Genomic DNA, 57671 nt, shown 5'->3' on the forward strand with positions numbered 1-57671 from the left:
GTGCCCTAGTAGCGTTGACTCAAGTGAAAAAAGAAATGGATGAAATGAAAGGATGGTTTGATAAAAATGGATGCGAAGACATTAAAGAAGCTGGGATTGATACTCGACATTTCATTGTTGTTGATGAAGCAGCGCAAATCAGCCCAAATATCATCACGGGGAAAGAAGAAAAAGAAAAAGCCCGTAAGTGCGAAGAAGCGCTCTCGGAAATAGCGCGAATTGGAGCTGGATTAGGGTATAGATTAATTTATTGCAGCCAATACCCTACGGCTGATGTGATGAACAAGCAAATAAAGCAAAATTGCGATACTGTTATTACTTATAAATTACGTGATGCCATAGCGTCCCGGGTCGTTTTGGACGAATCTGGGGCAGAATCATTACCTGTTCCGGGGCGCGCTATTTACAAAACACCAGATGGCGTGCAAATTGTCCAGACTCCGTTTATCGATAATGAGACGATTGAAAAGATTATTAAGCCTAACATAATAATAAAGGCAAATAAGGAGGAAACATCCTTTGAGAAGCGAGAAGGAGAAAAGGGAGGAAGCCATTCTTTTAAGCTTGAGGAAATGTGATTATCTTTCTAGGGAGCAACTTCAAAAAATTCATAACTTAGGTCAAACAAGAAACGCTCAACGGATTCTCAGTAATATGAATCAATATTTATCTTTCTTAATAGAAGCAAAGAAAAAGGTTTATTACCTAAATTCGGCCGGCCGGGAACTAATCCAGGCAAAAAAGGTTCGTAAAAAAACAGCAATGATAAATCACTATCTAATGCGAAACGATCTTTTCATATTACTAGGCCGTCCATCTACTTGGAAAAATGAAGTGAAAATAACTATACCTCAATCTAACGTAAATATTATTTCTGACGCAGCCTTTATCTCCAATAAAATCCACCACTTTATTGAAATTGATCATAAACAATCTATGGTCAAAAATGTCGCAAAAATTAAAAGGTATTTGCAGTTATCCACATATAATCCACATTTTACATTAGTGTGGGTTACTACCACCCCATATAGAAAAAAGAGAATTGAATCGATGTGTCATGGCTTAAGGGTAAAGGTTTATTTGTGGGATGAAATCCAATAGGAGGGAATAGCATGAACCTCGATAAATTTAAAATTGATAAGTGTGTAGAACTAATCAACTTCAACAGTGCTGACAATATCCTTGTATCCATTGGAAAGGTTATTCCGCATGGTCTGGACCATATGAGTAGACTATTTGGCTTTACTTCTTGCAATCACACGTCAGATATTTTTCACCATATTGTTAAACACCTTGAACCAATGGTTTATTTTATCATCTCATTATTTTAAGGAGTGGGGAAAATGGCAAAAACAAAAGTAATCAACTTCCATGAATTTATATCTGGTGAATTTAAGGTGAAGGAAAAAGAAAGGCGTAAAAAAAGAACTAAAAAAGCAACCCAATTAGTAGCAGCTGCCATTCTTCCTATCGCTACCTGCGGCGCTGTTGGTACATTAGGATTCACGATGAAGGCATTTGCGGCCACTAATGCGGTTCCAGTGATGGCGCCTGTTGTGGTGGAAGCTGGAGCAAAAGCTTGGATGGGAGAGCAAACACTTTCTACCTTGGCACATGTGCTTGATCCAGTCGTTGATATTCTTGTTACTTTAAGTTTCCCTATTGCAAGTGTGGTGGTTGTTGGGGCTTGCTTCTTGTTTATGTTCGGTAATGCAGAGCGTGCGTGGACGATGATCCAAAACGCCGGATTGGGATATATTCTTATTCAAGTTTCACCATTAATTATGGACGTATTAAAACAGGTTGGAAGTGCTGTTTAAGGAGAGTTTTTTTGATAGGCAAAAATCACAAAAAATCACACAAAAATCACGAAAGTTCCGAAAAGGTCCGAAAGCAAACGGGATTTACATTAAAATACGAATCACAAATGGTTAATAAATTCACGTTTTGAATCAGTGCGAAAAATGGCGAAATTACCTCAAAAGATGGGCGGCATGATGTAATCATCCCCCGAACCCCTTGATATATAAGGGTTTTATGTAAGAGGGGAGCGGAATGGTAACATCTTGCTAACATTTCGCTCCTAAAATTAGAGGTTTCTCATGAGTTGTGCAAACTTGTGGGAAGCCTCTTTTTTCATTTCTTTTGTTACGTGCAGATAGACGTTTTTTGTTGTCTAGTCATCACAGTGGCCTAAGCGGTCCATAATCTCTTCCAATCCCACCTTTGCTTCTGCTAACAACGATGTATGTGTGTGGCGCAAAGAGTGAGGCGTTAGCTCTGCACTTAAGCCGGCCAGCTTCAGCAGCCGCGCCATTCTGTTTTCCACAGTCTTGATGAAAATAGGGTAGCCAGATTAATCCTGATTTTGCGGAAGATCGTGATGCATATACCGCAGAAGGAGTTTTTTGGGTACCTGAAACTGCTTGTTGGGGATATATTGCTGAAAGAGCAAAGCAACCTGAAATTGGTCAAATTGTTGATAGTGCATTAGATGCTAGTTTCAATTGGTTACGCCAATGGTGCTTGTCATGATATATGCGGGCGAAACTGCATATGCTTTAATAGGCAAATGACAAGATGGAGAAATTCAGGTATATCAAAAGTATTCCCTGAATGTTGTTCGACGAACTTTAAGGATTGGACAAACATCCCGCCGCTTCCACAGCAAGGATTGTATACATAACCTTTATATGGCTGAATCATTTCAGCCGTGAGAGTTACGACGCTTTTTGGTGTATAAAAATCACCGCCACCTTTTCCTTCGTTTTCCGCAAACTTCCCAAGAAAGTATTCATATACTCGTCCTAATATATCTTTTTCTTTAGCTATACTGCCACCAACATCGATATTTGAAAAAATGTCGATAATCTCTCCTAAAATACGCTTGTCATGTATGATTCTCTTTTTCGTCCACCGAACCGTTACTTTATCATCCGTTTAAGGGTTTAATGACAACGCCAAAAGATAAGCTTTAGTCTTTCAACGATGGGCTCATTATCATTTATGGGTTCCCTGGCTCGGATGAAAATATAAAAAACCTGTATTTAATAAAATTCTATACAGGTTGTTCAAATTTCCTATTTGATTGTCAATAGCCCCAAAGAATTCCACACAGGCTGTTTGTTAACAGCCCCTATATAACTCCCCGTTTATAATGAGCCTCGATTTTGATGGTATCAACTAAGTTTCTCAATCGATAATGATGCTGCATTAACTGGAATAGTTACCCCTGCATCTATTACAAACGGTAATAGGATATCAGTAGTTTGCCCTATATTTTTAAGATGTATCTTGGTGTTACGGTGAATATGGATTATAGCCTGTCCAGTAAGCATAAGAATAGCATTATCCACTTGCCTTGTGATGCCATAGTCAGTGAGACTAACAGGAGAATGATTCAAGAATATACCATATACCGATGTTGACTTAGGGCCGCCAATGAGCAAAATATATTCTATCTTATAGTCCCCTGATTCTAAAACAGTTAATGTACCGCTGGATTGGGAGAACTTTATATTTTCCAAAGCCCCATGTTGATTAAATCTTACATTTTCCATTGGATTGACCGGAATAGTCCCTGAATCTGAACCTGTGAGTGTCACATAGCCATAGGCTGGTGAGGATTTCTTCCTATTTTTATCTGACATAATTATCACCACCTTTTAGACTTTTCATATATCATATTAGGAAAAGAATGAAATGCTTGTACAACAAGCATCCTAATGGCCTCTTTTATTCAAAATGTGTGGTGTAAAACCTTATTGTATCAATGTTTATAAGCCTTTACACCTTAAATAGTGCCTGATAAAGTGACTAATATTAATTAATATGATTTTTTGAGAGGTCTTCACTAAGTTGCCGAACTTATTAGAGGCCTCTTTCTTTATATTTTTTGTCATGTCACCTGAACCGATAAGAGACCAATTAACCTCTGAGTACGGTGAAAAATTTACAAAAGAAGAAGCCGATTACGCTATTGCGCATTTAGATAAATAAAAACGCAAAACACGCCCTCACCTTTTCTTTGGTTGAGGGCTTTAAAATTAGTATTTATGCCATGATCAATAGTTTTTGATAAATGGAGAGATTTAGACATAGAACATCAAGTACCAACAAATGAATATTAATGGGAAACTGATGAAAGAGATAAATCATTAGAAATGTATATTTCCATTTATTTGCCAAATTCATTGTTTATTAAAGCAGGCGCTGCAGTTTGTGCGTACCGTGAAGTCGTAAGCCATGCCCTGTGTTTCTCAATTTACATTTTCCACCATGATGAGACAGGAACAGATAGCTCTCCAGTTAATCGAACAGTTTCACCAATTTTGGGGGCAATAAGATTCAGCTCTGCTTTTTTTGCCTCTACTAATGCGCGTTCTATAGGTTCTGTCCAACCGTGATAAGCAAGCGTAAAAGCACCCCAATGAATTAACATCATATTCTTCCCATTTACATCTAAATCAGCCTGTACAGCTTGTTCGGGTGTCATATGAACCCAAGACCACCGTCGGTCGTATTGACCGCCTTCAATTAAAGAGATATCAAAAGGTCCGTATTTTTTCCCGATTTCCTTGAAATGTGTATCATAACCACCATCCCCACTGGTATAGAAACGGGTGCCTCTACCAAGAATGACCCAACCACCCCATAATGTCGTATCTCGATTAAAGAGTCCTCTTCCAGAGAAGTGTTTGGAAGGAGTGAATGCAACCGTTAAACCTTGGAACTCCGTTTCATCCCACCAATTAAATTCTGTTATCTTTTCTTTTGCAACTCCCCATCGGATCAAGTGAGCACTTACACCGTAAGGAACGAAGAAATGACTGACCTTATCCTTCAGCTTTCGAATGGATGGATAATCTAGGTGATCGTAATGATCATGGGTAATAAAGACGGCATCAATAGGCGGCATTCTATCAATAATATGCAGCATATCTTCACTGTAGCGTTTGCTTCCAGCAAAAGAAACGGGTGATGCTACTGGACCTAACATGGGGTCTACAAGTAGCTTTTTGTTATCGATACTGAGTAAAAAAGCTGAATGCCCAAACCAAGTTAAATTATCTTCTTCACTTTTAATTTTGTTCCAATCAATCTCTGAAACAGAAACTTGTCCGGCAGGATTGCGATCTTTACTACCTGAAATAGACTCCTTCATCAGAGAGAAGTAATCCGATAAACTCATATTCAATTTTGTTGGAACCTGATTGACAAATTTGCCTTTGACATAATTATCAAGCTTCTTATACACTTCATTTTGTGATTTACTAGGGTTCCCGCCGAATGCTGGATATAAGTTAATAAACAATGAAATGAGAACACATAATATAACGAAAAAGATGAATACATAAATCATTATTTTTTCAAAATTCCTTTCCTAACGGATATATAAATTTGCTGTTCTTAGAAAAAAATACATTGGTGCAATATGACACATATGTGTATAAATTAAAATAAAAACAGGATATTTTCAATAATCAAAAGTCTAAGATTTGTGCCTTAATGCACAAATTGATTAAACTTGTGCAATTATTTTTCTTGCAGCAACTATTTATGTTAGAACATCATTCTCTCCAATAGTCGGCATTGGATGTCTGCTAGTTTTTAGTGGCGACTTTCCACGATTTTCCGTAATTATCGTTTTCCTAAGGTTTCCCCCTCATTCTCATTCCTCTTATCATTTATTAGTTCTTCAATATTGTTAATCAGTATTTTTAGATTCATAAGCTTGCTTGATGGATCAAGATAATATAAATTCATTGTTGCTTCCTTACGTACATAAACTATCTCTGCATCTTTTAATATTTTCAAATGAAGCTATTTGTAAGAATATCGTCGTTTAAAGATTCCTGTCCAACAAAATCCCTACTTGTTCCGCTATCACTTGGGGTGGTTCTGGTATTTCATTCGTGAAATACGTTTCCATCATTCCAACAATAGCTGTTCCAAAAAATTTAAGAATCACATCTTTACTTAATCCTTTATTTTTTCCTTGAGTTATATCAACCTCTTCCTTTAACCCTTCGATAACAAACTCAAGGAAGCGACTGTGAAAAGAAGGCGCACCACTGCTTGCTAACATAGTAGAAAAGAATGAATAATTACTTTGCAGGTATTCGAATACAGTGAGATTCGCATCTTTAAAAGTCAAATTAGATGCAGATTCGCAGAGTCTTTTCAGTTCGTTGATATGTTCTTCGGTGATTTTATCCAGAAGATCATATTTATCCATGTAGTGGTCATAGAAAGTCCTTCGTCCAACATTTGCCTTATCGGAAATTTCCTGTATCGTAATTTTATCAAAATTTTTTTTTGACATTAGTTCAATAAATGCGTTTTTTATTGCTTCTTGAGATTTAAGTATTCTTCTATCCACCGTTGACTTTATGGTAATCACCATACTTTCTTAAAAAATTTTGTCCAATTTTAATCCGCTTGTACGATAAGGTACAAATCGTATTCATTTGATTATTGAAGAGATCCTGTTTTCATTTCACATTATACACAACCGTGCGATATCGCATCAATGTAAGTATATGAAGATGTTGCTCTTAAATAAAATTGAAGAATGAATCTAGGAGGAAATAAATATGACTGACATTAAGAAAGTTTAGTTTATACAGGCGCGGGACGTGGAATGGGTTTGGAGTTCGCAAAAACTGCCCTTGCCGAATGTAACCAAGTTGTCGCCATTGGTCGTAATACCGATAAGGTAGCCGAGGCTCTCGGTGATACTGATAATCTACTAGTAAACAGGTAGCTGTCAAGTGCAATGAAATAGTAGGAATAGATGGAATAGAAAAACAAACGGTTAAAGATTTAGGAGAGCCAGATTGGAGTAAGTTCACAGGAAAGCCAACTAACAATAACAGTGGTGGTATGATTCCAGAAGATAAATGGAAGCCAGGAAGTTAGTCTGGGATTGATGATAACTTCTTAAATATTCCAGGAGTAGAATACGCTACGAGTGAGTTCAAGTTTCCTGTAGGTTGTGACTATTTTAGAATTAAAGGAATTACTATTGGGAAAGATACTATTACGGTTAGTAGTTATACTAAAAATAAAGTATATCCAGCATTTAAATTGGTAGACGGAGATGGAACAGTTAGAATAAGACCTGCTGAAGGTAGACCTAGTCAAAATGATAACTCGTACACATATAAAATCACAAGACACGTGGAGTGTGTGTCGAGACTGGTAAAGAAAAAGTGAAACGGCAAGAATCAGGACTGTCATCTTCCGGGTATTGTGCAGCAATTCACAAGAAACATGTAGTCAAAATGAAGAAAGCCTGCTATAATTGCAACCTAACCACTCGAGGGGTTACTAACTCAAGTTTCGCAGCAGAAATCAGGCATTAAAGCCTTGATATAAATAGGCTGCAAGCTAAACGAAAACATCACTTGCTTAAAAACGGTTTAAACCGGATTTTTCAGTGCATACTTGAGTTATAAATATTAAAAAATTCATCTAAGGGGAATACTATCATGAGCGGCTATAACGCAGTATCAGCAAAAAATACGGAAAATGCTCCAAACGGTAACGGTTTATATTCACAAACTGTAGCTTTCTCTCATTACAATAATCTTTCAGCTCAATTACCTATCGAACCCAAAACTGGTAAATTGGTAGCTGGTGGTATAAAAGAGCAGGCAGAACAGTGCTTTAAAAATATCAAGGCAATTGTAGAAAGCATCGATCATGTTATGAGCGATGTCGTTAGAATTACTGTATTCGTTAAGGATATCAAAGATGTTGACGCTGTAGACGAAGTTTATAAAACATTCTTCCCAACCTATGTTCCTGCACGTACAACAGTTGCAGTTGCAGCTTTACCTATGGATGCTATGGTACAAATTGAAGCACTTCTTTCACACGGTGAAGGTACAATTCCAAACGCACCACAAGCAGGCGACCTTGTAAAGCTTACAAATAACACGGCGAATGCACCTACATGTACTCTATCTACACAAACTGTAGCTTTCTCTCATTACAATTATCTTTCAGCTCAATTGCCGATCGATCCAAAAACTGGCAGATTTGTAGCAGGCGGTGTAAAAGAGCAGGCTGGACAGTGCTTAAAAAATATCAAGGCAATTTTAGAAAGTATCGACGTTCCATTTGACGATATTGTTAAAATGACGATCTTCCTTAAAGACCTTTCGGATGTTGAAGCGGTAAACGAAGTGTATTCAACATTTTTCCCAGACTCCGCTATCGCTAGGGCCGTAGCATTTGTCCCTGCACGGACAGTAGTTGCAGCTTCAGCTTTACCTATGGATGCTTTGGTACAAATGGAAGCAGTTGTGTCTCACGGAGACGGTACGCCTCCACAAGCTGTTGAAGACAGACATGGAATCGTTATTTGGGCAAACAACACTGATAACGCACCAAAGAGTTCTCTATCTACACAAACTGTAGCGTTCTCTCATTACAATCACCTTTCAGCTCAATTACCTTTGGATGCAAAAACTGGTGAATTGGTAGCTGGTGGTGTAAAAGAGCAAGCTGAACAGTGCTTGAAAAATGTTAAGTCAATTGTAGAAAGCATCGACCACGTTATGGACGATGTCGTTAAAGTAAATATCTTCCTTACAAATATCGCGGATATGGATGCAGTAGACGAAGTTTACAAAACATTCTTCCCAGGCGGCGTTCCTGCCCGAAGAACAGTTGGCGTATCAGCATTACCTGAAGGTGCTTCAATTCAAATCGATGTAGTTGTATCAAATGCTGAAGGAACACCTCCAAAAGCATAACAAGCATTAGTTTGTAAATACAGGAACGATCAAAGTTACTTGTTAATGCCGATAGTGAATGCCAAATCGCATATCCTCGTCATTAAAAGAGGCTGTCTCAAATGAAAATTGAGGCAGCTTCCTTCTTTTAACAGCATAGATGAAACAGCATCGAGATTTTAGCCTAATATGGCAGAAATCTTGATGCTTTAGATTTTTATCAAGAGAGAAACAAAGTGTGAAGGTTGAGTTTATGCCTTCTTTGTTTTGGCTATAAACTGAACAAACTTAACAAAAGTATCAAGGCATGTAGAGAATGTGACCAACGGTGACACACTAAATGTTGCAAATGCTAACATTTCTCTCCCGAATTAGAGGCTTCTCATTAATTGTGCAAATTTATGGGAAGCCTCTTTTTTCATTTCTTTCGTTACGTGAAGATAGACATTCTTAGTTGTGTCATCGTGGCAGTACCAAGCCGTTCCATAATCTCCTCTAAGCCAGAATAGTTCAGCATAAAATCCAGAGATGCACAAGAAATATTCTTAATTCGAGATATTTTTATTGCATTTTCTTCACTTGAGGTGTAAAGTGATAGTTACGAAAGGAAGTGAGTCATATTGAAAAAAAATACACTTGGTTCACTAATCTGGTTGCGTATTGCTCGTTTTACACATCAAAGTAATTTATTATCGAATGAATTCTTAAAACAGTATGGTATCACAGCTGCACAGTTTGATGTATTAAATCAAATTTCTACTTACCAGCCTATCATGCAAAGTCAACTTGCTATTAAAGTAACTGTGTCGGAGGGCGGAATTTCACGTATGCTCACTCGACTTGAGCAAGACGGATATATACAGCGTAAGCAGGACTGGAAAACTAAATGGATTGCCCTTACTTCAAAAGGGGAAGATAAAATGCATGAGGTTTTTGAACACCAACTTACCTTCCAAACCTCCGTTCTTAATGACTGCTTAACAGAGGATGAGCAAAAAACACTATACAAGCTGATGACTAAGCTACAAAAAAATACTGAAAATAAATTAGAGAATTAAGACCCCATTTACTTGTGGTAAATACTAGGATGTTAATTTTTTATTTTTCACTTGACTAGTTAATTGATAATGGAGGAATGATCTATGTATAAAATTCCAGGACATCATCACATTTCAATGATTACAAAAAACGCAAGTCAAAATAATCATTTTTACCGACATGTGCTTGGTTTACGTCGTGTGAAAGTAACGGTGAACCAAGATGATCCATCGATGTATCACATATTTTACGGAGATAAAACAGGCAGCCCAGGTACTGAACTATCATTTTTTGAAATTCCACTAGTAGGAAAAACTTATCGCGGTACAAATGCCATCACAAAAATTGGCTTACTCGTACCATCAGAAGCAAGTTTATTCTATTGGAAAGCACGTTTTGAGGAATACGGTGTAACCAAAAGTGACATTACCACTTATGCCAATTATCCAGCTTTTCACTTTGAAGATCCTGAAGGTTTACGTATGGTACTTCTTGTCTCAAACGGTGCGAAAGTAGGGCACTGGCAAACTTGGGAAAAATCAGAGGTCCCTGCCGAGCATCAAATTCAAGGGATGGGTTCTGTAGAAATAACAGTACGAAGACTTGATAAACTAGCAAGCACACTTACAGACATGTTTGGCTATACAGAGATAAGCCGTACAGATGACGAAGCGATTTTTCAATCAATCAAAGGAGAGGTTTTTGGAGAAATCGTCGTGAAATATTTAGACGGTCCATCTGAAAAACCAGGCCGTGGAAGTATTCATCATTTGGCAATTCGTGTAAAAAACGAAGAAGAGCTTATCTTTTGGGAAGAGCAGGTACGAGCACGTGGCTTCCATTCATCTGGCATAGTGGATCGCTTCTACTTTAAGAGCCTATATTTCCGTGAATCAAACGGGATTCTATTTGAAATCGCAACTGATGGACCAGGTTTCACTGTCGATGGAGATGATATCGAAACACTGGGTGAAAAATTAGTTTTACCTCCATTTTTAGAAGACCGTAGAGTTGAAATTGAAAAAAATCTAAAACCCATTGAAGATTATTAATCACTCCAATCAAAATAAGCTAATAAAATTCGAATTTCCAAGGAGGAAAATAAAATGAACCAACTAAAAGGAATGCACCATGTAACAGCTATTACAAGTAGTGCAGAAAAGAACTATGAATTTTTCACATATGTATTAGGTATGCGTTTAGTTAAAAAAACGGTCAATCAAGATGATATTCAAACCTATCATTTATTCTTTGCTGATGATAAAGGGAGTGCAGGCACAGACATGACGTTCTTTGACTTCCCAGGCATTCCGAAAGGTGTACATGGTACAAACGAGATTTCAAAGACCTCTTTCCGTGTACCAAGTGATGCAGCATTAGTGTATTGGGTAAACCATTTTGATCGTTTAGAAGTCAAGCATACTGGAATTAAAGAGCAATTTGGCAAGAAAACTCTCTCTTTCGTTGATTTTGATGATCAACAATATCAATTAATTTCAGATGAATTCAATAAAGGCGTGGAATCTGGTACACCTTGGCAAAAGGGTCCTATACCACTGGAATATGCAATTACTGGTTTAGGTCCTGTTTTTGTTCGAATTGCGAACTTTGATTACTTTAAAGAAATGATGGAAAAAGTCCTATTATTTAAAGAGACAGATAAAGAAGGGTCATTCCATTTATTTGAAGTGGGTGAAGGCGGCAATGGTGCTTCAGTCATTGTCGAATATAATGCGATTCTTCCTGAAGCAAGGCAAGGCTTTGGTACGGTACACCATGCGGCATTCCGAGTAGAGGATCGCTCAGTATTAGATGAATGGACCCGCCGAATGAGTAGCTTTGGATTCCAAACATCCGGTTATGTAAATCGTCACTTTTTTGAGTCTTTATACGCAAGAGTAGCACCACAAATTTTATTTGAGTTTGCTACGGATGGTCCTGGCTTTATGGGGGATGAACCTTACGAAACCCTTGGGGAAAAATTATCTTTACCTCCATTCTTAGAGCCTAAACGCGCACAAATAGAAAAATTAGTTCGCCCTATTGATACAGTGAGAAGCACTAAGGAATTCATCAAAGAATAATAGGTTACTTCAGATTTAAAGATTAAAATAAATCCACAACAGCGTGGTTTTTAAAGGAGAGAAATAGAAGTGAATAGCAAAATCATGAAAATACAAAAATTAGGATTTCCATGGGAGACAGAAGATCCGTTTCTTATGACAGTACATCATAAAGATGCGTATCCTTCAGGAAATGACAAGCAGGGTCCTAACGTTTCATTGGCAGGCAGAAATCTTGGCGAGGATTTTACGTTGCGTGATGGATTTAGAATGTATCATGGCAAAACGGTTCCGGGATTTCCTGTACATCCCCACAGAGGTTTTGAAACGGTAACTGTTGTTCTTGAAGGTCTTATTGATCATTTTGATTCATATGGGTCCAGAGGACGATTTGGGAATGGGGATGTTCAATGGATGACAGCAGGAAAGGGATGCCAGCATACTGAAATGTTTCCTCTCGTCCATCAGGACAAAGGCAATCCACTTGAATTCTTTCAGATATGGCTGAATCTACCTGCCAAAGATAAATTCGCTGAACCTGAATATAAAATGTTATGGGCTGAGGATATACCGGAAGTAGAATCTGCTGCTTCTAATGGAAAGAAGACGACCGTAAGACTGGTTGCCGGAAATGTGATGGGCCAGTCTAGTTTAGAACCAAACTCTGCTTCTTGGGCAAATGATAAAAATCATCATGTGGGGATCTACGTTATTCATATGGACCCGGAAGCAGTCTTCACCCTGCCGTCAGTTTCAGCAACAATGACGAGAAATCTATACTATTATCAGGGAGATAAACTAAAGATAGATGAAACAGCGATTGAAACGTATCACCGTGTTAAGTTTGCTGGTGATCAAGAAATCACGATTACAAATGGATCATCTGAGAGTTATATGCTGCTCCTAGAGGGTGAGCCGATACAAGAACCGGTTGTATCCTATGGACCGTTTGTAATGAATACGGAGCAGGAAATTCACGATGCATTCAGGGATTATCAAAATACCCAATTTGGAGGCTGGCCGTGGGACCGTCCAGATCCTGTAAATAAGCGTGAGTCGGGAAGATTCGCACGCCATGCGGATGGAAGAGTTGAAAAAAGGTAACCATTATTCATTAAATGTAAGGTTAGTATTAGGATCTTACACAATTGGTGCTTTAATGGAGCAATAAAAAAGCCTAACTTCACCATTAAGGAACGAAGTTAGGCTTTTGGCTATACTCTTTCTGTTTTTTAAGTCTGTTTTTTTCGTGGTTTCGGCTTTATGTACAATCCAAATTCTTTAAATGAAGCTGTTACATAGGCCCCTTCAATAAAGAAGCATCATAGATTTTTACGTCTTTATCTGTGTACTCCATTGCCATTTCTAAATTCATATTGGCAATACCTAAATCATAAAATGCAAGTATTGTTTCTTCTTCAAATTTACTATTAGTATTTACTTAAATCATTACGGATCTAGAGGCGGATTTGTCAACATTATGGAATTGATAAGGTATACTTGAATTGTAAGGTAATTCTTAGACGTATCTATAAAAATGAAAGTCTAAGATTCAAATAAAAAGAAAGGTGGAAGTAAAATGAATACGTTAGTAGCTCAAGAAAGAAAAGACCTTAAAAAAGGTTCTTTGAGGAAATTGAAAAATAATGGAGAGATTCCTGCGGTTGTTTATGGTAGGGAGATTAATACAAAATCTATTTCTATTAAAAACGCAGATTTGCTAAAAGTGATAAAAGCTGTTGGTAGAAATGGCATAATAACTCTGAATCTTGATGGAAAATCAGAAAATGTTATTTTAAGAGATTACCAAAATATAGCTTTAACAAAAGAAGTACTTCATGTAGACTTCCTTCAAGTTAATCAGCACACTGAAATCGACACTAAAGTGAGTGTAATTCTAAAGGGAACATCGAATGGCGAGAAAGCCGGAGGAATAGTGAAACAATTGCTTCACGAATTGAATATAACTGCTAAAGCAAATGATATCCCTGATAATATTGAAATTGATATCACTGATTTTGAAATCGGCCGGACTGTACGAGTAGCAGATCTTAAAAAGGATTATAGTAACTTTACGATCAATAATGAGAATGAAGAAACTATAATAATGATAGACTATGTGAAAACCACAGAGGAAGAAGAGGATATAAGTGCAGTTGAAGTTTAAAGAGTTCGTCTTAATACTTTCTGCAACAAATATCCCTCTATGCTAATGCTCTGCCAAGCTTAGCAAATTTCAAATTACCGTTTAGAATTATAAATAAACCGAAAAACTATGTCAATACGTTTAAAACATTTAATACCAATCTTTTCAGGCTTCTCAAAGTTCACTGAACTTTTGAGAAGCCTCTTTTTCATTCTTTTAGTTAGTCTGGAATTATTTCATCAGTCATCTTCATTATTATTTCTTTATGTTGAGGATATTTTAACAAAAGATCGCTTTGTGTGAAAAATGTTCTAAGTAGTTCACTTTTGGGACCTTTTTTACTAGCTTTTAATATGCATAAAAAAGCCTAACTTCTCCATTAATGAAGACGAAGTTAGGCTTTTGGCTATATTCTTTCTGTTTTTAAGTCTGTTTTTTTCGTGGTTTCGGCTTTATGTACAATCCAAGTTCTTTTCTCTAAGGTAAATGTAAAAATAATAATCATATATTCCTACATTTACTATGCCTTATTGTTCCTTAAATAATGCTAAGTAAAAGGTCACGATTATCACCTAGTAGTTTTATATAAACAGAATACAATGGACAAAATAACTGATTAATGATCCAAAACCTAAATGAATCCGATATTCAATTTGAAGAAGGTAAGAACACTTAGTGAGGAAACATCAGCTAAACGAGTAGAAGATAAGTATGGAAAAGAGAACTTAGGGCATTGGACAATAACTTTGTCGTTTTTGCAATGAATTCAAGAATGGTACTTTAATCAAATTGGGCAAATTAATGATATAAAATAAAACTGCATATCCCCCTAATAAAAAAGTATTTCATTAAAATGCAAAATGCCGTTTAAAAAATAACGGAAGAATATATAGAAAAGTGCTAATTAAATGGGTGGAATCGGTAACGTCAGGAGGAATTAATTTGTTTAGTCTAGTTGCAAAAGCGGTACCTAATATATTTACATTGGGAAATTTATTGTGCGGTGTTCTTTCAATTACATGTAATATGAGTGGCTTCTTAGAAGTAGCTTCCATTTTAGTTTTTCTTTCAGCTATTTTTGATCTTCTTGACGGAAGAATTGCTAGAGGATTAAAAGTTAACAGTGAATTAGGTGTTCAATTGGACTCCTTAGCGGATATTGTTAGTTTTGGTGTTGCTCCCGCGCTTCTATTTCATACAATAGCAGCACCGTCTATTTTAACTTCTTTGGCATTTATCCTTTTCCCAATAATGGGGGCGATAAGGTTAGCAAAATTTAGTGTTAAACCAACCATAGGGTATTTTAGCGGATTGCCTATTCCTGCGGCGGGATTGCCACTCGCTGCAATGGGATTCTTTTCATATAGCAATGCATGGATTACCTTAATCCTTGCTGTTTTAATGGTGAGCCCCATTAGAGTTAAAAAACTTTAATTTAATATCACTGTGAAATATAAAATCACACTTATTTGTGAAACGGTTCACCGTAACACATCAAAATGGGGTTCTTTTGCATTTTTGAGCTAAAACGCTTCTAAATCAGATGTCTTGTCCTTAATCTAGTACCAGCAAAAGTAAAATAAACGGAGATTTTCCGGTTAGTTGCAGATTGGAGCTTGTTTTGGGGTAAATAAGGGGAGATTTTCCGATTATGCCAAGCAAAATCACCCATTTTCGAATTTTTCAAGTCAATAGGCGGAATCTCTCCGTCTATTTAAGCCCTTTTTTTCAGCAATTCCTAATTAAGCGGAATTTTTCCGTCTATTTATCAGATCGGGTGCTTAACCTTTAACTTCTTGTTGTTTGAAATGTTGAGACTTGTATTGGAAAAGAGGATGAGTGAGAATTGAAAACACATATTCTTGTAGGTGGGATGAAACTCAAATTGCTCGTGTTTTTTAGATAATCTTGAATATGAAGGTTATCGAGTAAGTATACAAATAAAGTAGCTCATTAAGCTACTTTATTTAGTAAATGATATACAAGTTAACTTATCGCTCAATAGGAAACCAACCTTCAACCTCTAAAATTAATTTCCATAAAGGAGTTGGGATGACAGCTTGGTGCTGTTCGTTTTGTTTTAACTGTTGAGAAATCGTTTCTTCTTTATGATTCTGTACTTTTTCAACCCAATGCGAATCAACAATTAGCGCTCGTCCAATCGCCACAAAATCTGTTTTTCCTTTTTCTAATAGGAGTGCTGCATCATCAGGCGTATGTATACTACCTACACCAATTAGCGGTATACGCCCGTTAATATATTTAGCAATTAATTCGGTACGTGATTTTTCACTCACAATACCTCGACGTGGTTTTGCCCAAGCATCTGTTGTTGCAATATGAAGATAATCAATATCTGCCCGGATTAACTCATCGATTAAAGAAATCGTTTCTTTCATTGTAATACCCGGTGTTTCCGGTTCTTCTGGAGAAAAACGATAGCCAATTAAAAACGGTTTTTTTGCATGTTTTTGAATTACTTTTTTAACTTCTTCGATCAGTTTTAATGGGAAAAGGAACGGATTTTCAAATTCATCCTTTCGTTTATTTGAATGGGGTGAAACAAATTGTTGAATTAAGTAACCACTTGCCCCATGTAATTCAACACCATCAAACCCAGCTTCGATAGCTCGGCGTGTTGCATCACCAAAATCAGTAATAGTATCGTATACCTCTTCAGTCGTTAATGCTCTTGGTGCTTGTTTAATGCTATAAAATCCACGGTCTTCAAGTGGAGCAATGGTACTAGCGCTTACGGTTTCATTATTTGGAATAAGTCTTGGCACGGCTAAACGGCCGCCGTGATAAAGTTGAACAACTCCTTTAGCGCCGTCAGAGTGAATTACATTGGCTAATTTGGAAAGACCTTCAATTGTGCCATCATGATCAATGCCCATTTGCCCATCGAAACCTTTCCCATTTTTCGAAACATATGCACATGCCGTAATAATTGTACCGACACCGTTTGCACGTTCTTTGTAATAATTAAGTTCTTCCCGTGATACATAGTCGTTCTCGTCAGCAGAAAAAGTTGTCATTGGTGCCATCATGAGACGATTTTTTACATGGACACCACTTTTAAATGTATAATCTTGAAATAATTTTTGATAGTTATCCTTCATTTAAATTCTCCTCTTGGATTCCTCGTTTATGCTTCTTAATTAATGAATATTTTCTAAAGCCTCGATTTCCTTCGTAATGGCTTCACTACCTATAATTAACTTTTGGGCAATGTATTTTATATTGCCGCGTGAAATTTGTTCTGCAGATGCTGCAATAGCTAATGCAGCAATTACTTTTTTATGACGAAATACAGGAACGGCTATACAACGGATACCGACGATCCGTTCCTCATCATCAAATGCATAGCCTTCTTGACGAATTGCCTTTAAATGATAATGGAATAGTTGAGAGTCTTGGAACGTATTTTTCGTCGCGGGATCTAGTGACATTTTTCCGAGTAAAGGCACTAACAGTTCTTCATCTAAATGGGCCAAAATGACTTTTCCTAAAGCCGAATGATGTAATTTTGAACGATTTCCGATTTCTTCGTCCGCTGACTTTTTAAATGGAGTATGTAATACCTGAGTCATGACAAGATCGGTACCATCCACTTTGCCTAAATAGGTACTCATTTGTAAATTTTGTGCTGCTTGATAGATGGAATGTAAAGAGACCCAATCCTTTTCGGATCGTTTTTTAAAACTGTTAAAAAACATTTTACGATTAATAAAATATTGAGTTTGAATTTTATAGATATAATTCATCTCTTCTAATGTTGTTAATAATCGAAATGCCGTAGATTTACTTAGGTGGAGTTGATTCATCACTTCTCTCAACGTAATCCCTCGATATTGTTTGACTAATTCTAAAACGAGAAGTCCTTTTTTCAGTGTTGATACTTCATTGTTTGCCATCTGCTCACCTCATCTTCTAATAGTATAGATCCTTATACTTTTTGTCTCAAAATATGTAGAAGGGGTTTCATTATATGAACCTTGACCACGATAATTTGTGGATTTTATTTTTGTTCCTTATGATTAGGCTAATTAATGACAGGAGGGAAAAACATGAAATTTTCAACATTAAAAAATACAGAATTTAAAGTATCAGAGATTGGACTTGGCACCAATGCAGTTGGTGGGCATAATTTGTTTCAAAATTTAAATGAAGCGGATGGAATAGACTTTGTAAGAGAAGCATTGAACAATGGGGTCAACTTTATTGATACAGCTGATATTTATGGTCTTGGACGTTCTGAAGAATTAGTAGGTGAAGTATTAAAAGAATTTAAACGAGATGACTTTGTGATTGCGACGAAGGGAGCTCAGCATTGGTTTGAAGATGGTTCTGTAAAAACAGATAATCGTCCTGAATATCTACGAGATGCAGTTGAAAAGAGTTTACAAAGGTTACAACTAGACTATGTAGACTTATATTATTTACACTTTCCAGACAATGAAACCCCTTTTGCAGAATCAATTGGTGAATTAGCTCGTTTAAAAGAAGAAGGAAAAATTCGTGCAATTGGGATTTCGAATGTTTCAATTGAGCAATTAAAAGAGGCGAACGCTCATGGAGATATTTCCGTCTTACAATCACCATATAATATGTTAGATCGTTCAGCCCAGGCAGAATTATTACCGTATTGTGTTGAAAATAATATTTCCTTTATTCCATATGGTCCATTAGCATTTGGATTACTAGGCGGTGGTTTCACAAAAGATTCTAAGTTAGATTCACAGGATTGGCGCAATTCTCTTCCTTTATTCCAAGGTGAGCAATTCCACCAAACACTTGAAACAGTGGACAAATTAAAAGAAATTGCTATTCAAAAAGAAACGTCTCTTCCTAACTTATCACTAGCTTGGTTACTTGCTCAAGAAGGTGTTGATGCAGTTATTCCGGGAGGCAAAAGGAAAGAGCGCATACTTGAAAATATTCATGCGAGTGAAATTATTTTATCAAAGGAAGAGTTAAATATTATTAACGATATTCTAAGTAACAACTAATGTATTAGGTTTAACTCAGGTAAAATTCCAAAAAAGCGGCCACAAAGGAATGATTTTTTCGTAATCACTCTGCTAATCAAATAGTTCTTTTGTTGTTTGAATAGGTAACTTAATAGAGAAGGTCTTTCATTAGTTTGCTAAACTGCTGTGAGGCCTTTTCTTCTATGTTAGCCGTCATATGAGCATTTATGTTATGGTTTCATAGTTGTGCTAATTGCTGTCTGAATCAGCAGGTGCAAGAATCGGGCAAGCACCCCTTTTTCAAAAATTTAATCTCTGCAGCTGATTTCTAGTATCTTCTATTTTTCTTTATTATTTTGGTATTGAATATTTTTTGTAGGGACTCAGCTTAACAGCCCATTCAATAGAATTCCTCAAGAAGGGGGCTAATAGACTCTTTATTTGTTTCGTATCGCTTGGCGATACGAAACAAATAAATCTAAAAGCCTTCATATTTAATAGAAAAGGAGGTTCGATATGCGACGTGATATACAACTGATAAAACGATATGTGTCAGTTTAAAACAAAGGTTTCTCATTTCCACCAGTTCATCATGTCCTTAATAGTATTCCTCAAGATAGGGGGCTAGTCAGCTCTTTTTTTGATTCGTATCGCAAGGCGATATACTTTCCTGTATTAACGAAAACGAAATCCCTATCGTGATATTCTGCTCCAATTTCCTTCTTTAATAACTTGTTAAAACTGATAATCCGCTGCAACGAATCATATACTGCTTTATCTATATCAATTATTCTACGGGATGTTTTGTTTTTGGTAGTGACTAATGTATAGTCTTTTACGATGTTGTTAGGATTGTACAAAGTTTTTGTGGTGTTTAGAAAATAGCTTCCATCTTCTTCGAATACATCGCTTGTTTTAATCCACAAAACTCACCTACCCGTAATCCCGTAAACGCCAATGTGAGAAAGATTTCAAAATCAAGTTTTAATCCTAATTCCATACAAGCATGTAAGAACAGTGAAAGTTCTTCTCTTTCCATATAATTTGGAATGCTATCTTCGTTTTCAATTTCCTCAATGCTTTTTCTATACCGTGGAAAATAACTATGCGTTGTTGGATTTTCCTTTATGACTTCTAACTCAACAGCCTTTTCAAATATCATAGTAGCTGTTGAATAAATACCTTCAAGCGTGTTTTCTGAAAAGTCCTTTTTGAGTTTGTTAATGGATCTTTGGAACAAAGAAAGTGTGATGTCTTTCATCGGAATTTGATTAAAACATTTTAACAAATTATTGATTTCATGCCTTCTGATTCTAATCGTTCCTGGTTTTACTGCCCTTTCATTTTCATAGAATTTTCCCAACATATTTAAGTCTATGAAATTTGATTTTCTTTATCTTATCTTTACATTGCTTTGTTATACTCTAATGATGATAATTGGTGGTATATGTTGAAAGAATGGAAAAATACTTTATAAATAGACTTGGAGAAAATTGTATTAGCATAAAAACGTAACTCGTACATACGCTTATCGGGGATTTATTCCCCAAGAGTTTCTGGGTATCGTATTGCTGCTTGGTTTGGTTTGGTATTCTGTAAACCCTCCGATTGGTTCTTCGTACTGACTATAGTAGCAATGAATTTTTAGGGACATCCATTTCACAGCTTATAGGGTGAATAATTTTAAGCATAAGCACATCCCCGTAAAATTTATAGTGGGTGGATAAATCAGGAATTGACTGATCTTTACATAATATACAGGAATTGTTTATACAAGGATTAGTGAGCGTGGGAACATCTAGGGGATTTTCTCTTTCGCTACATTTTTGTGCCATTGGCGCGACGAAAGGAATGACACTTGTTTATGAAAGAAACTATTCTTATTGTAGAGGATGAGCAAATTCTGAGAGAAGTGCTTATAGACTATTTCTTAAATGAAAATTTCAATATGCTTGAGGCAAAGGACGGAAAAAAAGCATTAGAATTATTTGAAAGCCAGAAGGTTGATTTAATTATTCTGGATATTATGTTACCACAATTAGATGGGTGGTCAGTTTGCAAAAGAATTCGAAAAAAGGCGGATGTTCCGATTATTATGCTAACTGCGCGTGTAGAGGAAGAAGATACATTATTGGGTTTTGAACTTGGAGCAGATGACTACGTAACCAAACCATACAGTCCTCCTATTTTATTAGCACGGGCGAAACGGTTATTACAAAGTCGTCATCTAAAGGGTGTTGTTAAAGAAAAACGGTTAATATCGAATGGAATTACGATTAATATGAGTGCTAGAACGGTTATGATGGGAAGTTTGCCCATTAATCTAACCCATACTGAATTCGAAATTTTGTCTTATCTAATGCAAAATGAGGGAATTGTGCTGACAAGAGAACAATTAATTGTAAGAGTGTGGGGCTATGAATATGCCGGAGATGACCGAACAATCAATACACATATTCGTAATTTGCGGACTAAATTAGGTGATAAGGCAGATGCAATCAAAACAATTGTGCGAATAGGTTATAAGTTTGAGGGGCATGCATGAGAAGCAGAATTGTCATTAAACTATTCACTTTAATCACTCTACTTTGCGTGTTTATTTTAGCCACTGTTTTTATTGGGCTAACGATTTTCTTTAAACAATACTATGCTCATCAAAAAATGTTAGATATTCAGACAGCCATTAATCGCTACGAAGAGGATTATTTACAAACCAAAGAAGATAATTATGTGCAGCAAAAGCTTGTGCGGGATTTTTATCAAGCTCATAATACTTGGATTACGGTATTGGATCAAAATGGAAATCTTAAAAATGTTGATAATTTTTTCATTAAAGTCCATTTGGAAAGAGTGGAAGACGAATCCCTTAGAGATAAAGAAATTCGTATCCCTTTATATTATTTAATGACTTTTGAAGATACTTTAACTGATGATTTCCCTCTCAAGGAAGGGGCGAAAGTTGGAATATATGGAATCAATAGCAAAACAACTATTGTCCCTTATGTGATTGGCCAATTAGGAAGTTTTGTACCCAACGTATTTGGAAAGAGAGGAGTTTTGGATACGTATGAGTTAGAGATGCAACAAGGAAATTCATCCTACTGGGAAAATAAACAGCTAAAAAAGACAATAGGGGACTATCTTGATGTGCAGCTTGAGCAGACTAGCTCAACTTTGAAGAATGAAACAGATCCTTTCCCTATCGTTATATCTGAGTCCAGTCCAGAGGAGTCAGCGAAACTGGTAGAAGAGTTAAAAGAAGAGCAGGAAAGTAAACCGAGGCCACCAACTAATTCAGAACCAGATATTGTTCATCTAAATGGGACGGTTACAGCTGTAGATCTCCCTAGTCGAAGTGAAGGATCTAATCTCATATACACGAATCCTCTATTTGTGGATAAAATCAAAGACTTTCAAGCTTCTATTTTATTGAAACCCAGCCATACAATGGATCATTCTATTCAAATCGAGGACTTTGAACAAAATAATATTCAATATAAAGTACTTATCAAGCCATTTTTAATTGATGGTCATACATCTTATTTATTTGCGATTACTTCATTGCAGCCAGTAGATGAAGCAGTCCAGATGGCAAAGGAGTATTATATCTATTTAATCGTTTTTGTTATGCTTCTTGTTTTGTTGGCATCCTTTTATTATTCAAAAAAAATCGCAAGTCCATTACTGAAAATTAATCAAACGGCGAAGAAAATTGCTAATTTAGATTTCTCAGAAAGTGTCACTGTGAAGTCAAAGGATGAACTTGGAACGTTATCGAAAAATATTAATATTCTTTCGGACACGTTACACAATCATATTAAACAGTTACAGCTAGATATTGAAAAAGAAAAGCAGTTGGAAAACACGAGGAAAGAATTTATTTCAGGTGTTTCCCATGAGCTTAAAACTCCATTAAGTATTATGAAGAGCACTATTTCTATTCTACAGGATGATGTAGCCAAGCATAAAAGAGGTTATTACTTTCATGCATTGGAGCAAGAGGTGGATAAAATGGACCGCTTAATTGAGGACATGCTTGAATTGGCAAAATATGAATCTGGCACATATCAAATGAAGATGGAGCCATTTTATATTGATGAGATGATTGAAAGTGTTTGTGCAACACTTTCTTTTGAAGTTATAAAAAAGCAGGTGACCATTCGACAAGATTTACAACCATTTAAAGTTATTGCGAATGAACATCGGATTGAACAAGTAGTAACAAATTTTTTAACAAACGCTATTCGCCATACAGAGGAAAACGGTGAGATTATCATTTCGACATTTGTAGAGAAGAAACAAGTAAAAGTCTGTGTGGAAAACACAGGGGATCCAATTGCTGAGGAGTGGATTAGGAAAATTTGGGATCGATTTTATCGGGGAGATACATCCCGTGAACGTTCGCAAGGTGAAACAGGTTTAGGTTTGGCCATTTCTAGAAATATTCTCGAATTACATGACAGTATATATGGAGTGGAAAATACGGAGAATGGTGTAAGGTTTTATTTTTATTTACGTAAAAATGAATAATGTGCTTACGGTCAAAAAAGAGCAATCAAGCTATGGCATGAACCATACTTGATTGCTTTTTTTATGTTTGATTATTTTTCTTTAGACAAAGTACACTTCATCTTCATTTTATCTTTATCTCGGACCTTTACTCTATCAGTAGAGAGAAAGAAAAGGAGAAAATGTATATGCAGATCCCACAAAAAAGTCAGAAAAGAACGCTGAAAATGGTCTTTAAGATTTTCATATTGCTTCTATTTGTCGTTTCTTGTCTTTGGATAGTTGATTATTCTTCAAAAGGTTCTTTTTCCATAAAAACAGTGGAGGACAATTTAACTTTGGCAAAAACGGTAGAAAAAGCTAGTCCTTTAACTAAGGATATGGGAAAAAAGAATGTTGCGGAAAAAGAGAAAGAAGATAAAAAGACAGAAGAAAAGCAAGAGAAAGCATATAAAAATGAAGAAGAAGAAGGGAAGGGATATCAAAGGAAAAATAAAAAAATAGTTTACTTAACTTTTGATGATGGACCTACTAAATGGACTGGGGCTTTTCTTGATGTATTAAAAGAGCATGGGATACAAGCAACCTTTTTTATGCAGGGAAACAATTTAAAAAAAGCCTCCTTCCAATCAGATGTAAAGCGAGCATTTGAGGAAGGTAATTATATTGGTGCCCATAGTATGACACATGATTATACCGAAATATACAAAAAGCGCAAGTTTGTCTCGGAAATGGTAGAAACATTAAAGCTTATCCACTCTATAACAGGAGCGGATCCACAATTAGTTCGTCCTCCGTATGGTTCTATTCCTGGATTAAATGATGAAGTGATAAAAAAACAGGTGATGAAGGAAGGATTAAAGGTGTGGGATTGGACGATCGATTCTCAAGATTGGAAATATCAAAGCGATCCAGAAAAAATTTTGAACATTATTGAAACAGCTACGACGGAGGATGTGGAAGTGATTCTAATGCATGAAAAGGAACAAACATTGAAGCTTCTCCCCAAGATTATCACTTTTTTCAAAGAGCGGGGATATGAGTTTGAAGTGTATAGTGATCTGAAGCATTTTCCTATAAATTTTTTATCTGATAATCGTTTATAAAAATTACTCTTGTGAGGAATATTTCTATGAAAAGTAAACTATTAATCTATTTTTCTATCTTATCCTTAGCATTTGTTGCAACAAAAGTTTTTAAATATGAAGATGTTAATAAAAATATAGAAAAAAGGGAAATAATTGAAACAGCAAAGCCTGAAAAGATAGTTTTGGAAGGGAAAAGAATTGTACTTGATCCTGGGCACGGTGGCAATGACATTGGAGCTAGTGGGCAACACGGTACACTTGAGAAGCAAGTCACTTTAGAGACGACTAAGAAAATAATGGTTGCTTTAGAGGAGGCTGGTGCAGAGGTAATACTAACTCGTGATGATGACGAATATGTCGAACTTGAAGATCGAGTATTGTTAGCAACAGAAAACAAGGCAAATATTTTTATTAGCATTCATTATAATGCTTTTGAGACAAATGATGTATATGGAATGACTACTTATTACTATAATAAGCGAGATCAGAGAATGGCAGAATGCTTTCACGAGCATATTTTAATGCAGAATATCAGCACTCGAGATCGTGGAGTATCCTATGGAGATTACTATGTATTAAGAGAAAACAAGGTGCCAGCTGTGTTACTAGAACTTGGGTATATTTCAAATGCAGAGGATGAAGACAATATAATTACTCCTGCTTTTCAAGCTAAAGTAGCGACGGGAATTGTAGAGGGGATTATTGATTATTTTAGGGTATAAGGAGGACTAATTAATTTAACATGGGGCCGATTGATTTATTTCTCCTTGTTTATATATACTCCGATTTTATTTTTTTTGAGGAATGTTACGATTCAAAAGATTTCTCCCTAATGTGTTGCTTGTCTATGATATAGCTTAATCGAGGCTTCTCATAAGTTCACTGAACTTATGAGAAGCCTCTTTTTTTATTTCTTGCGTGGACGTGAAGCCATGTTTATTCGTGTGAAACACCAGCCACGGCAAGAAGCGACGTATATGTATGGCGTAAGGAATGCGTAGAGGTGGGGAAACATGGTATTTTGCAGGTTTGGTTAATCTAGATGGGGTGCTTCGTGCAAGGTAACAACAACCTAAATGTTAAAAATAGAGCAATGATTGATCATGTTTTTTAATTTTAGGTAAACGGTCAATATTTTATTATACCATAGTATTCATTTAATCTGAACATTAAATTCACAAAGAGTTAATAAAACTTAGATACTATTGGGGAGTAACAAAAATCAGCACGAGGAGGCAATCTGTTGAAAATACAGCTAAGAGATATCACCATGAGATTTGATAATGTTACCGCTGTTGATCGTTTAAATGTGACGATAGAAGAAGGTACGCTTGTATCTTTATTAGGGCCAAGCGGCTGCGGAAAAAGTACTACTTTATTTATGTTAGCAGGCCTTTATCAACCAACCGAGGGTGAATTATATTTTGGCGATCGTCTCGTAAATAAAGTGGAACCAGAAAATCGCGAAATTGGAATGGTGTTTCAGAACTACGCCTTATATCCTCATTTGACTGTTCTCAAGAATATCATGTTTCCATTAAAAATGGCGAAAGTTCCAAAAAAGGAAGCAGAAGGTAGAGCTAGAGAAATGGCTGCCCTCGTTCAAATCGATCACTTATTAGATCGTAAACCAAGTCAATTATCAGGTGGGCAGCAACAACGTGTGGCAATTGCTCGAGCTTTGGTTAAAAAGCCGAAACTACTCTTGTTAGATGAGCCATTGTCCAATTTAGATGCCAGACTACGTTTAGAAATGAGAGAAGAAATTAGACGTATTCAGCAGGAAGTTGGAATTACAACCATTTTTGTTACTCATGATCAAGAAGAAGCCATGAGTATTTCAGATAAAGTTTTATTAATGAAGGATGGAAAAGGACAGCAATTTAGTCCTCCGCAAGATATGTATGACTATCCTGAAAATCAGTTTGTCGCTCAATTTATGGGCAATCCTCCTATTAATATACTATCGGTTAAACTCCGCAATGATTTGCAAACGCTCGTTTTATCCGATACTGAGGATACCTATCGATTAGAATCACTTGTGAAAAGTCATGTAGATATTAATGGGGAATTTGAGCTTGGTGTTAGACCAGAAGACCTTTACATTGAATCGGATTTAGCAAAAGCGGGGATTACAGTGGAGGTCATGATGGTTGAGCGAATTGGAAGAGATAATTTATTGTATGCAAGATTGGGACAAACAAACCTGCGTGCTATTGTTTCTCCAGATGTAAAAGTCAATCGAGGAGATAGGGTGAAATTAGCTATTCGTCCTGGACGTACTCATTTATTTGATATACGCAATGGTAAAAACTTGCTGAATTAAAAGGATAGGAGGTACTTATTTTGAATGATAAACCAACAATGAAAAAAACAATGAAGGCTATTCTTTATCTTATTCCTGCATTGTTAATCATTGGAACTTTTAGTTTTTATCCTATTATAAAGTCCTTTTTTATGAGTTTTTATACGGATTATGACTATTTTAAAGACCTTGTTTTTGCAAGAGGGTTGGATAATTATTCTTTTATTTTCCAGGATCCTGAATTTTGGAAGTCGTTACAGAATACGCTAATTTTCGTCATCGGCGTTGTTCCGCTATCTATTATCATTTCATTGGTCATTGCTACATTCTTACATCAAAAAATAAAGTTTCGCGGGTTGTTTCGTACCATTTACTTCATCCCGTTTGTTACATCTGTCGTGGCAGTATCAATTGTTTGGCGCTGGATTTTCCACAGCCAATATGGGGTGCTGAATTATGCCCTTAGTTTTTTGGGGATTTCACCGATTAAATGGTTATCCGACCCTGATTGGGCCATGCCTTCCCTGATTATTTTAGCGATATGGAAAGGTCTTGGCTACAATATCATTATTTTCTTATCAGGATTACAAAATATTGATAAGCAATACTATTTAGCAGCTAGAATCGATGGGGCAGGGGCTTGGGAACGATTTAAGAATATTACGGTCCCATTACTATCGTCGACGACATTTTTTATTTCGATTGTTTCCATTATCAACTCCTTTAAAGTGTTTGATGAAGTCTTTGCTCTCTTTGGTGGACAACCAGGCCCTGCAGGAAGTGCAGAGACGATTGTTTACTATATTTATAATAAGTTTTACGGAGAATGGAACTTTGGGGTTGCCTCAGCAGCGGCCTATGTCTTGTTATTTATTATTTTTATTTTTACTCTGATTCAACTTTATGTTGGTAAGAAGAAAGTAAATTATTAACACAAGGGGGGAGAATATTGCAAAAAGAAGCACTTTCTAAAGGTTTTATTTATCTATTGTTAATCCTAGGCAGCCTATTGATGCTCTTGCCTTTTATATGGATGATATGTACCTCCTTAAAAGCAGCAAACGAAGTGATGATTATGCCTCCTAAGTGGATTCCTTCTGAAATTCAATGGGGCAATTATATAAAAGCGTGGTTCTCAGCTCCTTTTGCTACGTATTCGGTTAATAGTGTGATTGTCCTAGTTGCTAGTACTATAGGTGAGTTGATCACTACTATTCTCGCTGCCTATGCTTTTTCAAGAATTAATTTTTATGGCCGCGATATTATTTTTTCTATTTTGCTTGGCACCATGATGGTCCCTGGTGAAGTCCTGTTGATTCCTAATTTTGTCACCTTATCGAATTTAGGATGGATTGATCATTACCAGGCATTAATCGTTCCTTGGTTAGCAAGTGTTTTTTCCATCTTTTTATTGCGGCAATTTTTCCTTTCGATTCCAAAGGAACTTTCTTTTGCTGCAAAAATCGATGGCTGCAGCGATTTTCGTTTTCTTTGGTCTGTCATGGTTCCCCTTGCAAAACCAGCATTAATAACGATTGCCATACTTAAGGCTATTGGCAGCTGGAACGCTTTTATGTGGCCATTAATCGTTACAAGTTCTGAAAATATGCGAACTTTACCAGTGGGATTAATAGCATTTAGTACAGATACCGGTACGAAATATGAATTATTAATGGCAGCGTCATCCATGATTATCTTTCCAATGATAATTCTGTATATCGTTTTACAAAAATATATCATTGAAGGTGTTGCTAGAGCGGGAATTAAGGGTTAATTCAAAAAATATCAAAGGGGGTGATTTTAACTAAGTGATCCTGTTTAAATAAAACGTTATTATCATATTTTTTATAAAAAAATTGGAGGTTAGACACCATGAAAAAAATCGTACACGTTCTATTCGTATGTTTGTTAGCTATTAGTCTTGCTGCCTGTTCAAATGCAACGAAACCATCTAGTCCTGAAAAGCAAAAAACGGCAGATATCCTAACGAAAATTGATAAGCCAGTAACTATTGAATTTTGGCATGCCATGACCGGTAACTTAGAAAAGACTTTACAAACGATGACACAGAAATTTAATGATTCACAATCAAACATCACTGTTAAGCTTGTCAATCAAGGGACATACGATGATTTAAACAAAAAGTTAATGGCTGCAGCTAAATCACATACTTCACCTGTAATGGCACAAGCATATGAAGATTGGATGCAGGATTATATCAATAATGATTTAATCACGGATTTAACCCCATATATTCAAAATAAGACAGTAGGTTGGTCTGATTCCGAACTTAACGATATTGTACAAGTATTCCGCGATGAAAATAGTTGGAATAATAAATTCTACGGTGTTCCTTTTAATAAAAGTACAGAAGTTCTTTACTATAATACAGATATGTTTAAAGAAAATAATTTAAACGCTCCAACTACTTGGGCAGAACTTGAAAATGCCGCTCAAACACTAACAAAGGGAAATGTAATTGGGATGGGCTTTGAAAATGCAATTGGTCTCAATTTCCCAACTTGGGTACAACAAGCTGGGGGCCAATTTGTAGATGTTGACAACAAAAAGGTTACCTTCGATTCTGAAGAGGGCAAAAAGGCACTTACTTTCCTAAATGATATGGTTAACAATAAAAAGATTGCAAGACTAGCTGGTGAAGATAACTATATGTCTGATCCATTTAGCCGTGGTGATGTAGCAATGTATATCGGATCATCGGCAGGTATCTCTTTCGTAGAAGCTGGAGCGAAAGGTAAAATTAATTGGGCAACTGCTCCACTTCCTGCAGGCGAGAAAGCATCTACGCAATTCCAAGGTACAAATTTAGTGACTTTCAGTTCAGCAGACGATCAACAGAAACTTGCAGCATGGGAGTTTATGAAATTTCTATCTAGTAAAGACCAGACTATTTATTGGGCTCAAAACACTGGATATGTACCAGTTCGTGAATCAGCTTTAAAAGACTCTGTATGGTTAAAATATATTGAAGAAAATCCAAAATACGCTGCTGCAGAAAAACAATTTGATGCTGGTTACTACTTCCCGCATCTTGACGGTGCATTTGCAATGAAATCAGCGTATTCTACTGAAATTCAAGCAGTATTAGTTGGGAAAAAATCAGTTGATCAAGGACTCCAAAATGCTGCAAAGAATACTCAAGATGCTTTAGACAAGGCTAATAAATAAATAGAAAAAAGAAGAAATGGGGGCCAGTCAATGGTTCCCTTCTTCTTTCAAATAGACAGTTCAATCGTTGAAAATATTTTACGAGGTGAAAAATTAAATGACAAAAGATTTGAATCATACCAATATAAGATTTTGGGGCGGCTTGAAAACGATTGGTGGAACAGTTGTATCTGTAGAATACAAAAATTCCCGTGTTATTTTTGACTTTGGTCTTACGTATGATCCGGCAACGAATATTTTCGATGGGCAAATAAAAAGACGTTCTCGTGGGATGGTGCGTGATAACCTCAGACTAAATTTGATTCCACCTATTGATGGCTTATACGCAGCCGAGAGTCTAGGTTCTTACCAGCGAGACCTTATCCCTGCGGAAGAATATGGTCAAGAAACAGCTGTTATCATTTCTCATTTACACCTTGATCATATTGGTGCAATGGGATTAATTGCTCCGTCCATTCCTGTGTATGTAACGAAAGAAAGCCATGAACTTTATCATGCATTAGAAGTAATAGGGGAAGGGGTTCCGGGTAACCGTGACTATCAATTCTGTGACTATGGTGTATCTTTCTCAATAGGAGAAATCAACATTACTCCTATACAGGTTGACCATGATATTCTCGGGGCATGTGCTTACCATATCCAAACACCAGATGGAGTCATTCTATATACGGGAGACCTCAGAATGCATGGGAAACACCCAGAACAAATAGACCATTTTATTAATGAAGTAAATCGGCTTGGTGTAGATGCCCTTATCATGGAAGGAACCACATTGGGTAGTGTGGAAGAAATGAGAGAGGCAATTATGGGGAATCCTATCATTCCTGAGGGGATGACAACAGAAGGAAATATTCCTGAAAAAATGAGTGACAGGTTAAAAGAGACCAAAGGGTTGGGAATATTTAACGTTTATCATCGTAATCTTGATCGGTTAACCGGAATAATAAAAGCAGCACAAGACTCTTCTAGGAAAGCTGTTTTTGAACCAGAGACCGCTTATTTACTAGACAAGTTAACAAATGAGCATGACTTTCTAGTTTATAAGTCCATTGAAACTATATTTGAAGAACAATCAGGGACATTACCAGAATGGAAGTTGAACTTGTTCAATAAGCATGACACAATTCGTGCAGAATTGATTAATAACAATCCTGGTGGATATTATTTGCAAAATACGTATGAAAATGTCCTCGAGTTATTTGATTTAAATGTTGGTGAGGGGATATACATCCATTCAAACGGTGTGCCTTTGGGGGACTTTGATCCCGCTTTTGAAAATCTAAAAAATATCTTAACGAAATTGAAAGTCGACTATGCATATATTGGTGCAGGGGGACATGCTATTCCTTCACATTTAAAATATATAGTAGATCGAATCGATCCCAAAATCTTAATTCCATTACACAGCTTTAATCCAGAAAGGTTAAAACCTAAATCTGGAATTCAATTGCTAGTGGATTATGGTGTAGATTATGTTTTAAAAGATCATCAAATAACTGCAAATTAAGGAGAGGAGTTCACTAATGGAAAAAATGGATCTTGTCATCCTTGAAACAAGTGATGTTCACGGCAGCGTTTTCCCGATTAACTATGGTAGTAATCAATCATCCGATGTTGGTTTAGGTAAAATCGCTTCTTTAATCAAAAAGGAGAGAGTAAAAAACCCGCATGTATTATTGATTGACAATGGTGATCTAATTCAAGGAACTCCTTTAACCTATCACTTTGCCAAAATCCAATGCAATCGGCCCAATCCAATGATTGTTTTAGCAAATGAATTGAAATATGATGCGGCTGTTTTTGGAAACCATGAATTCAACTATGGTAAAGACATCCTAGCTTCCTCTGTAAATGAATCTAATTTTCCCTGGCTTTCGGCTAATATTGTTAGTAAAGAAACGAGTGAACCCTACTTTGGAAAACCTTATATAGTAAAAAAGGTAGAAGACATAAAAGTGGGCATTCTTGGTTTAACAACCCATTATATACCTAACTGGGAACAGCCTCAGCATATTGAAGGTTTGAGGTTTGAGGATGCTGTTTTAACGGCCAAAAAGTGGGTTAAGCTATTAAAGGATGATGAAAAAGTAGATATTGTCGTAGTTTCCTACCATGGAGGGTTTGAACGAGATTTAGAAACGGGGGAGCCAACTGAAACATTGACAGGTGAAAATCAAGGATACCAAATTTGTATGGAAGTAGAAGGTATTGACGTGCTATTAACTGGTCACCAGCATCGTCAAATTGCTGGAAACATGATTAATGGCGTGATCGTTGTTCAGCCTGGAAAAGATGGTAGTGCCTTAGGAAAAGTAACTTTACAAGTAGAAAAGAATGAAGCTGGCTGGAAATGTGTGCAAAAGTCATCTGAATTGTTATCCGTAACTGCTGTTGAAGAAGATATCAGCTTACTGGAAATGGTGAAGATGTACGAAGACAGTACACAGGAGTGGTTAGATCAACCGATTGGAAAAATCGAAGGAGATATGATCTTTAGAGATCCAATGGAAATTAGAACAAAGGATAATACCTTAATTGAATTTATCAATCGTGTCCAAATGGAGGTTGCGGGGGTTGATATTTCTAATTCAGCTTTATTTGATAGCATATCACTTGGGTTTCCAGAGAATGTAACAATGAGAGCAGTTGTTTCAAACTATATCTATCCGAATACCTTAAAGGTAATCCGTATTACGGGACAAGATATGAAAGATGCATTGGAGCAGTCAGCCTCTTATTTTGAACAATATGACGGTGAGGAAATAAAAGTGAATCCTTCATTTATTACACCAAAACCGCAACATTATAATTATGATATGTGGGAGGGAATTGATTATTTGATTGATATCTCAAAGTCTATTGGCGAACGAATTGTAAAGCTGGAGTACAAAGGGAAACCGGTTGAACCTGAAATAGAATATGATGTCGTCATGAATAACTATCGCGCTGGTGGCGGTGGTAATTATTTAATGTATAAAAACAAGCAGGTGATTAAAGATATCCCAACAGATATTTCAGAAATCATAGCAAACTATATACTTGAAAAAAAAGTAGTAAAAGCAACCGTAAATCAAAATTGGAAGGTCATTTATTAAATATTGATGAAATCAGTCATTAGAGCTGATTACATTTTATATCACGAAAAATAATATTATTCTTTAGTCGCTTAACTGACTCTTTAATAAAGGATACAATTCAAGCTTCTCACAGGTTTTAAACTTGTGGGAAGTTTTTTTGTAGATGAAGAAATCGTTACCCCTTCCACTTTCTTCCTTCATTTTTGAATATTTTTCTATTAACCTCCCATTCAATAGAATTCCTCAAGAAGGGGGCTGATAAACTCTTGTTTTGTTTCGTATCGCTGGGCGATATAACTTGAAAATAAATCTAAAAACCTTCATATTTAATAGAAAAGGGGGTTCGCTATGCGACGTGATATACAACCGAATGAACGAGCTTTTTCTTCCAAGGAGGTGGGAGAAGAAGTAGGGATTGCAACTCCCACATTAGAGCGCATATCGTTACCCGATATGGAAAAGAACTTAGATGATACAGCTAAAGAACTTGTGTATCAAAAAAATGAAAGATCAGTAGCAACCAATGAAACGGAAATTGCGATACCTGATACATTTGAAAATCTACCCTTCGACCCCAAACAGCTAATAGAAATCATTATTTTTCAAATTTCAACAAATTCCCGGGAAATATCTACAAATTATGAGTAGATAGTGACAAAAATTAAAGTATTTAAATATACAAGAAAAGTGACATGCTAACATTTTCTGACATAAGGTTAAGTGAAACTTCTCATCCGTTTGAAACGTGTGAGAAGTTTTTTTGTTTAGTTTAAGGAAGTTATACATCTTTCGTTATTTAATCATCTGATAGTCAAATTACTAAAATAGGGCTGCAGACGTAGTAAGGAATTAGTCTCTAGCAGGTTATTATAATAAATAATATTTTTTATGATTACTTTAGAACGTTTACTAATAATTTGGTGAAGTCAACTTAGAAACCTGCATGTAAGAATAATATGAATTCAAAAAAGTATGCAGGGAGGAGAAAAAATAATGTTTTTGAAAATAGTCAAGAATGATTTCCTCAGAAACAAAATTGTAACGTTGACAGTATTCGTATTTATTACGATGGCAGTTATTTTGGCATCCAGTGCCATTAATAACATTGCCAATCTGATTCAGGCAATGTCAGATCTTCAGGAGCGTGCAATACCAGCTGACATTACAGTGATGCATGCCGGAGATTATGAGCAGTCAGAAATCGACCAATTCACAGAACAATACCGTGAACATATTTCGATGCAGGAGACGATGGTTCTTCAGAATATTGATGGAAGCAATATTCATTTTGGCCAAAATCAAACGATGGCGGGAACGATACAGGATATTTCATTTGTTGTACAGAATAGGAAATTTGATTTTATAGTGGATCTGGATAATGAGAAGCTGGATGTAAAGGAAGGATTCGTTGCTGTTCCCATCTATTTCATGGAACAACATGACTTAAAAATAGGTGATACGATTACGGTGAAAAGCGGCGGGTATGAGAAAGAGTTTGTCATTTCAGATTATGCAAGAGATTTTGAGATGAACTCTTCCCTTACTTCTTCGAAACGGTTTGTGATCAATCAGAATGACTATGACGAAATGCTTGAAATACAGGATGGGGAACTGGAATATCTGATCGAATTCAAACTGTATGAAAACGGGGATTCTGCTGCTGTTCAGACTGCCTATTTCGAAGCTGGTCTTCCGGCAAACGGTCCTATAATCGAAGGAAAGATATTTACTATGTTTAATGCCATGTCAGATATGGCAGTTGCGATTGTCATTATATTTATTAGTATTATGCTTATTGTGATTGCTTCGCTCTGTATCAGACTTACATTTCTGGCAACCATTGATGAAGATATAAGAGAAATCGGTGTTATGAAAGCAATGGGGATATCCAAAAAAGATATTAAGAAGGTCTATCTTAACAAATACAGAGTCATCTCAGTAGCAGCCGGTATTATCGGTTATCTGCTTTCCTTTGCAGTGGTAAATCTGTTAAACAGTAATATGAGACTTTATATATCTTCCGATTTATCAGGTAGCTTAAAATATGTACTATCACTTATTGCTCCATTACTTGTATATTTTATGATTGTGATGTACTGCCAGCAAGTACTGAAAAGAATCGATAAGATTTCTGCGGTGGAAGCTTTACGGAAAGATTCTATGGAGCGCGGAAAGAAGCGAAAATATTGTTTCCCGCTGATAAAGAACAAATTCTTCAGCACCAATATTTACATGGGGCTGAGTGATGTATGGAAACGATTCAAATTATACAGGCTGCTGTTTGTTATTTTTATCGTATGTACTTTTATTGTCATACTCCCCGTAAATATTTATAACACCATGAATTCACCGGAATTTTCCACCTATATGGGAATAGGGAAATACGACATGAGAATCGATCTTCGAAGAACTGATAGTATTACAGAAGATTTTTTTAAACTTCAGGAAGAACTAAAGAATGATTCGGATATTGAAAAGTATGCGGCCTACATAACAAGTTCCTACCAGATCAAAAACGCGGAAGGTTCCTGGGACTATATTAATATTGAAATCGGAGATTTTTCTGTATTTCCATTAAAATATCTGGATGGCAGGGTACCGGAGGGTGAAGGAGAAATATCGCTTTCCTTTGCCAATGCCGAAAAAGACGGATTAAACAAGAAAGTAGGAGATGAAGTAACCGTCACGGTTGGCGGGGAAGAACAGACATTATCAGTTACTGGTATTTATCAGGATATTACAAATGGGGGAAAAACAGCAAAGGCGCATACGAGTCTAGGGGTGAATGAAGAGGCAGTTCTTTGGTATATTGTGAGCATGGATCTGGCTCAAGGTGTTGATATTCCTGAGAAAATGGACTACTACCAGAATGCTTACGATTCTGCGCAGGTAAATGATATCAAAGAATATACTAGGCAGACTCTTGGAAATATCATTGATCAGATGAGCCTGATTGTTATAGGCGGAATCGCGATAGCAGTCATCATTGCGGTATTGATAACTGCATTATTCCTTCGAATGTTATTATCAAAGGATATGTCTCAGATTGCAATCATGCGAAGTGTGGGATTAACTTCTAAAAATATTAAACATCAATATATGGCAGGAACTATGATGGTACTCATATTGGGAATCATAGTTGGAGTGCTGGCTTCTAATTATTTAGGGGAATTTCTTGTAAGTATGGCCATGTCCTCTATGGGAGCCGGAAAAATTGAATTAGTTAATGTTGCATGGCAGACTTGGCTGCTATATCCGTTAGCACTGATTGTCGTGGTTGGATTTACTATTTCTGTGTGCTGTAAGGTAACAGTAGAAGATGATTTATCTGTCGTTTTAAGAAGTTAGAAAGGATGAAAAATGTCGGGGTTGAGGAGTATCTCCTAAGATGGAAGAAGCCTACTGGGTGCAGGCACCGATGCAGTAAAGAATGCAGATTCCTGAAAAGAAGCATTCCTGGGAGCCTCTGACGAAATAGACTTGGATTTTAATATTTGGCATTGGAGGAATATGTATGAGCAAAATATTAGAAGCAAGAAGTATGAACAAAAAAGTAGCATTAGGAAAAGATAATGAGCTTCATATCTTAAAGGATATAAACTTGGAGATAGAAGAAGGTGAATTCTTAACGGTCATGGGGCCATCCGGAAGCGGGAAATCAACGCTTCTATATAATGTAAGCGGTATGGATAGAATTACTTCTGGGAGTGTGAAATTTAAAGGCAGTGAAATCGGCAGTTTAAGAGAAGAAGAACTGGCGAAGATTAGATTGAATACAATGGGATTTATCTTTCAAGATATTAATCTATTAAAGAATCTGTCATTGATTGACAATGTCATGTTTCCTGCACTTGTATCAAATGATGTGGATAAAAATGCGGTAAATCAAAAAGCAAAGAAACTGTTGAAAATGACAGGAATTGAAAAGCTTGCAGATCATAATATCACTCAAGGCTCTGGTGGACAGTTGCAGAGAGTCGGCATTTGCAGAGCATTGATAAATGATCCGGATATCATATTTGGAGATGAACCGACCGGAGCATTAGATTCCAAATCGACAGAAGAGATTATGTCAATTCTTGCAGAGATTAATCAAAAAGGGACAACAGTAATGCTCGTTACGCATGATGTAAAGGTCGCAGCAAAATCGCAAAGAATCCTGTTTATGGTAGATGGAAATATAGTTGCACAGAAGAAAATACGTAAGTACGATCCGCAGCAAGGTGATATTAAGCAAAGAGAAGAAAGTATTATGAAATGGTTAGCGGAAAATGGGTTTTAATCTTTCATTGGCATTTGCATAAAGTTCAGCTTGGGAATTTATTTGGTAAGTTCTAAAGGAAAAGTAACATTCAATTACAAAATTTTTCTGATAATTACTGACATAATCTCGAATGAAATGCCTCCATTTTCACTGCTTTCAATATGCATAAAAAAGCCTAACTTCTCCATTAATGAAGACGAAGTTAGGCTTTTGGCTAAATTCTTTCTGTTTTTTAAGTCTGTTTTTTTCGTGGTTTCGGCTTTATGTACAATCCAAGTTTGAATCAGCAGGCGCAAGAATCGGGCAAGCACCCTCTTTTCTAAAAATTTAATCTCATCTCCTTATTTTCGGTATCTTCCATTTTCGTTTATTATTCTAGGTATTGAATATTATCTGTAGGGTTCAGTTTTTATAGCCCATTCAATAGAATTCCTTATGAAGGGGGCTAATAGGTTCTTTTTTTGTTTCGTATCGCTTGGCGATATAACTTGCAAATAAATCTAAAAACCTTCATATTTAAAAGAAAAGGGGGTTCGATATGCGACGTGATATACAACCGAATGAACGAGCTTTTTCTTCCAAGGAAGTGGCAGAAGAAGTAGGGATTGCAACTCCCACTGTCCGAAAGTATGGCCAAATCTTAGAGCGGAATGGATATGTGTTTTTGAAAGATGGCGATCGGCGTATCTTTGTTCAATCTGACATCGGAGCGCTTATAGCGTTACGCGATACGGCCAAGCCACTAGACGATACAGCTAAAGACCTTGTGAATCAACAAAAAGAGAGATTAGAAGGGTCCAATGAAATAGAGATTGCGATAACCGATACATATGAAAATTTACCTCATGACCCTAATCAATTAAAAGAGTTCTTTACGTTTTTAGTCAATGAACTCGCAGCCACACGTGAAATGAATGTTCAACTGAAAAACGATATGTCAGAGCTTAAAACAAAGGTTTCCCGACTCCAGCAGGATCATCATGTTATAAGTTCTAGTATTGGAAATTCAGCGCTAAAAACAAATGCAAAAATTGAAAAATTAACTGAACAACAAAATATCAATTACGAAACATTGCTGCAACAAGAAAAACAAAAAAGTGAACTCTTACAAAAAGAAATACAAAATTTACGGGACGAACAGAAAAATGAATGGAGTTCACAAAATGATTTTAATAAACGTTTAGAAGAAGCGATACAAAAACCTAAAGGAAAATGGGGAGGGATTTTCTCCATGTTTCGAAAATAAGGTAAGGTGCCTGTTTAAGGTTTATATGCTCTTTTTTTGTTTCGTATCGCAGGGCGATATACCTTGCTGATCTTTGTTCGATCCGACATTGAAGCGCTTATAGCGTTACCCGATATGGACAAATCCCCCTAGACGATACAGCTAAAGACCTTGTGTATCAACAAAAAGAAAGATTGGAATGAACCAATGAACTCGCAGTACATGAAGTGATATCCAACTGAAAAACGATATGTGTCAGTTAAAACAAAGGATTCTCAGCTCCACCAGTTCATCATGTCCTTAATAGTGTTTCTCAAGAAAGGGCTAGTCAGCTCTTTTTTTTTTGATTCGTATCGCAGGGCGATATACCGCGTAATTAAACCCCCAGAACCTTCATCTTTTAGAAAAGGAAGTCTGATATGCGATATATATGATGAACGAGCATTCTCTTCCAAGGAAGTGGGGATGCAATACCCACTGTTCAAAAGTATGGCCGCATTTTAGAGTGAAAAGATATGAGTTCATACAATAGGGCAATCCGCGGATCTTTGTTCATTCCTACATCGGACTCTTATAGCGCTACCCGATATGGACAAGACCTGGTGTATCAACAAAAAGAAAGATTAGAAAAAACCAACGAAACGGAAATTGCGATACCTAATACATTTGAAAATCTACCACGCGACCCCAATCGGTTAAAAGAAATCACTATTTTTCAATTTTCAACAAATTCCCGGGAAATATCTACAAATTTTGAGTAGAAATCGACAAAAGTTGAAGCATTTAAATATACAAGAAAAGTGGCATGCTAACATTTTGCAGACATAAAAATAAAGTCAAGCCTCTCATTAGAGTGAAAACTATGAGAAGTTTTTTTACTAATTGGACGATTCTCCAAGAAAAGGGCAGCCATTTCTTGTTCAATACATATCAGACCCTGTTTCCTAAAGTACAATTTTGCACTTTGCATAGTGACTCATTTGGTCTTATTTTTTAAAAAAAGTTTTCTTATAATTCAAGTAGAACATAATCCTAAGAATTTAGTTTACTAAGACTTATGTTTGAGGTGGCCGAAAAGATGGATCAAAAAAGTATGGCGGTTTTAAATCAGCTTGTTCTTAGTGATTCTTATGTTACAGTCCAGGAACTTGCACTAACATTTAATGTTTCAAAACGAAAAATTTATAATGATATAGCCAAAATTAACGATTGGTTGAAGGAGAGTGGTTATTCCAAAGTTAGTCAAGTGCGAGGACAAGGACTCTATCTTGATGAAAATATAAAAGAAAAATTGAGAACACAATTACCTGTAAGCGATTACCCATACTATGAATATTCTCCTAATGAGAGAAGAGCTTGGATTTTTATTTTTATTGCAGTTAAAGAACAACCTCTTTATTTGAATGACTTTATAGAGCTGTTCCAAGTAAGTAGAAATACGATACTTGAAGATATAAAAAAATTAAAAGAGGAAGCAAGCGATTTTCAACTAAGCATCGAATCAGGACGTCACAAAGGTTATCAAATTAAAGGTGATGAAAATGATATACGACGAGTATTGATTCACTATCTAACGTTTGTCACACCTGAAAGTGGATGGTATCAAATCATCATCGATTCAGACTTAGCAGATAAGCTAGAGCAAAAATCGCTTCGACCTTATATTGTATTCAATATTCATGAGCTGCGTTTGTTAAAGGACCTTTTAATTGAATATGAGAGAAAATTTCAGATAGAATTCACAGATGAAATATTGAATCAGCTTGTTGTTTGGTTTTATTTGTTTTCAAGAAGGATACTGCAAGAACAATATGTTGGAATTGATCCTGTTGAAAAAGAAGTTATCAATTCTACTGAAGCATTTAAAGGTGCTAAAACTTTATGTACAAATCTCACAAGAGAAATGGGTATTACTATCCCGGAAGTTGAAGTTTATTACATTGCCAAATATCTATTAAGCGCTAAGGTGAATTATGATTTAAATCCTATATATGAAAACGATGAAATGAGATTGTTGTGTCATGTTGTTGAAAGCATGATCTCCGATTTTAAACTGTATGCTGCTGTAAATTTTTCTGAAAAGGAACAAATGATTAAGAATCTGTTTGTCCACTTAAAGCCTGCTTATTATCGAATAAGGTATGGAATTAAGATAGAAAATATTTTGCAGAATTCTGTTGAGGAAAACTATCCGGAAGTATTTCGCCTGACAAGGAAAGTTATTCATCATTTTGAAAGCCTGGTTAAACAACCAGTAAGCGATAGTGAAATTGCCTATATAGCCATGCATTTTGGGGGATGGCTGCGAAGAGAAGGAATTACTTTAAGTTCAGTTCGAAGAAAGTTTCTGATTGTCTGTACAAGTGGATTAGGTACTTCCCGAATATTGGAATCGCAGTTAGCAGGGCTATTTTCAAATGTTGATATTGTAGGAGCAGTTTCTTTAAGAGAGTATGAAAAACAAGATCTATCTGTAGATTTTATTGTATCAACTGTTCCTCTTCCTGATAAAGGCATCCCGATTTTCGTCGCTAAGCCAATATTGGACAATAAAGATAAAGAACGGTTGTTAAGAAAAATTAATAGTTTAAATAATGAAACACAAACGGAACAACTATATTCAGTGGATACGCTAATGGATCTGGTAAAACGTTATTCGATGGTAGAAGACGAAGAAGCATTAAAACTGGAACTTAGAAGATATTTACATTCTCCGATAGCGATAGAAAACGAAAAAAGAAAACCATCTTTAGCTGATTTATTGGAGTCTGAAAAAATTATTAAGCTTGAGCAAGTATCGGATTGGATGGAAGCGATTACGCTGGCTGCTTCACCATTACTGGATCAGGGATATATTAACAGTAACTATGTTGGAAAAATGATTGATAATGTTGTAAAACTTGGCCCCTATATTGTGATTTCTGAGCAGTTTGCGCTTCCACATGCTGGACCCGCTGATGGAGTGAAGAAGACGGGAATGAGTTTGCTGCTTCTAGATAAACCGGTTGATTTAATGGGCGTACCCGTTCGAATCTTTGTTGTATTGGCCTCATGGGATAATGAACAACATTTAAAAGCACTGGGACAATTAACGAAGTTAGTAAAGGAAAACCGAAAAGAAATGCTGTGTGTAAAAGATAAGGAACAAATCATAAAACTAATTCAAACCTATTCAATCAAGTAGTTTCAGTTTTTAAAGCGAAATTATTATTTCCAAGTAGGGAGATGGAATCGTGTTAAAGCAATACCTATATGATGACCTTGTATTTTTGGATAAAGAATACAAAGACTATGAAGATTTATTGTCAGATATTATGAACACACTGGTTAGCAAACATTATGTTGAAAGGGAATTCGAGGGAGCACTGCTTGAACGTGAAAAGGAATTTCCAACAGGGCTGCAATTAGATGGATATGCGGTAGCTATTCCACATGGAGGTTCCCAATACGTTCTAAAAGATTTTATTTCCCTTGTTACCTTAAAGAATCCAATCAGAATGAATCGGATGGATAACCCTGAAGAAGCATTGGAAGTAGATATACTATTTATGATCGGATTCAGTAAATCAGAAACTCATTTGCAATGTTTAAAACAACTTATGGGGCTTATTCAAGATCCAAAGGTAATAGAAGACTTGAAAAAAGGGACTTCAATCACGTCGGTTTTATAAGTATGTTATTTTACTAAAATCCCATAACTTACAAAATATTTGTGCACGAAACTATTTAAAATTCAAATTACTTTAATATCATTGGAGGAATTAACATGTCAAATTCAAAAATTCAAATCATAGTAGCTTGCGGAAGTGGTGTAGCAACTTCTACCATTGCGGCAGATGGAGTGAAAGAGGTTTTAAAAGAGTTAGGAATTCACAATTACAGTATTATTAAAACAAGCATGACGGAATTACCTGATCTTCTGGATAGCGCTGATGTTATTTTGACAACAAATAATTATAAAAACGATGAAAAGCCATGCTTAAACATCATGGGATTTGTAACAGGGATTAATGAAGATGGCTTAAAGAGTAAATTGGCTGATATATTCTTGAATCTTAAAAAATAAATTAGGGGGAATTAGGGCGTATGGATGCAATGTTTAATATTGTTAAATCGATCACCGATTTGGGAGCTACGGCTATTTTGCCGATTATCATCGCCATATTAGGTTTAGTTTTTCGAATGAAAATTGGAAGCGCTATTAAATCTGGTCTTCTAGTCGGGGTAGGGTTTTTAGGTTTAACACTGGTTGTCGGCTTACTAAATTCTTCACTCAAACCTGCAGTTGATTACTATGCCAAGATTGGCTCTGGCTTTACAATTGCAGATATTGGCTGGCCGGCTGTAGGTGCGGCCTCTTGGGTAGCTCCTTTTGCAGCCCTGGCAATTCCTCTAGGTCTGATTATTAATTTAGCATTAGTTCGGCTGAGATGGACAAAAACATTAAATGTTGATATTTGGAATTACATGCATTTTCTTATCCCGGGAGCATTGGCTTACTTTCTTTTTGACAGCTTCTGGTTAGGCTTGATTATCACACTGGTGATGTCTGTTATCGCTTTATTTGTTGGAGATTTAATTGCGAAAAAATGGCAGGATTACTTTGGATTGGAAGGTACAACATGCACAACGATTATTTATTCAGCATGGGGCTACCCGATTCCTTGGTTAGTGAATAAGATTATTGATTTCATTCCTGGTGTGAACAAATGGAATATTTCATTAAATAAAATTAATAAAAAAATTGGTGTTTTTGGAGAACCAGTCATCATTGGTTTTATTGTTGGGGTAATTTTAGGACTAATTACGAAAAGACCTGTTACTGAAATCTTTCCAATGGCAATCGGAATCGCTGGGGTTATGGTCCTAATGCCGAAAGTGGTTGGAGTGATGATGGAAGGGTTATCTCCAATTGGAAAAGCTGCTAAAGACTTTATGATTAAACGGATGGGGAATTCAAATCTAAATATTGGGATGGACATTGCACTGGGGTTAGGTGATCCGGCTACTATTACAACTACAGTTGTTTCTATTCCAATCGTTATGCTGTTCGCTCTCATTTTACCTGGAGTTCAATTCTTTCCAATCGGATTGTTAATGTCTGTTACCTATATTTCTGTCATGTGTACATTAGCAAGTAAAGGCAATTTATTCCGTTCCATCGTATCCACAGTTGTTTTTTGTATTATTACATTTTATCTTGCAGCATATATTGCGCCCGGTGCGACACAAATGCTTACAAGCGCAGGTGTTAAGTTAGATGGATTAGGGACAGATGTTACTTTTTCTGAGCCTTGGAACTTATTAATCTATTGGGTAGATACTTTAGTGAAATAATAAAATAGAGAGAGAAGTGGCGGTATAATGAATCAAATTTTACCATCATTATTTGCAGCAGATTTAATGAATTTACAACAGGAATGCACGTGTTTATATGAGGAAGGATTTCAGATTCTGCATGTAGATATGATGGACGGAAATTTCGTCCCTCATATCGCATTTGGTCCGGAACAAATTAAAAGCATTAAAAAGCAAGTAAAGATGAAATTAGATGTTCATATGATGGTATCAGCTCCAGAGCGTCAAATAGCCAGTGTATTGGAAACTGGAGCGGAAATGATCTCTGTTCACTATGAATCAACTCCACATGTTCGATATGTGATTGATCAAATAAAACAGCATGGAAGGAAAGCAGGGGTCGTCATTAATCCAGGAACAGACACCTCGCTATTAAAACCTCTCCTCAATACGATTGATTATGTTTTAATTATGTCTATTAACCCAGGAAGACCTAATCAAACTTTTATTGAAGAAACGATTGATAGAATCAGAGAAACAAAAGAAATGATTGGTGATCGAGATATTCAAATTGAGGTCGATGGTGGCGTTGATGAAGATATAGCTAGGAAATGTATAGAAGCAGGGGCTTCCATGATCGTTATTGGGTCTTATTTATTTGCTGATAACAAGGCACATCTAAAAAATCTTAAAAGGCTAGAAAAATAATATAGAAGGGATCGGAATAAAAATGGGAAATTTTGAAGGAAAAGTTGCATTAATTACAGGAGCAGGACATGGAATCGGGAAAGGAATTGCTAGACAATTTGCAGAAGCAGGCGCAAATACAGTAATTGTCGATTATAATGCTGAAACAGGTGAAGAAACAGCTAAAGAGATTACAAATGAATTTGTAAAATCAATTTTTGTTCAAGCTGATGTATCAGATCCAGAAGCTTTCGTACGAGTTCGTGATAAAGTCTTTGAAGAATTCGGTCGTATTGATATCCTTGTTCTAAATGCAGGTGTAGCTTTTGCTAATAAAGTTAATGACATTTCGTTTGAAGAATGGAGTAAAACCATAAGCATTAACTTAACTGGGCTTTTCAACACAGTGAAAGCCTTCTACAATGATTTCCTAATGAATAAAGGGTCAATTGTCTATATCAGTTCTGGTTCTGCTTTGAGCGGTACAGGTGGTGGTGTTTCTTATCCAGCTTCTAAAGCAGGGGGAGAAGGCTTGATCCGTGGACTTGCGAAAGAACTTGGACCGAAAGGCGTCAATGTTAATGCAATCGCACCTCGATTAATTGATTCAGGAAAAATGATGAGAGTTAATTATCCAACAGAAGAAAGTTTAAATGCAGTCCTGGAAAAAATTCCTGTTCGCCGCTTTGGAACAATAGAAGACGTTGCAAATTTGACTCTATTTTTGGCTGATAAAGCTAATTCATACATTCAAGGACAAACAATTTTATTGGATGGTGGCAGAACAATTGCTTAATAGAGGAGCAATACGATGAAAAATTATACGTTGGAAATTTTAAATGAATTAACTATTAATGCAGAAAAAGTTAATCCAGAGGATCTTGCAAGCTTCATTGAACAAATTAAAACGGCAAAACATATTTTCTTAAATGGAGCTGGACGTTCAGGAATCGCTATTCGAGCTTTTGCCAATCGTCTGATGCATCTTGGATTTTCTGTCAGTGTTGTTGGTGAAATTAGTTCACCACATTCTAAACCAGGCGACCTATTGATTATCTGTTCAGGATCAGGCGAAACCGGAAGCTTAAAAGGTTTAGCTGAAAAGGCAAAGCAAAGCGGTGTTCGTATTGCGCTAGTAACAATGAAACCAAATTCAACTATTGGAAAATTAGCTGACGCTGTCTTAGTACTTCCAGGAACGACCAAGACTGATAATAATCTCGAAGATTCAAGCTTTGCTCAGCCAATGGGGTCAGCGTTTGAACAATTAGCTTTCTTATCTTTTGATGGAATGATAATGAATATAATGGATGAGATAGGCGAAACATCAGAATCAATGTTCCAACGGCATGCAGATTTTGAATAGAATCTAATAAAAATTGAATATATATTATAACTACGAAGACCAGTCATCATAACAGATGATTGGTCTTTTTCAAGGAGGAATGAATTCTGCATGGATCAACCCAACAGGGAATGTTTTCCTGACCTCGATAAATTGGTTATAATGAATATAAAGAGATTCATGAGAGCGAGGGGCGGAAAAGATGTACACGGTTCTTACATATTTTGTTTCCCTTATTGTCATTGTGGTATCAGTATTTGTGACACTTGTCTTCAAGAATGAACTAGAGCGATTGTTTCGAGAAAGAAAAGATTCGTTTCCTTTTCATATATGTAATGTGCTTATAACTTTAATGGTTTCTTTAGCGGCACATGCTGTAATGACTGTTTATGTTGTCGGGAATGAATTTAATTTGATGCTGCAATTAGTCATCCACATGTTCATGATCTTACCAATTTATTTTTTAGGGCATCTTGCATTTGAAAAATATAAATCAGTTTATCGGAAATACATTGCCGCAGAGAACGGAAAAGTTCTTGTGCTTAACGAAAAGTATATAAAAAAGAAAAAACGGTTTTCAAAATTAAAAAATTATAATTCTATTTCTAAGGAAAAATAATTTAAAAAATATGGCTGTGTTAAAGAACATTGTTGATTTTGAGCACAATGTTGATTGGAGTGGAAGTCGCGAGACTCCTGCGGGAGCAGCGGGACAGGTGAGACCCCGCAGGCGCTTTAGCGCCGAGGAGGCTCACCGCCCGCCCCGCGGAAAGCGAAGCGCCTGGAACGGAAATCAACTTCACTTTCAACAGAGCCAATATTATAAAAATATGAGGTTCCCAAAGTTGAGCAAACTTACAGGAAACCTCTTTTTTTGTCTTGGATACATAATCTATCAATTTAGAGAAATTTTAAGAGTAATAGAAAAAGGTTTAATTTAATTGAGGGCGGGAATATAAAGAGTGTAAGAGAATTCAAGTAAAATTATGGAGGGATTCTTTAATGGCTGACAAAAAACGAAATAACAACGATGATGGAAAGATGACTGTTGAAGAAGCGGGACGCAAAGGCGGCGAAGCTACGGCTAAAAACCATGACAGAGAGTTCTATGAGGAGATCGGACGCAAAGGCGGCGAAGCAACTGCTAAAAATCATGACAGAGAATTTTACGAGGAAATTGGACAAAAGGGTGGCGAAGCGCGTGCAAACCAACGCGAAAATGATAATGACCACAATGGAAAAATGAGCAAAGCTGAAGCTGGCCGTAAAGGCGGAGAAGCACGTGCCAGACAACGTGACAACGATTAAATAAGTAAGAAACAACTCATCGATAATAATTCGAGAGAGTATCCAAAAGAGCGAGGCTGTCTAAATAGTCCCTAAAATAGTAAGAAGCTGGCGAAAACATTTAGTTTTTCGCCAGCTTCTTTTTTTCTTATTGGTTCTAGAAAAAAATCGATATGCTAATAAAATAGAAGGCGTTCTCTTTTTAAATAAGAGAACGCTTTTTTTAGATATGCTGTGTTAAAGCACAATGTTGATTGGAGTGGAAGGCGCGAGACTCCTGCGGGAGCAGCGGGACAGGTGAGACCCCGCAGGCGCTTTAGCGCCGAGGAGGCTCACCGCCCGCCCCGCGGAAAGCGAAGCGCCTGTAACGGAAATCAACATTTACTTTTAACAAAGCCTTTAGAAAATAAAGGGAAATACATAGAATCACCTATTGAAACAAAATTTAACATGATATATTATCATAGGGTTGGGGTAAACTCCATCTGGTATAATTTTGAATATAAAATATCATTGCCACATAAGATAAATTAAATGGGAAAACAAGGAGGAAAATAGTACGTTAAAAATAGAAAAAAAGTGGATTGAGCAAATAATACAGTCCACTATAAGAACTGTTGGAATCGATATTGAACTGAAGCAGCAGATTACTGGGGTAAATATGAGCTATAATTTTATCCTTAACTATATAGGATATGATGATATACGGATAGAAGAAGCAATAACGGAAATGCAGGATCCAGTCTCCCTCAAATCGTATATTCAAGCTTTTACACTTCATGAGTTAGGGCATGCGTTAGACCGTGACGCTTTATTGGATTCACTGACAAAAACACTTGAATATTACGAAATGAAAAAAAACTCTACAAAATACGAACAATACAGTGATTCTAATCTTCTTGCTATGCTAATCGAAGAGCATGAGATGAATATCAGTTTTGAAGAAACGGCTTGGGTGAATGCTGAAAAGCTGAATAGGGAATATGGTCTTGTTGACTGGGCAAGCTTTGAAAAACTGAAGAATCAAGGAATGGCAACTTATTTGAAGTTATATGCAAAAGATTTACAGCTTTATAACAAGCTTTTATCGGAGCAAATCGAACAAATTGCTTAATGAGAATAACAAAAGACGACCAATTCGGCCGTCTCAGGCTGTCGGCAAATTCGAAAAAATCGGGTTTGCCGACGGTCTTTTTTTGTTTTGTGCTTGACATTTTACCACTGGGCTTTTAAGAGTTATTGTTCGTAAAACATTTTTAACAAAAAATGAAACCCCAGTTGCCAAATATAAACTTTAGTCCTCAATTATTTTGGGGATAAGTTTTTTCAACATCAACCAACCATAGCTGTATTCGAAAACTGGTTGATAATGATCTCCCCATCGTTTCAGTGAATCCAGAACAAGCCATTCATACATCTCATTCATAAGGGCAAGGTTACTACTCATATTGCTGCTGTGACGCCGATAATTGTATAGCATATAATCAATCCAATGGATTTTAAAATGCTCAATTAGTCTGTGGTCCATTCTTTGATCTTCCAAGTATCTGCCCTCATATGGATCATCCGTAGGCCAACCTCCAACATGCCTTAGTGCGGCTGTTCGATAAAATCTAGGATATGGAACATAATTGGCTAGGATGAATTCGTATTTGTCATCGAAATCACGTCCATATTCCTCGGTTCTCTCATCGATTATCTTTCCGTCCTTATCTTCATAGATAATTCTTTTATTTCCATAAATAAGAGCAACATCATCTGACACTCGTTTTGATTCATTTACAAGTATTTGCAATGTATCTCGGAATAACCAATCATCGCTATCGAGCATGAGAAGAAAAGGGGTATCGACATATTTCAAACCTTCATTTTGAGTCTTCGATTGCCCTACATTAATAGGATTACGAATTAATGTTACCCGGGGATCTTTCAAACGATCTTTTATGGTAGAAAGGCTATTGTCCGTGGATGCATCATCAACGATAATTAATTTCCACTTTTTGTATGTTTGTTTAAAAACACTGTCAACTGCTTTCCTAAGATAGTTCCCAGGATTATAGGAAGGAATTAAAACAGTTGCATAAGATTTCACCTGGATTCTCACACCTTTCAAAATTCCATAAAGTTTTGGGTGAAAGTGTTATCATATACCGAAGTATATTCTTGGAGGAACAAAAGAGGAATAATTAAACGCTTCGTAAACCGTAGGAATTACGGAGGTAGCGTGCTAAGATAATGGAACAATTGCTCGGTGTTCGCAGAAATCTCCCGCTTCAAGCGTTAGCTTGGTGGGGCAGTTCAATTAAGCAGCTTTTCGAACAAAAGCAGTCACCACGACCTGATAATTATGATCGTGATACTGTAATAATTCATGGGGGATTTCATGTAAAGCAAAGCCATCAAGGAAAGCTTTAGCCACGGCAACGTTACCATAAGTATTAATTTTTATTTCGTTTGAGCTGTCAATTTCGGATAGTAACATGTTTAATGAAAGGTCAGTAAACCTCCAGTAATCTCCATACCTGTCACATCCACAAAATTGACTGATGCCTGTAGTCGTTAATAATAAAACTCCACCTGGTTTTAGCGCCTTTAATGTGTTTCTTAATGCAAATTTAATATCATAAATCACATGAATCACTTGGGTCAAGATAATGCAGTCAAAAGCGGAAACGGGGATATTCTCTCCAGTTGCCAGATCTCCAACTATGGTTGATTCTTTCGTTTTAATAATGTCAAGAACGTCACTTTTGCTAACGCCTTTCCCATATTCAAGGGTATATGCATTATCACCTACTTCAAGAACATTCCCTTGTATATTGGATTGATGGCGTTTTAGGAAATCCTCAATGTAATATCGATCTATAGGTTTGCCACGATCAAAACCAAACATCGTACTGACAGGTACTAATGAAAAGTCTTTCATTTGAGCACTCCCTTTTAAAAGTAATTGTTCGTATAATATTTTTAACAAAAAATGAAACCCCAGTTACCAAATATAAACTTTAGTCCTCAATTATTTTGGGGATAAGTTTTTTCGACAGCAACCAACCATGGCTGTATTCGAAAACTGGTTGATAATGATCTCCCCATCGTTTCAGTGAATCCAGAACAAGCCATTCATACATCTCATTCATAATGGCGAGGTTACTACTCGTATTGCTGCTGTGACGCCGATAATTGTATAGCATATAATCAATCCAATGGATTTTAAAATGCTCAATTAGTCTGTGGTCCATTCTCTGATCTTCCAAGTATCTGCCCTCATATGGATCATCCGTAGGCCAACCTCCAACATACCTTAGTGCGGCTGTTCGATAAAATCTAGGATATGGAACATAATTGGCTAGGATGAACTCGTATTTGTCATCGAAATCACGTCCATATTCCCTGGTTCTCTCATCGATTATCTTTCCGTCCTTATCTTCATAGATAATTCTTTTATTTCCACAAATAAGAGCAACATCATCTGACACTCGTTTTGATTCATTTACAAGTATTTGCAAAGTATCTCGGAATAACCAATCGTCGCTATCGAGCATAAGAAGAAAAGGGGTATCGACATATTTTAATCCTTCATTTTGAGCCTTCGATTGCCCTACATTAATAGGATTGCGAATTAATTTTACCCGGGGATCTTTCAAACGATCTTTTATGGTAGAAAGGCTATTGTCCGTGGATGCATCATCAATGATAATTAATTTCCATTTTTCATATGTTTGTTTAAAAACACTGTCTACTGCTTTCCTAAGATAGTTCCCAGGATTATAGGAAGGAATTAAAACAGTTGCATAAGATTTCACCTGGTTTATCACACCTTTCAAAATTCCATAAAGTTTTGGGTGAAAGTGTTATCATATACCGCAGTATATTCTTGGAAGAACAAAATAGAAATAATTAAAAAACCTAATTGGCTGTTTTATATAATCCGCAAGAATCCTTTGGTAAATAATCTATAACTTCTAAAGAAATGATTAAACCAAATTTCCGTTCATGAGGGTATTTTTTATCTGCTACAAACTGTACATAGAGAACCCCTAAATATTAAAACATTTTCTTCATTTAACACACAGCTTATATGTATTGTTAGCCTATTCCATCATTTATTAGGTGCATAGAATAATATAAATGAATATTTTACAGGGAGTGGTTCAATGCTGGAGTCAGGCCAGGAGCGGATACTAATAATAGCGCCACACGCCGACGATGAAGTTCTTGGTTGTGGTGGTCTTATTGAGAAAGCATGTAAACACGGGAATGTTGTTAAGGTTGTTATTGCAGCAGTAGGACATACTAACTTTCGTCATAATGAAAAAACCATAACCTCAACAACCCGTAAAAGGGAACTAACGAAGGCCTTAAATTATCTTGGATGTACCGATTTTGAAGTGATATATGATGATAAAGACGGATTACTAGATACTGTTCCCCAAAAAGAGCTTGTTACTAAGATTGATAAGTATCTAAATGATTTACGCCCTACGATGGTATTTATACCTTATCCTAGTTTCCATCAAGACCATCGATCCTTATTTCACGCCTGCATGGCGGCGCTGCGTCCTAATCCAAATAATCAATATAAGTTAATCGCCATGTTTGAGTATCCCTTAATGGTTTGGCAATATCCTAAAATTGGAGATTTGGGTGAATTATATCTTGATATAAGTGAAACAGTTAATAAAAAGATAGAAGCCCTACTAAAACATAGGTCACAAATTCGGGAAGAAGATCATTTAATTGCACCAGCAGGGGCTAAAGAATGGGCAAGAAAATGTGGACAAGAAATAGGTGTTGACCATGCGGAAAAATATTATATTCTCCAGGCTAGACTATTATAATATGAAAAATAAGGTATCTTCTTGCTTCCCGGGCGTCATTATGAATTCCCGCTTCATTCTATGAAGTAGTCATTAAATAATTAATATCAATAGCAAAAACCACTTCCTATAAAAATAAGGCGGTGGTTTTTTGTACTAGCTTAACTATTAAGTTTAAGATATTTCCTCCCCTTATGTGGATAGATTCCCTCTGATTGAAACCACTCCCAAAGCAGGGTACCGCCCTTTCGGCCTAAAGCACCACTCATAATAAGTCCAGGAACGATTAATTGGGTTGGTAAGCCTTTTACATAAAAGGTTTTATTGCTATTGAATTCTATTAATACAGTAATCTGGTCAATGATACTGGTGATTTCGAAAAGACTATCCAAGCTTTTCGTACATTGCTTGAAACTCTGTTCAATTTTTTCGACATCTTGTTTGGGACTAAAGCCTTTCTGATGGATTTGCGGGAAGTCCCTCAAAAAAAGAGCGTTCAGCACTTGCTCACAAATTTTCAGGTCAGATACAGCTTCTTTTGAATACTTATCAACGACCGGAAACCAATTTGTGCCAACCCGCTTATCAAGCCACTGGACAAACATTTTTAATTGCGATAGGAAGGTTTCAACTTGTTTTTGGTCGGGGGTAATTCTGGTAACATGAGGTAAGTGGGTGAAAATCAGTTCTTCCCAAAACGGCCGCTTGCACTTTTTCCATGAAGATGGGCAATCATCTTCCAAAACATTGCTCATGAAGTTTGATAAGATACGAAGAAATTCATTGCGGTCTTTGTCGTAGGGGCGTTCGAGTTTATAGCTGATGAAATCCTTCCCATAAAATAAAAAGTGTCCTCGGTACCTCATATCAAACTCAGCACCTATCTTCAAATTTTTCATCATTTCTTCACGCTCTTTTGGATTTTCAAAATGCTTCATTTTTACGGTTACTTGCAGTTTTTCCTCATCACAAATATTGCCAATCTTTTTCATAAATTGAATCAACCTGCTTTCATAGTGATTTTTTTTGAAAGGCTGTTTTAAAGCACATTGTTGATTTTGAGCACAATGTTGATTGGAGTGGAAGGCGCGAGACTCCTGCGGGAGCAGCGGGACAGGTGAGACCCCGCAGGCGCTTTAGCGCCGAGGAGGCTCACCGCCCGCCCCGCGAACCGCTCGCGCCTGGAACGGAAATCAACATTCACTTTTAACACAGACTTTTGAAAAGAAAAGAGAGGTGTAAAGGAGAACTTTGGTGGGACTATTCATTATTATATCGTGATAATAAACGTATAAATGGATAATTTATGTAATTTCAGTGAACAATTAGGCAGTAATAAATCAATGGAGTAATTCTACCTTCCTTTAGTATAATGAGGAAATGGGAGTTGAGATATGTGAATAAAAAAGACATCGCTAATATCCGCAAGCAATTTAAATTAGATAATCATCTGATGAACATTCGTGAAATCTTCAATGTTTATGTTCAGAAAGAATCAGGTGAGGTTTACCATCATGTCAGTCAGCCATTTCAAATGTTAGAGCAGGAAGCACAAGAATTGTTTTTGACAAACTTTAAAAAGGTTTTGACAGGCCATCTCGATGCCAAGGTGTTTGAGCTGAAATTCATGCGGGATGTGGAAGACAGTTCACAAACTATTCTCTTTGAAGGATTACGGGCAGATACCACGGATGATTGGAAAGAATGGATGCTGGAGATCGTCGGAAAAATGTTTGCTCACACTGTGTATGAATTTGATACGGTGGTGACGTTTATCCGGGGAGAATATCGAAAACAAACACGGAAACGGAATTCGGAATCCGAAGAAGGCGGGGATGACGAGGTCTATTCCAACGAGTTTATCCTTTGCAGTCTGAACAAAACTGATCAGCCGAAAAAAGCCTTGACGTTTGATTATATCGAGAAAGAATTCAAATCGTATAACTTCTTTGACCCGATCATTAATTTGGATTCTCCATTGTCAGGATTTCTGTTCCCGGCTTTTAATGATAATGCTGCAGATGTAAATCATATTCTCTATTGCGCAGGTAAAGCAAATCAGCCTGACTTCGGATTTATTGAAGAGGTTCTCAATTGTGAAGAAATCATTACGGCCCAGGAAGATAAGGACTGCTTTGATTTCATCTTAAAAGAGGTGATTGGCGACGAAGTCGATTCCCAAGTCATCTCTAATGTCTATGAGGAAATTGATAAGTTGGTACAGGAGAATAAAGAAAATGAAGAAAGTGAAACCCCTACGTTGGATTCTCGGGATATCGAACGGATCTTAACGGTAAGTGGGGTCGAAAATGTTGAAACGGCCAAAGTGGAACATGCTATCAAAAAGGTAGTGGAAGACGAAAAACATGAATTCAAAGCAAGCAGTTTGGTTCCCAAAACAATCAAAATCAATACGAAGGTGGCCGATGTATCGATCAACCCGAAAGACCTGAAATATGTAAAATATATAATGTACCAAGGAAAACGGTGCCTATTGTTGGAGGTCGATGAAGATGTGGTCGTGGAAGGATTTCGACTAGAATCGGTAGAATTTTAATAGGTTTCATCGAAAAGACAACCAATGCTTGAAAAAATAAAGAGGATGAATTTGAAAGGCGGCAGCCAATCAGATTCATCCTCTTCATTATTTTTCGAGAGTTTTGAAACATTCCCCTTTCCTCCTCCGTCTAATCTTTACGGGGATTTTGAATATTATGTGACTTCTTATACAGGAATTTTCCAGTTAAAGATAGAATACATAGATTGAATGCCATAAAACGGTATAATCCGCTCAAGGAGGTATCACCATGTCCTATGAACAAATGAATCCCACGATAGAAAAGATATTAGCTAACATTGAAATGGTGATGATTGGAAAGAGAAATGTCGCCGAACTTAGTCTTGTTGCTTTGCTGGCAGGGGGCCACGTGCTCTTGGAAGACGTCCCGGGTGTCGGGAAAACGATGATGGTTCGCGCCTTAGCAAAGTCGGTCAATGCGGGCTTCCGCAGAATTCAGTTCACCCCGGACCTGCTGCCATCCGATGTAACCGGAGTTTCGATTTACAATCCGAGAGAGATGGAATTTCAATTCCGTCCGGGCCCGTTAATGGGGAATATTATCCTTGCTGATGAAATTAACCGGACCTCGCCGAAGACTCAGTCGGCGCTGCTGGAAGGGATGGAAGAAGCGAGCATCACGATTGATGGCGTGACCCATAAGTTGAACAAGCCCTTCTTCGTTATGGCGACGCAAAACCCGATTGAGTATGAAGGTACATATCCACTTCCTGAAGCACAGCTCGACCGCTTTTTATTAAAAATGAAAATGGGCTATCCAGATTTGGATGAGGAAATTGAAGTTCTTAACCGTGCCCAAAAGGTGCCGCCAATCGAGGACCTTCATCCTGTTGTTGACCTAGAGGGTCTGCTTGATTTGCAAAAGGAAATCAAGGACGTATTTGTCGACCAGACGATTAAACGTTATATTGTTGACATTGTGAATCGGACAAGGACTCATGGCAGCGTATATCTTGGCGCAAGTCCGAGGGGTTCGATTGCCCTCATGAAAGCAGCCCAAGCCTATAGTTATATGTACGGCCGTGATTATGTGCTTCCGGACGATATTCAATATTTAGCGCCATTTGTCTTATCCCATCGGATTATCCTAAAATCAGAAGCAAAATTCGAGGGCATTTCTGCAGAAGAAGTGGTAAACCGGGTCGTTGCCAGGGTCCCCGTACCGGTGCGAAGGTTAGTGAAGTAACATGAAGAAACTTTGGATTCCATTCAAAAAAGTATGGAAGTTTATCCTGTTGCTTTTTTTGATTCTTTTAACCTTTTCCTATGCGATGTTCCAGGGGGGATTTGTCAGCTGGTTTTTATTCTATAGCTTCCTTCCCTTTGCTGTTTATTGTGTTGCGTTATCCTTCTATTCCTTGAAAGATCTTGAAGTAACAAGGGTTTTGCTGAAAACAGATTACAAAGCCGGCGAGCCATTAAAGGTAATGGTAAGGATCAAAAGGTCAAGAAAGTTTCCGTTATTTTATTTACTAGCTGAAGATATGTTGGATGATGCGTTGAAGTACGCTCCTCAACAACAAAAAGCGAAGGCGCTGCTGCTTCCTGGAGTGAAAAAGGAATTTTCCTATGAATATTCCATTGATGAGCTTCCGCGCGGCGAGCACTATTTTCGTTCGTTCACACTGCGTATTGGCGATCCGCTAGGTTTATTTGAGAAAGAAAAGAAAGTTACGGTTGATGGCAAAATCATTGTCTATCCAGCCTATTCAGAATTTATCTATCGTCCCTTTGAAAACCAGTATGACCAAGGACTGACTGCTTCACGAGAGCGGGTTCAGCGAGACACAACCATGGCGGTGGGGGTAAGGGATTATCAGCCGGGCGACCGTTTTTCCTGGATTAACTGGAAAGCAACGGCAAAGCGGAACGAGATTATGACGAAGGAATTTGAGCAGCGGCAATCGCATGATGTCTTTGTTGTTATGGACTGTGTGCCTGATAAGCGGTTTGAGCCGGTTGTGTCCTTTACGGCATCATTACTGCGGGCGATTTTGAAAAAGGGCGCGCAAACGGGGCTATTAACAATCAGTAAGGAAAGAGCCTCGTTTCCGATTAGGGGCGGGGAGCGGCATCTTCAGGGGCTGTTTTACCACCTTGCCAAAATTGAGGCAAAATGTTTAACCCCATTGGAAAAAGTATTGGAGACTGACGGACTGTTTATCCAGCAATCGGTTTCGTTCATGCTCGTTACGGCCCAATTAACGAAACAGCTGGTTGAAAAAGCAAGTTTTCTTGGCCAAAGAAAAGGGTCGATTACGCTTTTTCTGATAAAAGGTCAAAAAGAAGCGCCAATAGAAAGTGAACGATCGCTCATAGCGATTGCAAATGCACGTGGAGTCCGTGTGATTATGGTCCATGAAGGCGAATTCGCTGCAGCCTTTTCGGGGGTGAGTGTACGGTGATGAAAAGGGACTTTCCAGCACTGCTATTATACACGTTTGGGTTCCTGCTTTTGTGGGAATGGCTTAGACCTGTTGAACAATTAACAGCAACGGGTAATATTGAAACCTTCATTGTTTTCCTGCTTATCTCCTTTGCCTTATCCTTTCTTCAGATGAAGTGGGTTTGGCAGGGGATCGTCAAAGTGGTATTTATCTTGTTTTCTATTCATCGCTTTTATTATGATGAAGGGTTCTTCAAGTTTAGCTGGCTGATGTCATTTGTGAAAGATTTGGTGAATAATATCAGTTTGCTATTTGCTAGGCAGTGGAACGATTTATCCAATGAATTTCGCACGCTTTTATTTTTTATCCTGCTGTGGCTAATGGTGTACTTAATTCATTATTGGCTGTTAAATCGGCAAAGAATTTTTATCTTTTTCTTTATGACCTTAGTTTATATTACTGTTCTCGATACGTTTACTCTCTATAGCGCCAATGCAGCGATTGTCCGGACGGTTGTCATCGGGTTTGCCGTAATGGGAATGCTGACCTATTACCGGATTATCCGGAAGGAAAAGGTGAACAGTACTCCGTCCTTTCTAAGAAAATGGATGGTTCCTGTTGCGGGGATGATTGCTGTTAGTGTTCTTATTG

The 57671-nt window shown here is 36.8% G+C and carries 52 protein-coding genes and 2 pseudogenes (2 of these 54 cut by a window edge); 42 read left to right on the forward strand and 12 right to left on the reverse strand.

Features of this window, described 5'->3' with window-relative positions; all coding sequences use genetic code 11:
* The 4 genes in view from ACFVSW_RS20335 to ACFVSW_RS20350 are tightly spaced (at most 12 nt apart) and all read left to right on the forward strand, a layout consistent with a single transcriptional unit that may run on beyond the window.
* A protein-coding gene (locus ACFVSW_RS20335; RefSeq protein WP_387318436.1) for an FtsK/SpoIIIE domain-containing protein crosses the window boundary here: on the forward strand, nt 1-578 show its end. It extends 727 nt beyond the left edge of the window; the window shows 578 of its 1305 coding nt (coding positions 728-1305); the start codon falls outside the window, past its left edge; its stop codon occupies nt 576-578.
* Nucleotides 520-1101 (forward strand): replication-relaxation family protein, encoded by a 582-nt coding sequence (locus ACFVSW_RS20340; RefSeq protein WP_387318437.1) that lies wholly within the window; start codon nt 520-522, stop codon nt 1099-1101. The genes ACFVSW_RS20335 and ACFVSW_RS20340 overlap by 59 nt, the downstream gene beginning before the upstream one ends.
* Before the next feature lie 11 nt (nt 1102-1112).
* Entirely contained in the window at nt 1113-1331 is a 219-nt protein-coding gene (locus ACFVSW_RS20345; protein ID WP_387318438.1) for a hypothetical protein, read from the forward strand.
* Between the two features lie 12 nt (nt 1332-1343).
* On the forward strand, nt 1344-1820 hold the full coding sequence (locus ACFVSW_RS20350; protein WP_387318439.1) for a hypothetical protein: 477 nt from the start codon (nt 1344-1346) through the stop codon (nt 1818-1820).
* Between the two features lie 269 nt (nt 1821-2089).
* Here ACFVSW_RS20350 and ACFVSW_RS20355 read toward each other — a convergent pair.
* The 3 genes and pseudogenes from ACFVSW_RS20355 to ACFVSW_RS20365 all read right to left on the reverse strand — a co-directional run.
* Nucleotides 2090-2353 (reverse strand): annotated as a pseudogene (locus ACFVSW_RS20355) (tyrosine-type recombinase/integrase); the annotation flags it as partial.
* A 242-nt stretch (nt 2354-2595) separates the two neighbouring features.
* Nucleotides 2596-2892, reverse strand: a pseudogene (locus ACFVSW_RS20360) (HsdM family class I SAM-dependent methyltransferase); the annotation flags it as partial.
* Between the two features lie 287 nt (nt 2893-3179).
* Nucleotides 3180-3650 carry a hypothetical protein gene (locus tag ACFVSW_RS20365; RefSeq protein ID WP_387318440.1) on the reverse strand — a complete coding sequence of 157 codons (471 nt, stop codon included), beginning with the start codon at nt 3648-3650 and terminating at the stop codon, nt 3180-3182.
* A 208-nt stretch (nt 3651-3858) separates the two neighbouring features.
* Between ACFVSW_RS20365 and ACFVSW_RS20370 the strand changes: the two genes are divergently transcribed.
* On the forward strand, nt 3859-3999 hold the full coding sequence (locus ACFVSW_RS20370; RefSeq protein WP_387318441.1) for an Ltp family lipoprotein: 141 nt from the start codon (nt 3859-3861) through the stop codon (nt 3997-3999).
* 265 nt (nt 4000-4264) lie between these two features.
* On the opposite strand, the gene ACFVSW_RS20375 is transcribed toward ACFVSW_RS20370, so the two are convergent.
* Nucleotides 4265-5362 carry an MBL fold metallo-hydrolase gene (locus ACFVSW_RS20375; RefSeq protein ID WP_387318442.1) on the reverse strand — a complete coding sequence of 366 codons (1098 nt, stop codon included), beginning with the start codon at nt 5360-5362 and terminating at the stop codon, nt 4265-4267.
* Between the two features lie 483 nt (nt 5363-5845).
* Nucleotides 5846-6406 carry a TetR/AcrR family transcriptional regulator gene (locus tag ACFVSW_RS20380; RefSeq protein ID WP_387318443.1) on the reverse strand — a complete coding sequence of 187 codons (561 nt, stop codon included), beginning with the start codon at nt 6404-6406 and terminating at the stop codon, nt 5846-5848.
* A gap of 1087 nt (nt 6407-7493) precedes the next feature.
* Here ACFVSW_RS20380 and ACFVSW_RS20385 point away from each other — a divergent pair.
* From ACFVSW_RS20385 to pssA, 7 genes are all read left to right on the forward strand, one after another.
* Entirely contained in the window at nt 7494-8765 is a 1272-nt protein-coding gene (locus ACFVSW_RS20385) for a RidA family protein (RefSeq protein ID WP_387318444.1), read from the forward strand.
* A 599-nt stretch (nt 8766-9364) separates the two neighbouring features.
* A complete protein-coding gene (locus tag ACFVSW_RS20390) occupies nt 9365-9802 on the forward strand; it encodes a MarR family winged helix-turn-helix transcriptional regulator (RefSeq protein ID WP_387318445.1) in 438 nt (145 codons plus the stop codon).
* A gap of 84 nt (nt 9803-9886) precedes the next feature.
* A complete protein-coding gene (locus ACFVSW_RS20395) occupies nt 9887-10834 on the forward strand; it encodes a ring-cleaving dioxygenase (protein WP_387318446.1) in 948 nt (315 codons plus the stop codon).
* Nucleotides 10835-10888: 54 nt separating this feature from the next.
* The gene (locus ACFVSW_RS20400; protein WP_387318447.1) at nt 10889-11866 is read left to right on the forward strand and encodes a ring-cleaving dioxygenase; all 978 of its coding nucleotides are present in this window, start codon (nt 10889-10891) and stop codon (nt 11864-11866) included.
* A gap of 69 nt (nt 11867-11935) precedes the next feature.
* A complete protein-coding gene (locus ACFVSW_RS20405) occupies nt 11936-12949 on the forward strand; it encodes a pirin family protein (RefSeq protein WP_387318448.1) in 1014 nt (337 codons plus the stop codon).
* A 475-nt stretch (nt 12950-13424) separates the two neighbouring features.
* Nucleotides 13425-14012 carry a 50S ribosomal protein L25 gene (locus tag ACFVSW_RS20410; protein ID WP_387318449.1) on the forward strand — a complete coding sequence of 196 codons (588 nt, stop codon included), beginning with the start codon at nt 13425-13427 and terminating at the stop codon, nt 14010-14012.
* A 921-nt stretch (nt 14013-14933) separates the two neighbouring features.
* Complete coding sequence (gene pssA / locus ACFVSW_RS20415) at nt 14934-15425, forward strand: CDP-diacylglycerol--serine O-phosphatidyltransferase (protein ID WP_387318450.1); 492 nt, start codon at nt 14934-14936, stop codon at nt 15423-15425.
* 557 nt (nt 15426-15982) lie between these two features.
* Here the strand turns inward: pssA and ACFVSW_RS20420 are convergent.
* Together ACFVSW_RS20420 and ACFVSW_RS20425 are read right to left on the reverse strand one after the other, a co-directional pair.
* On the reverse strand, nt 15983-17113 hold the full coding sequence (locus ACFVSW_RS20420; RefSeq protein ID WP_387318451.1) for an NADH-dependent flavin oxidoreductase: 1131 nt from the start codon (nt 17111-17113) through the stop codon (nt 15983-15985).
* Nucleotides 17114-17152: 39 nt separating this feature from the next.
* Nucleotides 17153-17908, reverse strand: coding sequence for an IclR family transcriptional regulator (locus tag ACFVSW_RS20425; RefSeq protein WP_387318452.1), 756 nt, complete (start codon nt 17906-17908; stop codon nt 17153-17155).
* A 153-nt stretch (nt 17909-18061) separates the two neighbouring features.
* Between ACFVSW_RS20425 and ACFVSW_RS20430 the strand changes: the two genes are divergently transcribed.
* Nucleotides 18062-19003 carry an aldo/keto reductase gene (locus tag ACFVSW_RS20430; RefSeq protein ID WP_387318453.1) on the forward strand — a complete coding sequence of 314 codons (942 nt, stop codon included), beginning with the start codon at nt 18062-18064 and terminating at the stop codon, nt 19001-19003.
* Between the two features lie 835 nt (nt 19004-19838).
* On the opposite strand, the gene ACFVSW_RS20435 is transcribed toward ACFVSW_RS20430, so the two are convergent.
* Nucleotides 19839-20330 carry a phage integrase SAM-like domain-containing protein gene (locus ACFVSW_RS20435; RefSeq protein ID WP_387318454.1) on the reverse strand — a complete coding sequence of 164 codons (492 nt, stop codon included), beginning with the start codon at nt 20328-20330 and terminating at the stop codon, nt 19839-19841.
* Nucleotides 20331-20828: 498 nt separating this feature from the next.
* Between ACFVSW_RS20435 and ACFVSW_RS20440 the strand changes: the two genes are divergently transcribed.
* The 24 genes from ACFVSW_RS20440 to ACFVSW_RS20555 all read left to right on the forward strand — a co-directional run bounded on the left by ACFVSW_RS20440 (nt 20829) and on the right by ACFVSW_RS20555 (nt 48352).
* Nucleotides 20829-21509 carry a response regulator transcription factor gene (locus tag ACFVSW_RS20440; RefSeq protein ID WP_387318455.1) on the forward strand — a complete coding sequence of 227 codons (681 nt, stop codon included), beginning with the start codon at nt 20829-20831 and terminating at the stop codon, nt 21507-21509.
* A complete protein-coding gene (locus ACFVSW_RS20445; protein ID WP_387318456.1) occupies nt 21506-23494 on the forward strand; it encodes a sensor histidine kinase in 1989 nt (662 codons plus the stop codon). Before ACFVSW_RS20440 ends, ACFVSW_RS20445 begins: the two co-directional genes overlap by 4 nt.
* Nucleotides 23495-23811: 317 nt before the next feature.
* Nucleotides 23812-24579: a polysaccharide deacetylase family protein gene (locus ACFVSW_RS20450; RefSeq protein ID WP_387318457.1), complete on the forward strand. Its 768-nt coding sequence runs from the start codon at nt 23812-23814 to the stop codon at nt 24577-24579.
* Between the two features lie 26 nt (nt 24580-24605).
* Entirely contained in the window at nt 24606-25283 is a 678-nt protein-coding gene (locus tag ACFVSW_RS20455; protein WP_387318458.1) for an N-acetylmuramoyl-L-alanine amidase family protein, read from the forward strand.
* Between the two features lie 521 nt (nt 25284-25804).
* On the forward strand, nt 25805-26887 hold the full coding sequence (locus tag ACFVSW_RS20460; RefSeq protein ID WP_387318459.1) for an ABC transporter ATP-binding protein: 1083 nt from the start codon (nt 25805-25807) through the stop codon (nt 26885-26887).
* Nucleotides 26888-26907: 20 nt separating this feature from the next.
* Entirely contained in the window at nt 26908-27798 is an 891-nt protein-coding gene (locus ACFVSW_RS20465) for a carbohydrate ABC transporter permease (RefSeq protein ID WP_387318460.1), read from the forward strand.
* A gap of 17 nt (nt 27799-27815) precedes the next feature.
* Nucleotides 27816-28640, forward strand: a complete 825-nt coding sequence (locus tag ACFVSW_RS20470) for a carbohydrate ABC transporter permease (protein ID WP_387318461.1) — start codon at nt 27816-27818, stop codon at nt 28638-28640.
* 98 nt (nt 28641-28738) lie between these two features.
* On the forward strand, nt 28739-30055 hold the full coding sequence (locus tag ACFVSW_RS20475; RefSeq protein WP_387318462.1) for an ABC transporter substrate-binding protein: 1317 nt from the start codon (nt 28739-28741) through the stop codon (nt 30053-30055).
* A 97-nt stretch (nt 30056-30152) separates the two neighbouring features.
* Nucleotides 30153-31562 (forward strand): MBL fold metallo-hydrolase, encoded by a 1410-nt coding sequence (locus tag ACFVSW_RS20480; RefSeq protein WP_387318463.1) that lies wholly within the window; start codon nt 30153-30155, stop codon nt 31560-31562.
* 16 nt (nt 31563-31578) lie between these two features.
* The gene (locus tag ACFVSW_RS20485) at nt 31579-33150 is read left to right on the forward strand and encodes a bifunctional metallophosphatase/5'-nucleotidase (RefSeq protein ID WP_387318464.1); all 1572 of its coding nucleotides are present in this window, start codon (nt 31579-31581) and stop codon (nt 33148-33150) included.
* 330 nt (nt 33151-33480) lie between these two features.
* Complete coding sequence (locus tag ACFVSW_RS20490) at nt 33481-33780, forward strand: hypothetical protein (RefSeq protein WP_387318465.1); 300 nt, start codon at nt 33481-33483, stop codon at nt 33778-33780.
* A gap of 345 nt (nt 33781-34125) precedes the next feature.
* Nucleotides 34126-36480 (forward strand): ABC transporter permease, encoded by a 2355-nt coding sequence (locus ACFVSW_RS20495; protein WP_387318466.1) that lies wholly within the window; start codon nt 34126-34128, stop codon nt 36478-36480.
* Nucleotides 36481-36646: 166 nt separating this feature from the next.
* Nucleotides 36647-37414, forward strand: a complete 768-nt coding sequence (locus ACFVSW_RS20500) for an ABC transporter ATP-binding protein (protein WP_387318467.1) — start codon at nt 36647-36649, stop codon at nt 37412-37414.
* A 520-nt stretch (nt 37415-37934) separates the two neighbouring features.
* Nucleotides 37935-38642 carry an SH3 domain-containing protein gene (locus ACFVSW_RS20505; protein ID WP_387318468.1) on the forward strand — a complete coding sequence of 236 codons (708 nt, stop codon included), beginning with the start codon at nt 37935-37937 and terminating at the stop codon, nt 38640-38642.
* 1057 nt (nt 38643-39699) lie between these two features.
* Entirely contained in the window at nt 39700-41805 is a 2106-nt protein-coding gene (locus ACFVSW_RS20510) for a BglG family transcription antiterminator (RefSeq protein ID WP_387318469.1), read from the forward strand.
* A 49-nt stretch (nt 41806-41854) separates the two neighbouring features.
* On the forward strand, nt 41855-42292 hold the full coding sequence (locus tag ACFVSW_RS20515) for a PTS sugar transporter subunit IIA (RefSeq protein WP_387318470.1): 438 nt from the start codon (nt 41855-41857) through the stop codon (nt 42290-42292).
* Between the two features lie 95 nt (nt 42293-42387).
* Nucleotides 42388-42687 carry a PTS sugar transporter subunit IIB gene (locus ACFVSW_RS20520; RefSeq protein WP_387318471.1) on the forward strand — a complete coding sequence of 100 codons (300 nt, stop codon included), beginning with the start codon at nt 42388-42390 and terminating at the stop codon, nt 42685-42687.
* 20 nt (nt 42688-42707) lie between these two features.
* Nucleotides 42708-43958 (forward strand): PTS transporter subunit IIC, encoded by a 1251-nt coding sequence (locus ACFVSW_RS20525; protein WP_387318472.1) that lies wholly within the window; start codon nt 42708-42710, stop codon nt 43956-43958.
* Nucleotides 43959-43985: 27 nt separating this feature from the next.
* Nucleotides 43986-44627: a ribulose-phosphate 3-epimerase gene (gene rpe / locus ACFVSW_RS20530; RefSeq protein WP_387318473.1), complete on the forward strand. Its 642-nt coding sequence runs from the start codon at nt 43986-43988 to the stop codon at nt 44625-44627.
* 22 nt (nt 44628-44649) lie between these two features.
* Nucleotides 44650-45402 carry an SDR family NAD(P)-dependent oxidoreductase gene (locus ACFVSW_RS20535; protein WP_387318474.1) on the forward strand — a complete coding sequence of 251 codons (753 nt, stop codon included), beginning with the start codon at nt 44650-44652 and terminating at the stop codon, nt 45400-45402.
* Between the two features lie 15 nt (nt 45403-45417).
* A complete protein-coding gene (hxlB, locus tag ACFVSW_RS20540; protein WP_387318475.1) occupies nt 45418-45972 on the forward strand; it encodes a 6-phospho-3-hexuloisomerase in 555 nt (184 codons plus the stop codon).
* A gap of 181 nt (nt 45973-46153) precedes the next feature.
* A complete protein-coding gene (locus ACFVSW_RS20545; RefSeq protein ID WP_387318476.1) occupies nt 46154-46570 on the forward strand; it encodes a hypothetical protein in 417 nt (138 codons plus the stop codon).
* Between the two features lie 383 nt (nt 46571-46953).
* Nucleotides 46954-47259, forward strand: coding sequence for a KGG domain-containing protein (locus ACFVSW_RS20550; protein ID WP_483872425.1), 306 nt, complete (start codon nt 46954-46956; stop codon nt 47257-47259).
* Between the two features lie 640 nt (nt 47260-47899).
* The gene (locus ACFVSW_RS20555; protein WP_387318477.1) at nt 47900-48352 is read left to right on the forward strand and encodes an integrase; all 453 of its coding nucleotides are present in this window, start codon (nt 47900-47902) and stop codon (nt 48350-48352) included.
* 180 nt (nt 48353-48532) lie between these two features.
* Here ACFVSW_RS20555 and ACFVSW_RS20560 read toward each other — a convergent pair whose 3' ends face one another.
* The 3 genes from ACFVSW_RS20560 to ACFVSW_RS20570 form a co-directional block, all read right to left on the reverse strand.
* Nucleotides 48533-49330, reverse strand: a complete 798-nt coding sequence (locus ACFVSW_RS20560; protein WP_387318478.1) for a glycosyltransferase family 2 protein — start codon at nt 49328-49330, stop codon at nt 48533-48535.
* Nucleotides 49331-49540: 210 nt separating this feature from the next.
* Entirely contained in the window at nt 49541-50212 is a 672-nt protein-coding gene (locus tag ACFVSW_RS20565) for a methyltransferase domain-containing protein (RefSeq protein ID WP_387318479.1), read from the reverse strand.
* A gap of 31 nt (nt 50213-50243) precedes the next feature.
* Nucleotides 50244-51041, reverse strand: coding sequence for a glycosyltransferase family 2 protein (locus ACFVSW_RS20570; RefSeq protein WP_387318480.1), 798 nt, complete (start codon nt 51039-51041; stop codon nt 50244-50246).
* A gap of 351 nt (nt 51042-51392) precedes the next feature.
* Between ACFVSW_RS20570 and ACFVSW_RS20575 the strand changes: the two genes are divergently transcribed.
* Nucleotides 51393-52076 carry a PIG-L deacetylase family protein gene (locus ACFVSW_RS20575; RefSeq protein ID WP_387318481.1) on the forward strand — a complete coding sequence of 228 codons (684 nt, stop codon included), beginning with the start codon at nt 51393-51395 and terminating at the stop codon, nt 52074-52076.
* A gap of 140 nt (nt 52077-52216) precedes the next feature.
* On the opposite strand, the gene ACFVSW_RS20580 is transcribed toward ACFVSW_RS20575, so the two are convergent.
* Entirely contained in the window at nt 52217-53047 is an 831-nt protein-coding gene (locus ACFVSW_RS20580; protein ID WP_387318482.1) for a hypothetical protein, read from the reverse strand.
* A 404-nt stretch (nt 53048-53451) separates the two neighbouring features.
* Here ACFVSW_RS20580 and ACFVSW_RS20585 point away from each other — a divergent pair, with 404 nt between their 5' ends.
* The 4 genes from ACFVSW_RS20585 to ACFVSW_RS20600 all read left to right on the forward strand — a co-directional run.
* Complete coding sequence (locus ACFVSW_RS20585) at nt 53452-54612, forward strand: DUF4317 domain-containing protein (protein WP_387318483.1); 1161 nt, start codon at nt 53452-53454, stop codon at nt 54610-54612.
* Between the two features lie 250 nt (nt 54613-54862).
* Complete coding sequence (locus ACFVSW_RS20590; protein ID WP_387318484.1) at nt 54863-55819, forward strand: AAA family ATPase; 957 nt, start codon at nt 54863-54865, stop codon at nt 55817-55819.
* 1 nt (nt 55820) lies between these two features.
* The gene (locus ACFVSW_RS20595; RefSeq protein ID WP_387318485.1) at nt 55821-57038 is read left to right on the forward strand and encodes a DUF58 domain-containing protein; all 1218 of its coding nucleotides are present in this window, start codon (nt 55821-55823) and stop codon (nt 57036-57038) included.
* Nucleotides 57038-57671 carry the 5' end (the start) of a transglutaminase TgpA family protein gene (locus tag ACFVSW_RS20600; protein ID WP_387318491.1) on the forward strand. Its footprint extends 1571 nt past the window's final position, so only the first 634 of its 2205 coding nucleotides appear in the window; it begins with the start codon at nt 57038-57040; its stop codon lies off the right edge, out of view. Before ACFVSW_RS20595 ends, ACFVSW_RS20600 begins: the two co-directional genes overlap by 1 nt.

The sequence above is a fragment of the Neobacillus sp. NPDC058068 genome (genome assembly GCF_042885335.1).
Classification (GTDB): Bacteria; Bacillota; Bacilli; order Bacillales; family Cytobacillaceae; genus Neobacillus.

Coding starts and splice junctions, on each gene's coding strand:
- ACFVSW_RS20510 (WP_387318469.1), top strand. CDS start 39,700: ATGGATCAAAAAAGTATGGCGGTTTTAAATCAGCTTGTTCTTAGTGAT.
- ACFVSW_RS20545 (WP_387318476.1), top strand. CDS start 46,154: ATGTACACGGTTCTTACATATTTTGTTTCCCTTATTGTCATTGTGGTA.
- ACFVSW_RS20520 (WP_387318471.1), top strand. CDS start 42,388: ATGTCAAATTCAAAAATTCAAATCATAGTAGCTTGCGGAAGTGGTGTA.
- ACFVSW_RS20445 (WP_387318456.1), top strand. CDS start 21,506: ATGAGAAGCAGAATTGTCATTAAACTATTCACTTTAATCACTCTACTT.
- ACFVSW_RS20580 (WP_387318482.1), bottom strand. CDS start 53,047: ATGAAAAAGATTGGCAATATTTGTGATGAGGAAAAACTGCAAGTAACC.
- ACFVSW_RS20455 (WP_387318458.1), top strand. CDS start 24,606: ATGAAAAGTAAACTATTAATCTATTTTTCTATCTTATCCTTAGCATTT.
- rpe (WP_387318473.1), top strand. CDS start 43,986: ATGAATCAAATTTTACCATCATTATTTGCAGCAGATTTAATGAATTTA.
- ACFVSW_RS20380 (WP_387318443.1), bottom strand. CDS start 6,406: ATGGTGATTACCATAAAGTCAACGGTGGATAGAAGAATACTTAAATCT.
- ACFVSW_RS20575 (WP_387318481.1), top strand. CDS start 51,393: ATGCTGGAGTCAGGCCAGGAGCGGATACTAATAATAGCGCCACACGCC.
- ACFVSW_RS20375 (WP_387318442.1), bottom strand. CDS start 5,362: ATGATTTATGTATTCATCTTTTTCGTTATATTATGTGTTCTCATTTCA.
- ACFVSW_RS20490 (WP_387318465.1), top strand. CDS start 33,481: ATGCGACGTGATATACAACCGAATGAACGAGCTTTTTCTTCCAAGGAG.
- ACFVSW_RS20440 (WP_387318455.1), top strand. CDS start 20,829: ATGAAAGAAACTATTCTTATTGTAGAGGATGAGCAAATTCTGAGAGAA.
- ACFVSW_RS20500 (WP_387318467.1), top strand. CDS start 36,647: ATGAGCAAAATATTAGAAGCAAGAAGTATGAACAAAAAAGTAGCATTA.
- ACFVSW_RS20395 (WP_387318446.1), top strand. CDS start 9,887: ATGTATAAAATTCCAGGACATCATCACATTTCAATGATTACAAAAAAC.
- ACFVSW_RS20400 (WP_387318447.1), top strand. CDS start 10,889: ATGAACCAACTAAAAGGAATGCACCATGTAACAGCTATTACAAGTAGT.
- ACFVSW_RS20350 (WP_387318439.1), top strand. CDS start 1,344: ATGGCAAAAACAAAAGTAATCAACTTCCATGAATTTATATCTGGTGAA.
- ACFVSW_RS20550 (WP_483872425.1), top strand. CDS start 46,954: ATGGCTGACAAAAAACGAAATAACAACGATGATGGAAAGATGACTGTT.
- ACFVSW_RS20430 (WP_387318453.1), top strand. CDS start 18,062: ATGAAATTTTCAACATTAAAAAATACAGAATTTAAAGTATCAGAGATT.
- ACFVSW_RS20505 (WP_387318468.1), top strand. CDS start 37,935: ATGCGACGTGATATACAACCGAATGAACGAGCTTTTTCTTCCAAGGAA.
- ACFVSW_RS20555 (WP_387318477.1), top strand. CDS start 47,900: ATGAGCTATAATTTTATCCTTAACTATATAGGATATGATGATATACGG.
- ACFVSW_RS20485 (WP_387318464.1), top strand. CDS start 31,579: ATGGAAAAAATGGATCTTGTCATCCTTGAAACAAGTGATGTTCACGGC.
- ACFVSW_RS20480 (WP_387318463.1), top strand. CDS start 30,153: ATGACAAAAGATTTGAATCATACCAATATAAGATTTTGGGGCGGCTTG.
- ACFVSW_RS20420 (WP_387318451.1), bottom strand. CDS start 17,113: ATGAAGGATAACTATCAAAAATTATTTCAAGATTATACATTTAAAAGT.
- ACFVSW_RS20410 (WP_387318449.1), top strand. CDS start 13,425: ATGAATACGTTAGTAGCTCAAGAAAGAAAAGACCTTAAAAAAGGTTCT.
- ACFVSW_RS20495 (WP_387318466.1), top strand. CDS start 34,126: ATGTTTTTGAAAATAGTCAAGAATGATTTCCTCAGAAACAAAATTGTA.
- ACFVSW_RS20475 (WP_387318462.1), top strand. CDS start 28,739: ATGAAAAAAATCGTACACGTTCTATTCGTATGTTTGTTAGCTATTAGT.
- ACFVSW_RS20435 (WP_387318454.1), bottom strand. CDS start 20,330: ATGTTGGGAAAATTCTATGAAAATGAAAGGGCAGTAAAACCAGGAACG.
- ACFVSW_RS20590 (WP_387318484.1), top strand. CDS start 54,863: ATGTCCTATGAACAAATGAATCCCACGATAGAAAAGATATTAGCTAAC.
- ACFVSW_RS20535 (WP_387318474.1), top strand. CDS start 44,650: ATGGGAAATTTTGAAGGAAAAGTTGCATTAATTACAGGAGCAGGACAT.
- ACFVSW_RS20425 (WP_387318452.1), bottom strand. CDS start 17,908: ATGGCAAACAATGAAGTATCAACACTGAAAAAAGGACTTCTCGTTTTA.
- ACFVSW_RS20385 (WP_387318444.1), top strand. CDS start 7,494: ATGAGCGGCTATAACGCAGTATCAGCAAAAAATACGGAAAATGCTCCA.
- ACFVSW_RS20595 (WP_387318485.1), top strand. CDS start 55,821: ATGAAGAAACTTTGGATTCCATTCAAAAAAGTATGGAAGTTTATCCTG.
- ACFVSW_RS20365 (WP_387318440.1), bottom strand. CDS start 3,650: ATGTCAGATAAAAATAGGAAGAAATCCTCACCAGCCTATGGCTATGTG.
- ACFVSW_RS20345 (WP_387318438.1), top strand. CDS start 1,113: ATGAACCTCGATAAATTTAAAATTGATAAGTGTGTAGAACTAATCAAC.
- ACFVSW_RS20525 (WP_387318472.1), top strand. CDS start 42,708: ATGGATGCAATGTTTAATATTGTTAAATCGATCACCGATTTGGGAGCT.
- hxlB (WP_387318475.1), top strand. CDS start 45,418: ATGAAAAATTATACGTTGGAAATTTTAAATGAATTAACTATTAATGCA.